Annotated in this window: 59 protein-coding genes, 17 tRNA genes, 1 pseudogene and 2 other annotated features (1 of these 79 cut by a window edge); of the genes and pseudogenes, 9 read left to right on the top strand and 68 right to left on the bottom strand. The window is 41.1% G+C overall.

Features of this window, described 5'->3' with window-relative positions; translation table 11 throughout:
• The 17 genes from rsmB to M1F91_RS05410 all read right to left on the bottom strand — a co-directional run.
• A protein-coding gene (rsmB, locus tag M1F91_RS05490) for a 16S rRNA (cytosine(967)-C(5))-methyltransferase RsmB (RefSeq protein WP_247912929.1) crosses the window boundary here: on the bottom strand, window positions 1–642 show its 5' end (the start). 672 nt of this gene lie to the left of the window's left edge; 642 of the gene's 1,314 nt are visible here — the first part of the coding sequence; the start codon lies at window positions 640–642; the stop codon falls past the left edge of the window.
• On the bottom strand, window positions 635–1,570 hold the full coding sequence (gene fmt / locus M1F91_RS05485; RefSeq protein ID WP_049494302.1) for a methionyl-tRNA formyltransferase: 936 nt from the start codon (window positions 1,568–1,570) through the stop codon (window positions 635–637). The genes rsmB and fmt overlap by 8 nt, the downstream gene beginning before the upstream one ends.
• Before the next feature lie 11 nt (window positions 1,571–1,581).
• The gene (locus tag M1F91_RS05480) at window positions 1,582–3,978 is read right to left on the bottom strand and encodes a primosomal protein N' (protein WP_247912928.1); all 2,397 of its coding nucleotides are present in this window, start codon (window positions 3,976–3,978) and stop codon (window positions 1,582–1,584) included.
• Window positions 3,979–4,062: 84 nt separating this feature from the next.
• Complete coding sequence (rpoZ, locus tag M1F91_RS05475) at window positions 4,063–4,377, bottom strand: DNA-directed RNA polymerase subunit omega (RefSeq protein WP_004251389.1); 315 nt, start codon at window positions 4,375–4,377, stop codon at window positions 4,063–4,065.
• A gap of 24 nt (window positions 4,378–4,401) precedes the next feature.
• Entirely contained in the window at window positions 4,402–5,028 is a 627-nt protein-coding gene (gene gmk / locus M1F91_RS05470; RefSeq protein ID WP_000775049.1) for a guanylate kinase, read from the bottom strand.
• Window positions 5,029–5,164: 136 nt separating this feature from the next.
• Window positions 5,165–6,778 carry a ribonuclease Y gene (locus M1F91_RS05465; protein ID WP_247912927.1) on the bottom strand — a complete coding sequence of 538 codons (1,614 nt, stop codon included), beginning with the start codon at window positions 6,776–6,778 and terminating at the stop codon, window positions 5,165–5,167.
• Between the two features lie 217 nt (window positions 6,779–6,995).
• Window positions 6,996–8,093, bottom strand: a complete 1,098-nt coding sequence (locus tag M1F91_RS05460) for a nucleotidyltransferase (protein ID WP_247912926.1) — start codon at window positions 8,091–8,093, stop codon at window positions 6,996–6,998.
• Between the two features lie 14 nt (window positions 8,094–8,107).
• Window positions 8,108–8,500 carry a hypothetical protein gene (locus tag M1F91_RS05455; RefSeq protein ID WP_223332577.1) on the bottom strand — a complete coding sequence of 131 codons (393 nt, stop codon included), beginning with the start codon at window positions 8,498–8,500 and terminating at the stop codon, window positions 8,108–8,110.
• Between the two features lie 9 nt (window positions 8,501–8,509).
• A complete protein-coding gene (locus M1F91_RS05450) occupies window positions 8,510–9,250 on the bottom strand; it encodes a class I SAM-dependent methyltransferase (protein WP_282185024.1) in 741 nt (246 codons plus the stop codon).
• Between the two features lie 216 nt (window positions 9,251–9,466).
• Window positions 9,467–9,817, bottom strand: coding sequence for a ribosome silencing factor (gene rsfS / locus M1F91_RS05445; RefSeq protein WP_247912925.1), 351 nt, complete (start codon window positions 9,815–9,817; stop codon window positions 9,467–9,469).
• A complete protein-coding gene (yqeK, locus tag M1F91_RS05440; RefSeq protein ID WP_247912924.1) occupies window positions 9,818–10,411 on the bottom strand; it encodes a bis(5'-nucleosyl)-tetraphosphatase (symmetrical) YqeK in 594 nt (197 codons plus the stop codon).
• A complete protein-coding gene (locus M1F91_RS05435; RefSeq protein ID WP_225750076.1) occupies window positions 10,411–11,040 on the bottom strand; it encodes a nicotinate-nucleotide adenylyltransferase in 630 nt (209 codons plus the stop codon). The genes yqeK and M1F91_RS05435 overlap by 1 nt, the downstream gene beginning before the upstream one ends.
• A gap of 50 nt (window positions 11,041–11,090) precedes the next feature.
• Window positions 11,091–11,402, bottom strand: coding sequence for a ribosome assembly RNA-binding protein YhbY (yhbY, locus tag M1F91_RS05430; RefSeq protein ID WP_000060171.1), 312 nt, complete (start codon window positions 11,400–11,402; stop codon window positions 11,091–11,093).
• Window positions 11,403–11,615: 213 nt separating this feature from the next.
• Complete coding sequence (gene yqeH / locus M1F91_RS05425; RefSeq protein WP_247912923.1) at window positions 11,616–12,722, bottom strand: ribosome biogenesis GTPase YqeH; 1,107 nt, start codon at window positions 12,720–12,722, stop codon at window positions 11,616–11,618.
• Between the two features lie 2 nt (window positions 12,723–12,724).
• On the bottom strand, window positions 12,725–13,252 hold the full coding sequence (locus tag M1F91_RS05420; RefSeq protein ID WP_247912922.1) for a YqeG family HAD IIIA-type phosphatase: 528 nt from the start codon (window positions 13,250–13,252) through the stop codon (window positions 12,725–12,727).
• A 16-nt stretch (window positions 13,253–13,268) separates the two neighbouring features.
• Window positions 13,269–14,174 carry a magnesium transporter CorA family protein gene (locus M1F91_RS05415; RefSeq protein ID WP_247912921.1) on the bottom strand — a complete coding sequence of 302 codons (906 nt, stop codon included), beginning with the start codon at window positions 14,172–14,174 and terminating at the stop codon, window positions 13,269–13,271.
• 51 nt (window positions 14,175–14,225) lie between these two features.
• A complete protein-coding gene (locus M1F91_RS05410) occupies window positions 14,226–14,792 on the bottom strand; it encodes a mechanosensitive ion channel family protein (protein ID WP_006152683.1) in 567 nt (188 codons plus the stop codon).
• Between the two features lie 230 nt (window positions 14,793–15,022).
• Here M1F91_RS05410 and M1F91_RS05405 point away from each other — a divergent pair, with 230 nt between their 5' ends.
• Window positions 15,023–15,991, top strand: a complete 969-nt coding sequence (locus M1F91_RS05405) for an aromatic acid exporter family protein (RefSeq protein WP_006152696.1) — start codon at window positions 15,023–15,025, stop codon at window positions 15,989–15,991.
• 53 nt (window positions 15,992–16,044) lie between these two features.
• On the opposite strand, the gene M1F91_RS05400 is transcribed toward M1F91_RS05405, so the two are convergent.
• A complete protein-coding gene (locus M1F91_RS05400) occupies window positions 16,045–16,299 on the bottom strand; it encodes a DUF3165 family protein (protein WP_004251425.1) in 255 nt (84 codons plus the stop codon).
• Window positions 16,300–16,318: 19 nt separating this feature from the next.
• Window positions 16,319–18,160, bottom strand: a complete 1,842-nt coding sequence (gene typA / locus M1F91_RS05395) for a translational GTPase TypA (protein ID WP_004251427.1) — start codon at window positions 18,158–18,160, stop codon at window positions 16,319–16,321.
• Window positions 18,161–18,319: 159 nt separating this feature from the next.
• Here typA and M1F91_RS05390 point away from each other — a divergent pair, with 159 nt between their 5' ends.
• Window positions 18,320–19,045 (top strand): 16S rRNA pseudouridine(516) synthase, encoded by a 726-nt coding sequence (locus M1F91_RS05390; protein WP_247912920.1) that lies wholly within the window; start codon window positions 18,320–18,322, stop codon window positions 19,043–19,045.
• Window positions 19,046–19,074: 29 nt separating this feature from the next.
• Here the strand turns inward: M1F91_RS05390 and M1F91_RS05385 are convergent, their stop codons facing one another.
• From M1F91_RS05385 to M1F91_RS05350, 8 genes are all read right to left on the bottom strand, one after another.
• The gene (locus M1F91_RS05385; RefSeq protein ID WP_247912919.1) at window positions 19,075–19,320 is read right to left on the bottom strand and encodes a DUF4190 domain-containing protein; all 246 of its coding nucleotides are present in this window, start codon (window positions 19,318–19,320) and stop codon (window positions 19,075–19,077) included.
• 191 nt (window positions 19,321–19,511) lie between these two features.
• Window positions 19,512–19,739, bottom strand: a complete 228-nt coding sequence (locus tag M1F91_RS05380; protein ID WP_004251438.1) for a hypothetical protein — start codon at window positions 19,737–19,739, stop codon at window positions 19,512–19,514.
• A gap of 85 nt (window positions 19,740–19,824) precedes the next feature.
• Window positions 19,825–20,205 carry a rhodanese-like domain-containing protein gene (locus M1F91_RS05375; protein ID WP_004251440.1) on the bottom strand — a complete coding sequence of 127 codons (381 nt, stop codon included), beginning with the start codon at window positions 20,203–20,205 and terminating at the stop codon, window positions 19,825–19,827.
• 5 nt (window positions 20,206–20,210) lie between these two features.
• On the bottom strand, window positions 20,211–20,435 hold the full coding sequence (locus tag M1F91_RS05370) for a YqgQ family protein (protein WP_024053574.1): 225 nt from the start codon (window positions 20,433–20,435) through the stop codon (window positions 20,211–20,213).
• A 58-nt stretch (window positions 20,436–20,493) separates the two neighbouring features.
• Window positions 20,494–20,955 (bottom strand): ECF transporter S component, encoded by a 462-nt coding sequence (locus M1F91_RS05365; protein WP_070677715.1) that lies wholly within the window; start codon window positions 20,953–20,955, stop codon window positions 20,494–20,496.
• Complete coding sequence (locus tag M1F91_RS05360; RefSeq protein WP_247912918.1) at window positions 20,933–21,706, bottom strand: bifunctional hydroxymethylpyrimidine kinase/phosphomethylpyrimidine kinase; 774 nt, start codon at window positions 21,704–21,706, stop codon at window positions 20,933–20,935. Before M1F91_RS05360 ends, M1F91_RS05365 begins: the two co-directional genes overlap by 23 nt.
• Window positions 21,696–22,445 carry a tRNA pseudouridine(38-40) synthase TruA gene (gene truA, locus M1F91_RS05355; RefSeq protein WP_247912917.1) on the bottom strand — a complete coding sequence of 250 codons (750 nt, stop codon included), beginning with the start codon at window positions 22,443–22,445 and terminating at the stop codon, window positions 21,696–21,698. Before truA ends, M1F91_RS05360 begins: the two co-directional genes overlap by 11 nt.
• Before the next feature lie 85 nt (window positions 22,446–22,530).
• Window positions 22,531–22,986 (bottom strand): GNAT family N-acetyltransferase, encoded by a 456-nt coding sequence (locus M1F91_RS05350; protein WP_247913021.1) that lies wholly within the window; start codon window positions 22,984–22,986, stop codon window positions 22,531–22,533.
• A 70-nt stretch (window positions 22,987–23,056) separates the two neighbouring features.
• On the opposite strand from M1F91_RS05350, the gene M1F91_RS05345 reads away from it, so the two are divergent.
• The 3 genes and pseudogenes from M1F91_RS05345 to M1F91_RS05335 all read left to right on the top strand — a co-directional run.
• Window positions 23,057–23,713 (top strand): A24 family peptidase, encoded by a 657-nt coding sequence (locus M1F91_RS05345; RefSeq protein ID WP_247912916.1) that lies wholly within the window; start codon window positions 23,057–23,059, stop codon window positions 23,711–23,713.
• Between the two features lie 50 nt (window positions 23,714–23,763).
• Window positions 23,764–24,480 (top strand): EcsC family protein, encoded by a 717-nt coding sequence (locus tag M1F91_RS05340; protein ID WP_214261551.1) that lies wholly within the window; start codon window positions 23,764–23,766, stop codon window positions 24,478–24,480.
• A 134-nt stretch (window positions 24,481–24,614) separates the two neighbouring features.
• Window positions 24,615–24,737 (top strand): annotated as a pseudogene (locus M1F91_RS05335) (prepilin peptidase); the annotation flags it as partial.
• Here M1F91_RS05335 and trpA read toward each other — a convergent pair.
• The 12 genes from trpA to M1F91_RS05275 all read right to left on the bottom strand — a co-directional run bounded on the left by trpA (window position 24,709) and on the right by M1F91_RS05275 (window position 38,578).
• The gene (gene trpA, locus M1F91_RS05330) at window positions 24,709–25,491 is read right to left on the bottom strand and encodes a tryptophan synthase subunit alpha (RefSeq protein ID WP_247912915.1); all 783 of its coding nucleotides are present in this window, start codon (window positions 25,489–25,491) and stop codon (window positions 24,709–24,711) included. The pseudogene M1F91_RS05335 and the gene trpA overlap by 29 nt on opposite strands.
• A complete protein-coding gene (gene trpB / locus M1F91_RS05325) occupies window positions 25,484–26,707 on the bottom strand; it encodes a tryptophan synthase subunit beta (protein WP_247912914.1) in 1,224 nt (407 codons plus the stop codon). Before trpB (M1F91_RS05325) ends, trpA begins: the two co-directional genes overlap by 8 nt.
• A complete protein-coding gene (locus M1F91_RS05320; RefSeq protein WP_247912913.1) occupies window positions 26,685–27,284 on the bottom strand; it encodes a phosphoribosylanthranilate isomerase in 600 nt (199 codons plus the stop codon). Before M1F91_RS05320 ends, trpB (M1F91_RS05325) begins: the two co-directional genes overlap by 23 nt.
• A complete protein-coding gene (trpC, locus tag M1F91_RS05315) occupies window positions 27,271–28,038 on the bottom strand; it encodes an indole-3-glycerol phosphate synthase TrpC (protein ID WP_247912912.1) in 768 nt (255 codons plus the stop codon). Before trpC ends, M1F91_RS05320 begins: the two co-directional genes overlap by 14 nt.
• Window positions 28,035–29,039 carry an anthranilate phosphoribosyltransferase gene (gene trpD / locus M1F91_RS05310; protein WP_247912911.1) on the bottom strand — a complete coding sequence of 335 codons (1,005 nt, stop codon included), beginning with the start codon at window positions 29,037–29,039 and terminating at the stop codon, window positions 28,035–28,037. Before trpD ends, trpC begins: the two co-directional genes overlap by 4 nt.
• A gap of 10 nt (window positions 29,040–29,049) precedes the next feature.
• Complete coding sequence (locus M1F91_RS05305; RefSeq protein WP_247912910.1) at window positions 29,050–29,616, bottom strand: aminodeoxychorismate/anthranilate synthase component II; 567 nt, start codon at window positions 29,614–29,616, stop codon at window positions 29,050–29,052.
• On the bottom strand, window positions 29,613–30,974 hold the full coding sequence (trpE, locus tag M1F91_RS05300; protein ID WP_247912909.1) for an anthranilate synthase component I: 1,362 nt from the start codon (window positions 30,972–30,974) through the stop codon (window positions 29,613–29,615). Before trpE ends, M1F91_RS05305 begins: the two co-directional genes overlap by 4 nt.
• A gap of 305 nt (window positions 30,975–31,279) precedes the next feature.
• Window positions 31,280–31,511: a binding site (T-box leader), on the bottom strand.
• A complete protein-coding gene (trpB, locus tag M1F91_RS05295) occupies window positions 31,502–32,680 on the bottom strand; it encodes a tryptophan synthase subunit beta (RefSeq protein WP_247912908.1) in 1,179 nt (392 codons plus the stop codon). It overlaps the preceding feature by 10 nt.
• Window positions 32,681–32,743: 63 nt before the next feature.
• Window positions 32,744–32,975: a binding site (T-box leader), on the bottom strand.
• Window positions 32,976–33,035: 60 nt separating this feature from the next.
• The gene (locus M1F91_RS05290) at window positions 33,036–34,262 is read right to left on the bottom strand and encodes a DegT/DnrJ/EryC1/StrS family aminotransferase (RefSeq protein WP_247912907.1); all 1,227 of its coding nucleotides are present in this window, start codon (window positions 34,260–34,262) and stop codon (window positions 33,036–33,038) included.
• Window positions 34,263–34,301: 39 nt separating this feature from the next.
• Window positions 34,302–34,994, bottom strand: a complete 693-nt coding sequence (locus M1F91_RS05285) for a sugar transferase (protein WP_004251491.1) — start codon at window positions 34,992–34,994, stop codon at window positions 34,302–34,304.
• A 106-nt stretch (window positions 34,995–35,100) separates the two neighbouring features.
• Entirely contained in the window at window positions 35,101–36,843 is a 1,743-nt protein-coding gene (locus M1F91_RS05280; RefSeq protein WP_247912906.1) for an ABC transporter ATP-binding protein, read from the bottom strand.
• Window positions 36,833–38,578 carry an ABC transporter transmembrane domain-containing protein gene (locus M1F91_RS05275; protein ID WP_247912905.1) on the bottom strand — a complete coding sequence of 582 codons (1,746 nt, stop codon included), beginning with the start codon at window positions 38,576–38,578 and terminating at the stop codon, window positions 36,833–36,835. Before M1F91_RS05275 ends, M1F91_RS05280 begins: the two co-directional genes overlap by 11 nt.
• A gap of 262 nt (window positions 38,579–38,840) precedes the next feature.
• On the opposite strand from M1F91_RS05275, the gene M1F91_RS05270 reads away from it, so the two are divergent.
• Together M1F91_RS05270 and M1F91_RS05265 are read left to right on the top strand one after the other, a co-directional pair.
• Window positions 38,841–39,668, top strand: a complete 828-nt coding sequence (locus M1F91_RS05270) for an exodeoxyribonuclease III (protein ID WP_247912904.1) — start codon at window positions 38,841–38,843, stop codon at window positions 39,666–39,668.
• An 11-nt stretch (window positions 39,669–39,679) separates the two neighbouring features.
• Window positions 39,680–40,066: a VOC family protein gene (locus M1F91_RS05265; RefSeq protein WP_247912903.1), complete on the top strand. Its 387-nt coding sequence runs from the start codon at window positions 39,680–39,682 to the stop codon at window positions 40,064–40,066.
• A 101-nt stretch (window positions 40,067–40,167) separates the two neighbouring features.
• Here M1F91_RS05265 and M1F91_RS05260 read toward each other — a convergent pair whose 3' ends face one another.
• The 7 genes from M1F91_RS05260 to M1F91_RS05230 form a co-directional block, all read right to left on the bottom strand.
• On the bottom strand, window positions 40,168–41,076 hold the full coding sequence (locus M1F91_RS05260; protein WP_247912902.1) for a type II restriction endonuclease: 909 nt from the start codon (window positions 41,074–41,076) through the stop codon (window positions 40,168–40,170).
• A gap of 2 nt (window positions 41,077–41,078) precedes the next feature.
• Window positions 41,079–41,702, bottom strand: a complete 624-nt coding sequence (locus M1F91_RS05255; RefSeq protein ID WP_247912901.1) for a hypothetical protein — start codon at window positions 41,700–41,702, stop codon at window positions 41,079–41,081.
• Window positions 41,699–42,496, bottom strand: coding sequence for a site-specific DNA-methyltransferase (locus M1F91_RS05250; protein WP_247912900.1), 798 nt, complete (start codon window positions 42,494–42,496; stop codon window positions 41,699–41,701). Before M1F91_RS05250 ends, M1F91_RS05255 begins: the two co-directional genes overlap by 4 nt.
• On the bottom strand, window positions 42,486–43,340 hold the full coding sequence (locus M1F91_RS05245; protein WP_247912899.1) for a DNA adenine methylase: 855 nt from the start codon (window positions 43,338–43,340) through the stop codon (window positions 42,486–42,488). Before M1F91_RS05245 ends, M1F91_RS05250 begins: the two co-directional genes overlap by 11 nt.
• 122 nt (window positions 43,341–43,462) lie before the next feature.
• Window positions 43,463–43,867 (bottom strand): PaaI family thioesterase, encoded by a 405-nt coding sequence (locus M1F91_RS05240; RefSeq protein ID WP_006152721.1) that lies wholly within the window; start codon window positions 43,865–43,867, stop codon window positions 43,463–43,465.
• A 69-nt stretch (window positions 43,868–43,936) separates the two neighbouring features.
• On the bottom strand, window positions 43,937–45,418 hold the full coding sequence (locus M1F91_RS05235) for a UDP-glucose--hexose-1-phosphate uridylyltransferase (protein ID WP_247912898.1): 1,482 nt from the start codon (window positions 45,416–45,418) through the stop codon (window positions 43,937–43,939).
• A gap of 18 nt (window positions 45,419–45,436) precedes the next feature.
• A complete protein-coding gene (locus tag M1F91_RS05230; RefSeq protein WP_247912897.1) occupies window positions 45,437–46,615 on the bottom strand; it encodes a galactokinase in 1,179 nt (392 codons plus the stop codon).
• A gap of 168 nt (window positions 46,616–46,783) precedes the next feature.
• On the opposite strand from M1F91_RS05230, the gene M1F91_RS05225 reads away from it, so the two are divergent.
• A complete protein-coding gene (locus tag M1F91_RS05225; RefSeq protein WP_247912896.1) occupies window positions 46,784–47,785 on the top strand; it encodes a LacI family DNA-binding transcriptional regulator in 1,002 nt (333 codons plus the stop codon).
• Between the two features lie 221 nt (window positions 47,786–48,006).
• Here M1F91_RS05225 and M1F91_RS05220 read toward each other — a convergent pair whose 3' ends face one another.
• Both M1F91_RS05220 and M1F91_RS05215 read right to left on the bottom strand, forming a co-directional pair.
• A complete protein-coding gene (locus M1F91_RS05220) occupies window positions 48,007–49,044 on the bottom strand; it encodes an alcohol dehydrogenase catalytic domain-containing protein (protein WP_247913020.1) in 1,038 nt (345 codons plus the stop codon).
• Between the two features lie 79 nt (window positions 49,045–49,123).
• Window positions 49,124–50,017 (bottom strand): cation diffusion facilitator family transporter, encoded by an 894-nt coding sequence (locus M1F91_RS05215; protein ID WP_225750049.1) that lies wholly within the window; start codon window positions 50,015–50,017, stop codon window positions 49,124–49,126.
• A gap of 136 nt (window positions 50,018–50,153) precedes the next feature.
• Between M1F91_RS05215 and M1F91_RS05210 the strand changes: the two genes are divergently transcribed.
• Window positions 50,154–50,705, top strand: a complete 552-nt coding sequence (locus M1F91_RS05210) for a TetR/AcrR family transcriptional regulator (protein ID WP_004251513.1) — start codon at window positions 50,154–50,156, stop codon at window positions 50,703–50,705.
• Between the two features lie 145 nt (window positions 50,706–50,850).
• On the opposite strand, the gene M1F91_RS05205 is transcribed toward M1F91_RS05210, so the two are convergent.
• From M1F91_RS05205 to M1F91_RS05110, 20 genes are all read right to left on the bottom strand, one after another.
• Window positions 50,851–52,371 carry an ABC transporter permease/substrate-binding protein gene (locus tag M1F91_RS05205; protein WP_004251515.1) on the bottom strand — a complete coding sequence of 507 codons (1,521 nt, stop codon included), beginning with the start codon at window positions 52,369–52,371 and terminating at the stop codon, window positions 50,851–50,853.
• Window positions 52,364–53,092, bottom strand: coding sequence for an ABC transporter ATP-binding protein (locus M1F91_RS05200; protein ID WP_004251518.1), 729 nt, complete (start codon window positions 53,090–53,092; stop codon window positions 52,364–52,366). The genes M1F91_RS05205 and M1F91_RS05200 overlap by 8 nt, the downstream gene beginning before the upstream one ends.
• 171 nt (window positions 53,093–53,263) lie before the next feature.
• Complete coding sequence (locus M1F91_RS05195; RefSeq protein ID WP_247912895.1) at window positions 53,264–54,415, bottom strand: DUF4767 domain-containing protein; 1,152 nt, start codon at window positions 54,413–54,415, stop codon at window positions 53,264–53,266.
• Window positions 54,416–54,544: 129 nt separating this feature from the next.
• Window positions 54,545–54,632 (bottom strand) — tRNA-Ser (locus M1F91_RS05190).
• Window positions 54,633–54,638: 6 nt separating this feature from the next.
• Window positions 54,639–54,712: transfer RNA gene (locus tag M1F91_RS05185), tRNA-Ile, on the bottom strand.
• Between the two features lie 33 nt (window positions 54,713–54,745).
• Window positions 54,746–54,816: transfer RNA gene (locus M1F91_RS05180), tRNA-Gly, on the bottom strand.
• Window positions 54,817–54,836: 20 nt separating this feature from the next.
• Window positions 54,837–54,909, bottom strand: a tRNA-Phe gene (locus M1F91_RS05175).
• Window positions 54,910–54,913: 4 nt separating this feature from the next.
• Window positions 54,914–54,987: transfer RNA gene (locus tag M1F91_RS05170), tRNA-Met, on the bottom strand.
• Between the two features lie 14 nt (window positions 54,988–55,001).
• Window positions 55,002–55,091 (bottom strand) — tRNA-Ser (locus M1F91_RS05165).
• 10 nt (window positions 55,092–55,101) lie between these two features.
• Window positions 55,102–55,175, bottom strand: a tRNA-Ile gene (locus M1F91_RS05160).
• Window positions 55,176–55,188: 13 nt separating this feature from the next.
• Window positions 55,189–55,262, bottom strand: a tRNA-Met gene (locus M1F91_RS05155).
• A 5-nt stretch (window positions 55,263–55,267) separates the two neighbouring features.
• Window positions 55,268–55,341: transfer RNA gene (locus tag M1F91_RS05150), tRNA-Pro, on the bottom strand.
• A 14-nt stretch (window positions 55,342–55,355) separates the two neighbouring features.
• Window positions 55,356–55,429 (bottom strand) — tRNA-Arg (locus M1F91_RS05145).
• An 11-nt stretch (window positions 55,430–55,440) separates the two neighbouring features.
• Window positions 55,441–55,526: transfer RNA gene (locus M1F91_RS05140), tRNA-Leu, on the bottom strand.
• A 7-nt stretch (window positions 55,527–55,533) separates the two neighbouring features.
• Window positions 55,534–55,605 (bottom strand) — tRNA-Gly (locus tag M1F91_RS05135).
• Between the two features lie 27 nt (window positions 55,606–55,632).
• Window positions 55,633–55,705: transfer RNA gene (locus M1F91_RS05130), tRNA-Thr, on the bottom strand.
• 12 nt (window positions 55,706–55,717) lie between these two features.
• A tRNA-Leu gene (locus M1F91_RS05125) sits at window positions 55,718–55,799 on the bottom strand.
• A 5-nt stretch (window positions 55,800–55,804) separates the two neighbouring features.
• A tRNA-Lys gene (locus M1F91_RS05120) sits at window positions 55,805–55,877 on the bottom strand.
• 18 nt (window positions 55,878–55,895) lie between these two features.
• Window positions 55,896–55,968 (bottom strand) — tRNA-Asp (locus M1F91_RS05115).
• Between the two features lie 2 nt (window positions 55,969–55,970).
• Window positions 55,971–56,043 (bottom strand) — tRNA-Val (locus tag M1F91_RS05110).
• Between the last annotated feature and the right edge of the window lie 58 nt (window positions 56,044–56,101).

The raw sequence follows: 56,101 nt of genomic DNA, 5'->3' as shown, positions 1-56,101 counted from the left end.
CCCCTGCTCTTTAACCAGACCAGAAGCTGATAAAGCAGAATCACTTGCATCAAGCAGAGCTTTAATTTCCTCTTTTCGGCTCAAATCTGTCACCCGGATACTGGCTTTATTGCGTTGCAAAAGACTCTCAAAAATCGCTTGCGCACGTTCTTCTCCATACTCTTCCTTGAGCTTAGAAACTAACCACACTGGCAAAGAGTAGGCGATAGAATCACGCTTATTTTTACGTTTGATACTAGCGATATCTGGCAAACTCTCACGCAAGATACGGCGAAGGACTGCATTGACCAGTTTTTCGCTACCCTTTTTACGAAGTTTTGCAATTTCTACCGCTTCATTGACCACTGCATGATCGGGAAGCTTATCCAAGTATTGGAGTTGATAGACGCTCATGAGAAGCAAAACATAGAGCCAGTTATCTAGCTTGTCTCTATCCTCAATAAAGTGAGACAAATACCATTCTAAAGTTAGTTTACGAGCAACAGTCCCGTAAACAAGCTCTGTCACCAAACCTTTGTCAGTTGCTGACAGTTGACTTCCCTTGAGGTGTTTATTTAAGGCGATATTGGAGTATGCTTGATTGATAAAAACATCCTCTAACACTACTAGAGCTAGATTTCTAGCCGTTTCTACTTTAGTCACCAAATCGTTCTCCTACAGCCAAACTTCGTCCAACACCGTTGAGGAAGGAAGCAATGTCCATTTTAGGTTTTCCTGCTGGTTGAACCTGTTTGAGAGACAGAGCTCCTTCTGCTGTTGCGACAATCAATTCTTTCTTACCGATGGAGAGTATCTCACCCGGATTCCCCTGACCTTCTACAGGTAGGGCTTCATAGATTTTGAAGCGTTCTCCCTTGAGGAAGGTATGAGCAACTGGCCATGGATTCATCCCACGGATTTGGTTGAAAAGTTGACGGTTTGTCTTGTTCCAGTCCAGTTTTTCCTCCTCAGGTTTGATATTTGGTGAGAAAGTTACTTGGCTTGGGTCTTGTGGTTGAGGCTGAATTTCACCAGCTATATAAGCAGGTAGGGTATCCAAAAGCAAATCACGCCCAACAATGGCCAATTTTTCAAACAAAGTTCCAACATTGTCCTCATCAGTAATGGGAATACTGCGACGAGAAATCATGTCCCCTGCATCCATTTCCTTGACCATTTCCATAATGGTTACTCCTGCTTCTTCATCACCTTGAATCAAGGCATAATGGATAGGAGCTCCACCACGGTGTTTGGGAAGGAGGGAGGCGTGAACATTGACTGCAAAATCCATGCTATCAAGGAGTTTACTTGGGAGAAATTGTCCAAAAGCTGCAGTCACAATCCCGTCAGCTCCCAAATTCATGATAGCTTCCATTTCTGGACTACCTGATAATTTTTCTGGTTGGTAGATAGGTAGGCCTGCCTCTTTGGCAGCTTGTTTCACTGGGGTTTCCTGAATAACTTTTTTACGTCCAACCGCACGATCTGGCTGCGTTACAACAGCTACAATCTCGTAGCGGTCATCTGACAAAAGCCCCTTTAAAACAGTTGCTGAAAAATTGGGAGTTCCCATAAAGATTAGTTTTGTCATCTTTTCTCCTTCTATAAAAATTGTTGCGGTTCGTGGTCAATACTGAGACGAAGTTCGCTATTTTCACGTTCTTGAGTTAGGGCTAAGACCTGATTAAGGGTAGAAGCCAACTCATCTTCTAAACGGTATTTAATCAAAATTTGGTAGTGGTAGAGGTTATGAGTACGAGCGATAGGTTTTGGCGTCGGACCTAGAATTACACTAGCATCCGATAAACCTGACCGCAAAATCTCCATAACTTGATAAGCACGTCTATGAACCTCTTCTTCTTTTTTATGAGATAAGGTGATTCCAATAGTAAAATAATAAGGTGGATAACCCAACTGACGTCTGATACCCATTTCATAGGCATAGAAACCTTCGTAATCCTGATCCTTGGCGAATCGAATGGCATAATGCTGAGGATTATAAGACTGAATCAAAACCTGACCTGCCTTTTCAGCTCGACCGGCACGGCCTGCTACCTGGGTCAAGAGTTGGAAGGTTCTCTCAGAAGAACGAAAATCAGGCAGGTTCAAGGCTGTATCCGCATTGAGAACACCAACCAAGGTCACATTTGGAAAATCCAAGCCCTTGGCAATCATCTGGGTTCCCAACAGGATATCTGCCTCCCCTTTGCCAAACTGCTCAAGTAAAGCTTGGTGACTGCCTTTTTTACGAGTGGTATCCACATCCATGCGTAGAATGCGTGCCTCTGGAAAGAGTTCAGCCAGCTCATCGTAGGCCTTTTGAGTTCCCGTTCCATAGTATCGAATACTACGACTCTGACAGTTTGGACAGACATGGGGGATTTCCTTAGAAAAACCACAATAATGACAGTTCATAGTCTTAGTATCCATGTGTAGCGTCAGAGAAATATCGCAGTTTGGACAGGTATCCACAGTCCCACATTCTCGGCACATGACAAAGCTAGAATAGCCACGGCGATTGAGCATGAGAACAACCTGCTCTTTTTTATCCAGTCGATCTTGAATGGCCTCAATCAGTGGTGGTGTAAAGTTTGATGTTTCATTCTGCCCGATGTAATCACGGAAGTCAATCAGTTGAACCTCAGGAATACTTGCTAAAGGATTGGCCCGTTGAGTCAGACGTAGATGTTGATAGACACCCTTACCAGCACGCGCACGACTCTCAAGACTCGGTGTTGCAGAACCAAGAACTAGGGCAGCTTGATTGTATTGAGCTCGTAAAATAGCCACATCCCTAGCATGATAACGCGGATTACTGTCTTGCTTGTAGCTAGCCTCATGCTCTTCATCGATAATGATAACCCCTAGATTTTTCAAAGGTGCAAAAATAGCAGACCTGGCCCCAACAACTACCTGAGCATCTCCACGCTCCACCTTGCGCCACTCATCATACTTTTCACCATTTGACAAGCCAGAGTGGAGAATGGCAACTTTATCACCAAAACGAGCAATGAAACGCTCTGTCATTTGAGGTGTCAGAGAGATTTCTGGGACTAAAACGATAGCTGTTTTTCCCATATCCAAGGCTCCTTGGATAATCTGCAAGTAAACCTCTGTTTTCCCACTTCCTGTGATTCCTTGTAGAAGAAATGGAGGATGTTCTTTCCCAATTGCTCCAACAACCGCCTCACAGGCTTCTTTTTGTTCTGGATTTAACTCTAAAGATTGGCTGGATTCAATTCCTTCAAAGTAGGCAGCTGAACGTTGCACTTCCTTTTGCACGATGGTGATAGCACCATGTTCCACAAAGAAGTTAACTTGTTCCCGTGAGTAATGTTCTAACAAAGCAGCCAAAGGGGTACTTTCTGGATGTGCTAATAAATAATCTCGCAGTTCCAATTTCTTCTTGGCACGGTTTGAGATTTCTAGCTTTTCTAATTTGTCAAGATTCACTTGAATCCAAGACTGTGTTTTGACCTTCTTCTGATCAACAGCCTGATACTCTAACTTCAAAAGTCCTTTGCGAGTCAATCGCATCATCTCGGCCTGCTTTTCTAAGTCTAGAGATGAAAATGCTAAGGACTCTTGCGATCCAAACAAACGGTCTCTGTCTTTCTGACTCAAGCCTTCCAGAGGATAGAGGATTTTATCATAGCTAGAATTCAAAAATCCTGGAAGCATAGCTTTTAGAATAGAAATCTTGTATGAAAAAACTGACTTACGTAGTTCTTCGGCCAGCCAGAGTTGTTCCTCCGTTAAGACAGGAGAAAAGTCCAGCACTTCAGCAATTTCTTTCAAGTCCTCGTCTGCCACATCTACATCAGATTCTTGTTCCATTCCAAGAACAATTCCCTGAATCAAGCGATTGGCCTTCCCAAAAGGCACATGAACCCGCATACCAACTTCCAGCATGTCTACAAATTCCTCAGGGACCTTGTAACTGTATGGTTGGTCCGTCTGCATCAAGGGAACATCCACAATGATTTTCGCAATAGCCATATCCTCACCTCCTTCTCTTCTTAAATCGTTTCAATTGATTGAGTATTCTTGCAATAGAAAAAATAAGATTGAGTCCCCCCAACCTTAAATTTTTTCACCTTCTTCTTTTTCTTTCGCGATTTGCTCTTTGATTTTCTTTTCTTCTTCTTCTCTCAATCGTCTTTCTTCTTCGATTCGACGACGAACAGCTTCGCGTTTCCCTTCTGGATCTGGGTGGATGGTTACATTCCCTGATTCAATTTCTTCCAAGGCACGAAGTGTAGATTTTTCAGATTTGAATTCTTGTGTTGGAGTTGCTCCAGCTTCTAATTCGTGAGCACGTTTTGCTTCCAAGATGACGAGTGAATATTTTGATGGTACCTTGTCAAGCAAGGTATCAATAGAGGGTTTAAGCATCATTTGTTTGTACCTGTTTTCTATAGTTTATCGAATAGTTGGAGACTTTGGTAGCATATCCTGGTAGTGACCGATGACACGATCGACGCGGAAATGTTCTGCTTCAATCACACGTTTGACACGTTCTGCGGCAAGAGGAACATGATCATTGACAATAGCATAGTCATACTCACGCATCAAAGCAATTTCTTCTTTAGCTTTTTCGATACGTTGGGCAATCACTTCTGCACTATCGGTACCACGGCCTACGAGACGGTCTTGCAATTCTTCCAAATCTGGCGGTGTCAAAAAGATAAAGACTGCATCTGGAACTTTTTTCTTGACCTGAAGAGCTCCCTGCACTTCAATTTCAAGGAAAACATCAATCCCTTTATCAAGGGTTTCATTGACATAGGTCAGAGGAGTTCCGTAGTAGTTGCCTACATACTCTGCATACTCTAACATCTGTCCTTGACGGATCAATTCTTCAAATTCTTCACGCGTACGGAAGAAATAGTCAACTCCGTCTACTTCACCTGGACGTTGAGCCCGTGTTGTCATAGATACAGAATATTGGAATTGATTTTCAGAACTCTCAAAAATTTCTCGTCTAACCGTTCCTTTTCCAACTCCTGAAGGACCTGAAAAAACGATTAGTAAGCCACGGTCTGCCATGATGTCTCCTTTGGATAGTTTGTGAAATGCCTTGAAAATTCATTCAGAATTCTCTTTGTGAAGGCATTTCTGCTTACTACAATCTTTCTATCTAGTGTAACAAAAAAGCAGTAATTTTTCAACTGCTCTTTCTTATTTATTTTGCATAATCAACTGCACGAAGTTCACGAATCACGGTTACCTTGATATTTCCTGGGTAATCGAGGTTACTTTCGATTTTCTCACGAACTTTGTGAGCTAAGATTGTGACCTTGTCGTCCTTAATCTGACCTGGATTTACCATGATTCGGATTTCACGACCTGCTTGAAGGGCAAAGCTATTTTGAACTCCTTCAAAGCTATTAGCGATTTCTTCTAAATCATGGAGACGTTTGATGTAGCTTTCAAGTGATTCGCTACGAGCTCCTGGACGAGCGGCACTCAGGGCATCCGCTGCAGCAACGAGAACTGCAATCACACTTTCAGGCTCTACATCTCCGTGGTGACTAGCAATCGTGTTAATCACAACTGGATGCTCTTTGTACTTGCGAGCTAATTCAGTACCAATCTCAACGTGGCTGCCTTCTACCTCTCGGTCAATGGCTTTACCAATATCGTGAAGGAATCCTGCACGGCGAGCAAGGGCTGCATTTTCACCAAGTTCGCTAGCCATGATACCAGCCAACTTAGCCACTTCGATTGAGTGTCGCAAGACATTTTGTCCGTATGAAGTACGGAACTGTAAGCGACCCATGATTTTCATCAAGTCTGGGTGAAGGTTAGGTGCACCGATTTCATAGGCTGCTACTTCACCATATTCACGAATACGGTTATCAATTTCTTGACGGTTTTTCTCAACCAACTCTTCGATACGAGCTGGGTGAATACGTCCATCCTTGAGCAAGGTTTCCATCGTCATACGGGCAATCTCACGGCGGATAGGATCAAAACCTGACAAGGTTACCACTTCTGGCGTATCATCAATAATGACATCAACCCCTGTCAAACTTTCAAAGGTACGGATGTTACGACCTTCACGACCAATGATACGACCTTTCATGGTATCATCAGGCAGATGAACAGTTGAGTTGGTAGACTCAGCTACATACTCACCAGCAATTCTCTGCATGGCTTGGGACAGAATATCCTTAGCAAGCTTATCTGAACGTTCCTTGACTTCTTGCTCCGCCTCACGAATGCGGCTAGCAATTTCCTTGGTCAAGTTTTCTTCTGTCTGTGCTAAGATAATATCTTTTGCCTCTGACTGTGTCAGACTTCCGACACGCTCTAGTTCTGCTTGCTTTTGCTTTTCAATTTCCTCTAGTTGCTCTTCACGTGCATCAAGGTTTTTTGCTCTATCAGAAATACTTTGTTCTTTTTGTTCAAGTGTTTTTTCTTTGTTCGTCAAATTATCGTCTTTACGGTCAAGGCTCGTAGCTCTCTCCGTCAAACGACTTTCGATTTGCTTGAGTTCTTGACGCTCCGACTTAAATTCAGCGTCCACTTCTTCGCGGTATTTTCTGGCTTCTTCTTTAGCCTCCAATAGTGCTTCTTTTTTAAGGGATTTGCTTTCGCTCTTGGCTTCATTTAGTAATAAATCTGCTTCGCGCTCAGCTTGTCCTCGTAAATTAGTTGCTTCTTGTTCAGCATTTAAAAGCATCAACTCTGCAGCCTCTTGTGATGATTTCATCTTGACTGATATGCTGACATATCCAATGACTAAACCAATGATGACGGCAAAAACAACCATAACAATTGTCATAATTTCCATGTTTTTACCTCAATTTATTTGTTTATCTGAATGACATGCATTCTTATACATTTTACCACAAAAAAATATTTTTAACAAACCTTAAATGGAAGTTGTTATAGTTATTTTTAGGAGCAATATCTTCATTTTCCTTAGTAAAATAAGCTTCTTAAACCTAACTATTTTTTAAAAGAATTTTTTTGCAAAAGACTAAAAAAAAGTCCACCTCAAAGTAGACTTAGTTCGATTCGATTCTGATTGGCACTCGACCAAAATTTTGTTCTGCTATACTAGGGTGTCCCAGTTGATAAATTTGGTCTGCCTTTTGGGTTATTGCATCCCAGGGTTCTTTACCGATTCGGCTAACAAGCTGGACTTGGTCTTTCAGAGATTTGAGGTGTTGCCTGCCTTTTTCGGTAAATCCAAGGACATGAATGGCTTCTGGCAGGTCACTTTCTCTAGCCTGCACCAAGATATAGGTCAAGAGGCGTCTGACACGTGCCTTGGTGTAGCGCTTGGTAGCCACTAACTCAACCAATTCCTCGACAGACTGGGCTGTTTTGATGGCTTCCTTGATGCGCACTGCCATTTCTTGATTGACCTGATAAATGGTGGTTAGGTGTGGATTTGACAAGATTTGATAGCGTAAAAGTGGAAAATAATCTTCCCAGTTCACCTTACTCGTCTGCTCAAAAAGAGTAACAGAAGGCATAAAGCGTTCTAAGAAACCTTGATCACTTTGGTGCTGACGGATGGCTGTCGCAGATGCAAAGTCCACATCCTTGTCCACAGAATGATAGCCTGCTCCCTGACGTTGAATTGGATGAAGTTTGATATTTCTTCCAGCAACTGCCTTGGCGTAGGCAAGAGCTAAGACATGATTGGGCGTATCTCCCGAAAAATCAAGACCTGCAAATTCCTTCCACATGGCTTGGGTTTTCTGAGGGTAGGAGAGTGAATCAGGTAGATTGTCCACAAAATTCTCCATCTCTTGACCACGCTCTGCATATAAGTTAGCAATTTTTTGGTAATCCAGAACTTCCTCTGTCCCAAAAGCTAGGCTGTCAATTCCCAAACGAGCCAAGAGTTCAACAGCACCTTGACCGAAAAAATCTGCCGCCTGAACACTGACTAAAAAGGGCAATTCTACAACTAAGTCCGCTCCATTTTCTAGTGCCATTTGAGCCCGTGTCCACTTGTCAACGATAGCCGGCTCGCCTCTCTGCATGAAATTCCCAGACATGGCAACGATTTTCAGCCCATCCGCCTGTTCTAGCAGGTATTTGTGGCCATTATGAAAAGGATTGAACTCCGCTATAATACCTGTAATGGTCATGATGTTCTCCCTTTCTAATGACGAAATCTACGATACCACTCAGGCAATCTCCCTCTCCAGTTAAGCCATTGTTTTTCTCCTACTGGAAGGATTTCTGCTAGTTGTTCATTACTATAATTCTTTTGCAGTTCAGGATAAGCTATCAACATCGTTGGTCTATGGCATCCGGCAACCGTCATTGGCCATGTTCCATACATTAGCATATGTCGGATATCATCCTCCGATTTTATTTCATTTACTAACATATCAAAAAGTTTCTTAGACATATCGTAAACAACTAACTCTGAAAATACGGTTCCTTCTTCCTGAACATAAAAATATTGCCCATCTTTTTCCCAAAGCGTTCCATTTTGACGGATACGATTAAACTGCGAAACTTCTTCCCAAGAATATTTTGATCGAACCATATCAACCTCCTACTTCTGCGCGACAAAAAACCAACGGGTACTGGTCTTTGTAGGCTCCTTATCCTCAAAGTCAGCATAAATCTTGAAGGACTTAAAACCAGCTTGTTCTAGCAAAATATCATAGGTCAAGACTTCGTATGTACGCTCCTCATGCACTTCATCGTGACGACTAAAGGAACCATCCGCTTCCTTGATAAAAAAGGTCAACTCATGCACGATAGAATGTGGTGCTGCATCCTCGTAGGTATCCCAGATCATGGCAAAGTCTTCTGCATTTTCATGATAGGAATAGCCAGGAAAGACCTCGTCTGTCTGGTAAGTCGAATGCACATCAAAGATAAAGACCCCGTCCTCATTGAGAGCATTATAGACTTCTTTAAAGACATCCCCTACTTCCACCTCATCCTGCATGTAGCAGATGGAATCGGAATAGCAGGTCACAAAGTCGTATTTACCAGCCTTGGATAAATCCAACATGTTGCCTTCCATAAAACCAATATTTTGCTTGGCTGAAGTAGCTCTCTTCTCAGCAATCTTCAACATGTCCGCGCTCAAGTCCAGTCCAGTCACTTCAAAACCAGCCTGAGAAAAGCGCACTGACTGGATGCCTGTCCCACAAGCCAATTCCAAGAGTTTCTTTCTCTCCTTAGTCTTGGGCAAATGCCGGAGGGAAAAATCCGTCCATTTATCGTATAAACTATCATCCATAACCGCATCATAGACCGCCGCAAAGGTTTCGTAAGTTGCCATAATCATGATACCAAGAGCCTCCATGGCAAACACCACTCGCCCTATACCTTTCTATCTTTTTTTCTAAAATAAGCAAAGAAACCCAGTTGACTACAACTGAGTTCAATTGTAACACTATAGTCTTTTCGTTTGCTTTTAGTACTAGGCAACGAATTGCAGGCATAACTAGAGTTAGGCAAAATGAGTTAACGCCGTAATAAAAGATAAAGGAAAAGACTATAAGGTTTCAGATAAATCTACTGATGCTGCCTCATGCCATAGTTTTTCTAGGTTATAGTGAGCACGCATTTCTTCTGAGAAGATATGCACTACTACACCACCGAGGTCGAGTAAGACCCAGCCTCCAGTTGCATCACCTTCAACATGACTACCTTTAAAGCCTGCTTGAGCTACTTTTTCACGGATATTTTCAGCGATAGCATCTAACTGACGGCTATTCATAGAGCTAGTGATAACAAAGTAGTCTGTCACACTAGTTAATTCTTGTACATCAAGTGCGAGGATATCCTCCGCACGTTTCTCATCAGCCGCTTTCACGACTAGTTCTAGTAATTCTTTTTCGTTCATTTAGTCCTCTTTCAAATAGTGCACATAGGCGTTATAGGTTTCAAGGGTTTGGGGATAAATAGGCAATCCTTGGCGAGCCAAATGCTCCACAGTGCGAGCTGTTTCATAAGCTACTGCCTTATTGAGTGACAAACTTGCAATCTCACGCGCCTGGTCCACCCCTGGAAAGGCACGATTATGCTCGATGTAGTCTGCGACGTAGATAACCTTATCAAGGTCCGTCATCTGACCAGCTCCAACTGTATGGATTTCAATAGCTCGCAAAATTTCAGGATTTTTCAAATCCAAATCTTCCTGAATCTTGTAGATACCGACCATGCCATGCCAGACATTATTGCCCCAGTTTTTAAGATTAGAGTCTAGTTGATAACGATCTATCAAGTCTAAAAATTCTTGATCTGATAGCTTTTTAGCATAGTCATGAAGGAGACCTGCCAAACCAGCTTTCTCAACATCCACACCAAAGCGCTGAGCCAATTCTATGGCTGCACGCTCTACACCTAGACAATGGGTTAGACGTTTTTCAGGTAGGAGCTCTGCCATTTTTTCCAACAATTCTTCACGCGAACAGTTGATATAGTCTTGGTATGCCATCAGTAAAGCCCTTCTTTCTCAATATAGTCTAGCACTGGTTTTGGCAAGAGAAAGTTAGGTGTTCGACCTTGGGCGATGAAATCACGTACCATACTGGATGAAATATCCATAAGAGGCACATCCACCCAGATGACGGGATAAGAAGTCCCAGCCTTGTATCGTGGTCGCTGAACTCCTACAAACTGAACGAGGTCGACCAATTCATCAATTCTGTACCACTTAGGCAGATAGTCCACCATGTCGGCTCCGATAATGAAATAATAATCTGTATCTGGATTCTTCTCTGTCAAAATCTTCATGGTGTCGTAGGTGTAGGAAACACCCTTGCGCTCTAGCTCAATGGTTTCAATAGCTAAACCTTCGATTCCGTCAATTGCCAATTCAAGCATCTTGAGGCGGTGGTGTTCAGAAATGGTTTCCTTTTTGTCTACGTGAGGCGGTTGATACTCAGGCATGAGCAGAACTTGATCCAATCCCAACTGCTGGCGCACTTGGTCTGCCACAATAAGATGGGCATTGTGAACAGGGTTAAAATTTCCCCCTAAGATTCCAACTTGCTTACGTTTTTTATCCTTGATTTCTGGCTCTAACTCCACTTTTGTAAAGGGAGTTAATAATTCGATTGCCATAGGCTAATCTCCTTTAGTCTTCTGTAAAAACAGTTTTTTGGAGTATATTTTTAGATTTCTTTGACTTTTTTAGAAATCTTACGATTTTCTTTCTTGCTTGATTGTTTATACAAAATCAAGATACGGCCGATTTTTTGGACTGTATCCACACCGATTTCTTCTTCCAAGATTTCAGCTACTTCGTGGATGTTTTCATCTGTGTTTTGCAAGAGAGTAACCTTGATCAATTCGCGGGCATCAAGTGCCTGACGAACGCTGGTTTTGATTTGGTCGTTGAGTCCATTTTTCCCGATTTGGATAATGGGTTTAAGGGTGTGTGCCTGGCTGTTGAGGAAGGCACGTTGTTTCGATGTTAATGACATAATTCATTTAAAAGAGTTTCTTTTTATACTTTTCTGAAGTGGTGACGGACGTCAGCAAAGTCCTCTGGACTTTCATGACTAAAATTTGAGCCTAAGGTCTCAAATTTTCCGCAGTTGGTACAATCACTTGTACCAACTAACACCACGGCGAAAAGTATCTTCTATGGGCTCGCAGTGCTCGCCTTTATAAAGACAACCCTTTCCTTTCTGTGTTTAAATAATTGCTTTTCGTGTGACGACTGCGACGCCTTCTGGGGCCCAGACGGCTACTTTGGCAGTTCCTGTTACACGAATCCAGCCTAGTCCTGAGATAACGAGGTCTGTCTTATCCTTGATAGTAAAGACATGTTGGACCAGTTTTGGAAAATCTTCTTTTTCCTTGCTATTTGGTGGTGTAAGGAGGGTTCCAAGGTGCTTATCGTAAAAGTCACTCGCTCCTTCAAGCTTGGTACGATGAAGTTTGAGTTCATTATCAAAGAAAGCTGTGAAACCTTGTTTTTCTCCTGCAATGAAATCAAAACGTCCCAAACCACCTAAAAAGAGAGTTTGCTCAGGATTGAGCTGGTAGGTTTTAGGTTTGATTTCCTTTTTAGGACTGACATACTTGAGGTTTTTGGCTGTCAAGTAGTGGGCCATCTGATGACGATGGATAATTCCCGGTGTATCATAGATATAAGAACCATCATCAAGTGGGATCTCAATCTTATCTAAGGTTGTCCCTGGGAAACGTGATGTTGTGATGACATTCTGGTCACCCGTAATTTCCTGGATAATGGCATTGATAAGAGTTGATTTTCCAACATTGGTAACCCCAACTACATAGACGTCACGACCCTTACGATAGTGCTCAATTTTATCAATGACTTCCTTGATAGCATACTTGTTTTGGGCTGAAGTCAGAACGACGTCAACAGGACGTAGACCTTCTTCATGGGCACGTTCCATGAGCCATTGACTAATCTTACCAGCCTTAACAGACTTAGGAAGGATGTCTTTTTTATTTCCAACCAAGAGAACATCGTTGCCTGATACAAAGCGAGGCAATCCTGGGATAACAGAACCATTAAAGTCAAAGATATCAATCACATTGACCACCAAGGCATCACTGTCTCCTACCTCGTGCAAGAGTTTTAGGAAATCATCATCCGTCAACTGGACATCTGTGATTTCATTGTAATGACGAAGACGGAAACAACGTTGGCAATAAACTTCACCAGTTTCCAAACCTTTTTTGAGTGCTGACTGAGGTGTAAAACCAAGACCAGTCTTATCTGTCGTCTGAATGGTTGCTCCACAGCCAATACAGAGAATTTCTTCCATAGTTAGATTCCTTTTTTATATGTGATAGGACCGTACTTTTCAGTGATTTTTTTCATGACACGGCGCTCACGAGCGCGGTTAATCTTCGTTTTGATAGAGTCGTGCTGCACCAAGGGCTTGACCAAAATCGAACGAATCCCTGCTCGGTGAGCAGCTCGAATATCCGTCATGAGTTGATCCCCAACCATGACCACTTCGTTTTTCTCATAGTGGAATTCCTTCATGGCGCGGTCAATCCCGAAAGTAAAGGGCTTCAAAGCCCAATAAACATAGTCAATCCCAAATTTTTCAACTGCACGTTGAACCCTTTTTTTAGAGTTATTGGACACCACGATGATACGAATACCTGCATCACGAAGGTCATGTAACCACTGTTTCATTTCTGGAGTCCCATCAGGATTATTCCAAGCAATCAGAGTGTTGTCCAAATCCACCAAAACAGCTTTGATCCCTTGGTTTTTCAGGCTTTGGACTGTCAAATCATAAACTGCTTCCACAGCAAAATCTGGCATGTAATTTTCAATCGCCATTCTGGCTCCTTCTCTTTTATTTTCTAGTAATTTTCTTCAGCCATTGAGATAAGGCCGCCCATAAAATCAGGCTAGCCATTAGGATATAAATCCAAGCATTTGGCTCTTCTGTAAATGGTAGAGGAACATTCATTCCGAAGAAACCTGTAATAACCGCAAGTACTGCTAGTAAGACGGAGATAATAGTCAAAACTGTCAAACTATCATTCAGGTTATTGTTTAGGATGTTGTTGTAAGAAGATGAGAGTTGTTGCAAGACTTGAGAAATCAAGTCTGTCATAGACACCAACTGATGGGCTTCAATCATTGCATCATCAAACTGCTCTCGTTCGACTTCATTAAATCTCCGATAAAGAGCATGGCCCTGGATATGTTCTAAGAGGAGTCGATTTTGTTTTGCCGCTGCTGTTAAGTAAACCATACCAGTCTCCAAGTCAGAGAGGGCGAAGAGATTTTTCTTTGTTGTTCTCTGACGAAGTAAGCTGTTGACTTCATCTTTACTCTTATCCATCTTTTCAATGATTGGATAATAGGCGTTACTGATAATCTCTAAACCAGCAAAGAGAAACTTGTAAATCGAAATAATTTCATGAGTTTTCAGATAAGTTAGCATACGTTCAATCACATAGGCATTCTTATGATTGCTGATTGTGATGATTCGTTGTTTTTCAACGATAAAGGTCATGGGAATCGCTTCATAGTATTCCTTGTCTTTTTCTAGGTCAAGAACATTATAAATAAAGGTCACAGTCCCATTCTCACGGTTATAATCCATGTGGGCTCTTTCATTTCTATCCAGAGCATATTCGATGGTTTCCTTATCCAAACCATAGATTTCAGATAAATCTTCAAGATTTTTAATTTTTTCGATATCAAGATTTATCCAGGTACAACCATTTCCTAATTGTTTATCTAAAACCATCATTTCTCCTCTGTCAAACTCCCTCTATTGTACCATAAATCAAGTAAAATTTCAGTTCAACTCATCTCTTGAAAAATTGCTAACCACGGTAATATTACGGTTGGGAACAAAGTGGAGAGCCTGGTCTTCACCTCTTAGTTGAGTGGTTCGAATGCCGACACTAACTACTTTTCCCGATACAGTAATGGGACCATTTGTCAAAACAACTTCATCTCCTACATCCAACTGGCGTTCAAAGAGAATAAAGAAGCCATTGATAACATCTGATAAGAAGCCCTGCGCCCCCATACCAATTGCAACTCCGGCAATCCCAGCACCAGCTAGTAAACTGGATACAGGAAGTCCTAGGATAGACAAAATGCAGTAAACTAAAAAGAAATAAAGGGTGTAATTAAAAATATTTTCTAATAAACGCGAGATTGTCTTTTGTCGTCCTGCATCACGATTTGAATACTTAAGTGAAGGCTTGACAATTTTCTTGACAGCTGCGTGGAGAAGCTGTTTAGCTATGTAAAATAGCACAAATAAAATTAAAAGAGAAATCACTTTCGTTAAAAGATTCTCAAATACCGTTGTTAAATCTAGCTTATTAAAATAACTTTTAAAAAATTCTTGCATGTAAAACTCCTTTCTAATTATTATACCACAAAACGAAGTTGTGTCTGGCTTCATAAATATTCATTCTGCCTATACTATTATTAGATTCACTTGATTTCAAAACATATTTATACTATAATCAAACCACTACATGGAGAACAAATTATTTTCTCAATAACTCTCTTGGAATAGACCTTTCTACCTCACCTACTACTATAACTTTAAAGCATTTATCTCAAGGAAAGTATTCTATGTCTATCACACAACGCACTCTTAAACTAGTCCTAGCAACTTGTTTTGCTTGTTTACTAGCCTACTTTTTTGATTTGTCATCAGCTGTTTCAGCTGGTATCATTGCTATCTTGAGTCTTTCTGATACTCGAAGAAGCACGATCAAGCTAGCCCGCAATCGTCTTTTTTCAACTCTTCTAGCTCTCTTAGTTGGTGTTATTGCCTTTCAACTAACTGGTTATCATATCTGGAGCTTTGGACTTTACTTAGCAATCTATGTTCCTCTAGCCTATAAACTGGGTTGGGAAATTGGAATCACTCCTAGTAGCGTTCTGGTCAGCCATCTCTTAATCCAACAATCAACAACACCAGCACTTTTACTGAATGAGCTCTTACTCTTCCTAATCGGTACTGGATTTGCACTTCTGGTCAATCTCTACATGCCTTCACGTGAAAAAGAAATTCAACATTATCATACGCTTGTTGAAGAAAAACTCAGAGATGTTCTTCTACGGCTTTCTTACTATCTGAAAAGAGGAGATGGCCGTAATCAGGCTCAACTTGTAAATGAACTTGATCAACTGCTTGAGGATGCTCTTAAGCTAGTTTACCTCGATCACTCTGACCATCTCTTTCACCAGACAGATTATCATATCCACTACTTTGAGATGCGGCAAAGACAAACGCGTATCTTAAGAAATATGGCTCAACAGATTAACACCTGCCAACTAGCCGCTAGTGAGAGTTTGATTGTCGCTCAGCTCTTTTCAAAAACAGCTAGCCAACTGAGTCAAACCAATCCAGCCTACGACTTATTGAATGATATCGAGAGCTACCTAGAGGTGTTTCGCAATCGATCTCTCCCTAAAACTAGAGAAGAGTTTGAGACACGGGCTACGCTTCTACAACTCTTTCGTGAATTAGAACATTTTATCCAGATAAAAGTAGATTTCTACAACCGTTATTCTGACAAAAACAGTAACAAATAAAAACTTCTATCGGCAACTGAGTTGCTGATAGAAGTTTTTTGTTATGAATAGATTTAATTTTCGCGCTTCTTTCGAATCGACATGAGACTGATGTCTCTCAAACTAAAGTAAGTAAGAGCCAGCATTCCCAATGTAATAAAGATTTCTGCTGGAAGTTGGAAAATCTGTAGGGCAGACAAGAGCAACAAGATTACGAGGGCAACAAGTCCAAAGACTAATATTACAACATTGACCGTCCCCTTGATACTTTGAGGTGTCGCAAATACATAGAGTAGTAATAAGAGTATCCCTATGATTAAATAGACCATCTTTATCTCTTTCTAGCTCTTACTCAGCTGATTTTTTCTTTTTGTTTGCTTTCTCACGCTCTGCCTTGTTAAGGATTTGTTTACGCAAACGAATCGATTCAGGAGTTACTTCCATGTACTCATCGTCGTTCAAGAACTCAAGTGATTCTTCAAGTGTCAAGATACGAGGAGTTTTGATAACCGCTGTTTGGTCCTTAGTAGCGGAACGAACGTTAGTCATTTGTTTTGCTTTGGTGATATTAACAGTCAAGTCATTTTCACGAGAGTTTTCACCGATGATCATGCCTTCGTAAACCTCGGTACCTGGATTGACAAAGATAGTACCACGTTCTTCGATAGACATGATAGAGTAGGTTGTAGCCTTACCAGCATCGATTGAAACGAGGGCACCACGGTGACGTCCACCAATTTCCCCTGGAATCAATGGCAAGTATTGATCGAAGGTATGGTTCATGATCCCGTAACCACGAGTCATTGACAAGAACTCAGTTGAGTATCCAATCAAACCACGCGCAGGAACTAGGAAGACCAAACGAGTTTGACCATTACCAGTTGAAATCATATCCAACATTTCACCCTTACGTTCAGAAAGGCTTTGGATAACAGATCCTTGGTATTCTTCTGGTGTGTCGATTTGCACGCGCTCAAATGGCTCACACTTCACACCATCGATTTCTTTGACGATAACTTCTGGACGAGATACTTGAAGCTCATAACCTTCACGACGCATAGTCTCGATGAGGATTGACAAGTGCAATTCCCCACGTCCTGAAACTGTCCATTTATCTGGTGAGTCTGTTGGATCTACACGAAGAGATACGTCTGTTTGCAATTCTGCTTGAAGACGCTCTTCAACCTTACGAGAAGTGACCCATTTACCTTCACGACCAGCAAATGGTGAGTTATTGACCAAGAAGGTCATTTGAAGAGTAGGTTCGTCGATGTGAAGAACTGGAAGAGCTTCAACTGCATCTGTTGGAGTGATTGTTTCCCCAACGAAGATGTCTTCCATACCTGATACGGCAATCAAGTCACCAGCCTTAGCTTCTTGGATTTCACGACGTTCCAAACCAAAGAAACCAAAGAGTTTTGTAACACGGAAGTTCTTGGTTGTACCATCAAGTTTAGAAAGAGTAACTTGGTCTCCGACCTTAACAGTACCACGGAAGACACGTCCGATACCGATACGACCAACGAAATCATTGTAGTCCAAAAGTGACACTTGGAATTGAAGTGGCTCATCTGAGTTATCGATTGGAGCTGGAATGTGGTCAATAATGGTATCAAAGATTGGCGCCATAGTCTTCTCTTGGTCTGCTGGATCATCTGACAATGAAGATGTTCCGTTGATTGCTGAAGCATAGACTACTGGGAAGTCAAGCTGATCATCATCTGCACCAAGCTCGATGAAGAGTTCCAAAACTTCATCCACTACTTCTGCTGGACGGGCTGATGGTTTGTCAATTTTATTGATAACAACGATTGGGACAAGGTCTTGTTCCAAAGCTTTTTTCAATACGAAACGAGTTTGAGGCATAGTACCTTCGTAAGAATCCACTACCAAGACTACACCGTCAACCATTTTCATGATACGTTCAACTTCTCCACCGAAGTCCGCGTGTCCTGGTGTGTCCATGATATTGATACGAGTTCCGTTATAGGCAACTGCTGTATTCTTCGCAAGGATGGTAATTCCACGCTCTTTTTCAATATCGTTTGAGTCCATTGCACGTTCAGCTAATTCTGTACGCGCATCAAGAGTTTCAGATTGTTTTAATAATTCGTCAACGAGGGTTGTTTTACCGTGGTCGACGTGGGCGATAATCGCGATATTACGGATATCTTCTCTTAATTTTGTCATGATTTCCTCTATTTATTTCAAATTTATTTTCTAACTGAACGATTATACCACAATTTTAAGCAAATGACTTAACTCAAGTAAGTGTAAATGTTTTCAAAAGAAAATTCATGATTTATCTTTTCTTTTCAAAAATGCCGACTTGTGATAAGATAGGCTGGTATGCGTTTAGATAATTTATTAGCCCAGGAAAAAATCAGTCGAAAAGCTATGAAACAGGCTCTCCTAAAAAAAGAAATCTTAGTAGATAGAGTCCCTGCTACTTCCCTTGCACAGAATGTTGATACGGGATTACAAGAGTTGTTTTTTCAGGGTAGAAAAATCCAAGGATATGAGCACACCTATCTCATGCTTCACAAACCAAATGGTGTCGTGACAGCAAGCAAGGACAAGAAGCTCCCAACGGTTATGGACCTACTACCTCAACACCTCCAATCAGACCAACTCTATGCTATCGGTCGGCTAGATCGAGATACGACAGGGCTCCTCCTCTTAACAAACAATGGCCCTCTAGGTTTTCAACTTCTCCACCCTCAATATCATGTCGAGAAAACTTATCAAGTTGAGGTGAACGGCTTGCTCACACCAGATCACATCCAGCAGTTCAAAAACGGGATTGTCTTTCTTGATGGAACTATTTGTAAACCTGCTCAGCTTGAGATTCTATCTTCAAGCCCTAGCCTCAGCCGAGCCACCATCACCATCTCTGAAGGGAAATTTCATCAGGTCAAGAAAATGTTCCTCTCAGTTGGTGTCAAGGTCACTGCCCTCAAACGAGTTCAGTTCGGAGATTTTCTATTAGATTCTGATCTAGCAGAAGGTCGATACCGACACTTGAATCAAGAGGAATTGAAAAACATTAAAAACTACTTAGAGAAAAGTGGATAAAACAAAAAAGCTTTAAATATAAAGCTTTTTTAGATTCTTGCTAAGCTATAAAATAAAGCGATGTCCACAATCCAGCTAAGGACAGAAACTACGATCCCCACGATACTTAGGATTCTTTCTCTTTTAAAGTCTAGACCAGATTCTTTTTGACTTGAATTAGCCATGACTAGTCCAACGATACCTAGAATCAGTCCTACTATTGGAGATGGCAATCCAAGGACGATAGATAGAATACCCAAAGCAAGTGAGGCTTTTTTCTTTTGCTGCGCATTCATTATATAAAAACTCCTTAAATTTTTTACCCATTCATTATACCATAAAAACCGGCTTTATCTATTAGGTAACAAGTTTTAGAACTATGCAAACCTGTCCCTGAGCCAGAAAGAATTGAAAATCATTAAAATCCACTTAACGAAAAGTGAATCAAACAAAAAAAGCTTTAAACATAAAGCTTTTTTGTTTTTGATTAGCCAAAAATCATTACGAGGGCTGCAATCCAGTTAAGTACAGAAATGACAATCCCTACGATATTGAGAATTTTTTCTGTTTTATACACTAGTCCAGATTGTTTTTCGTGCGAATTAGCCAAAACAAGTCCAATGATACCCAAAATAAGACCTACGATTGGAGATAACAAACCAAGGACGATAGATAGGATACCTAAAACAAGTGATGCTTTTTTCTTTTCTTGCATAATAAAAACTCCTTAAATTTAATACAAATTAATTATATCATAAAAAGCTAGATTTATCTACAATTCAATAACTTTTTACAGAATATTAGCTAGTCTTAACCTTGCCTGTCCAAGAATCCAATCCGTAAGAAAGGATATAAATTTCTGAGAAACCTTGTTTTTTCAAGAAAAGTGCTGCATTGGTTACACGTTGCGCACGTTGGTTTTCATATAGAAGGACAGGCTTATCCTTGCGAAGAGCCGCAAGACTTGTCTTCAATTGATTTGAAGGAATATTACGAGCTCCGAGGATATGTTTTCTGTGGAAGTCAGCTGGCTCACGCAAGTCAATTAGCTGACCTGTACGAATCAAAGATTCAAACTCTGCATTGTCTACAATTTTTGCTGCACGGCGAATACGAAGATAGTTGTATCCCATCCATGCCAACATCGCCACTACAAGTCCCCATAATACCCAAGTTACCATAATATCTAATCTCCATTTTTTTCTAAATAGTCTAATTCTAGTTTGTGCTCTCTGCGAAGAACAGCCTCCGCTTCTAGATAATCCAGCTTATCCATCAAACCAGCATCATAGATTCGAGATAGTTCAATCTTCATTAATTCAATGTCATAAAGACGTTTCCCCATATAGACAAGAATACCGAACTGTTTGAGAAATTGTTGCACATCGTAGAGTGTTTTCATAGCTTTCATTTTAGCAAAAAATCAGAATTTTTTCAATAGTTCCCTTGGAGGATTGCTCTTTTTACTATTATCTAGCTTTCTTCACACTATGACAAAGAAGAAAGCCTACTGTCATACCAACGATATTTTGCACAAGATTTGGGACGATTTCTGGTATGGCTGCTCCCCAACCATTCATCCAAGCCGATGCAAAAGCGTAACCTGCCACCATGATGATGGTTGCCAAGACTAATCCTAGCCACTGCCATTTCCCTTTAACACCTGCCAAATATCCCTGCGAACCATGGAAAATCAAGCTGAAGAACATCCACTGGGGGTAACCTGAAATCAGGTCAATTAGAAATCCCGCTAATCCTCCGACAACAGCTCCTTCGCGACTCCCAAAGTAAAAGGCCGTAAAGAATATTCCTGCATCCAAAAGTGTTAGAAATCCTGTTGGCGTTGGGATTTTTACGAAATAGCCCAAAACTACGGATAGAGCTGCTAAGATGGATACTAGGGCGATTTTACTTGTTTTGGTTTGCTTCATATTGTCTTACTCCATACTGATCTGCTTGTGCAATGGCACGGTAAACAAAGGCTTTGGAACTTTCAAGTGCTGGTAATAGCTCCTCTCCCTTGACTAACTGACTAGCAATGCTTGAGGCAAAGGTACAACCAGCACCAGCATTTTGTCCTTCAATAACAGGATTTTTCAAAACTGTAAAGTTCTTTCCATCATAAAATACATCTAATGCCTTATCTTGACTGAGGCGATTCCCACCTTTAATAATGACTGCTGGTGCACCCAAGTCGTGTAATTTTTGAGCTGCATCCTTCATATCGTCCAAGGTTTCAATCTTTTGGCCTGCTAGCAATTCTGCCTCAGGTAGATTGGGTGTAATTACAGTCACATAAGGGAAAAAGCGAATCAACTCTTGACAAAGCTCGCTGACAGCAACATCATGCGTTTCCTTACAAACGAGAACTGGATCCAATACCACCGGAACTCCTGTGCGTTCCTTGATAAAGTTAAGAGCTTTCTCAGCAACACCAACAGTCGGTAAGAGACCAATCTTAAGCCCTCCAAAGTCTACACTCTTGAGACTATCCAACTGTTGTTGGAAAATAGTCTCATCTGTCGGAAAGACCTCAAATCCATTTTCTGTCAAAGCAGTTAAACAAGTCATAGCTACAAAACCATGCAAACCATTTAAAGTATAGGTCGCAAGGTCAGCAGCTAGTCCACCACCACTAAAAATATCATTTCCTGAAAGTGCTAAAATACGATTATTCTTCATAACGAATCTCCTTCAAATACAAACCATTAGGTGCTGCAGTTGGACCTGCCAACTGTCTGTTTTTTTTCTCCAAAATTAGGTCAATCTGCTCAATGGGCATCCGATTGTTGCCAATTTTTAGCAAGGTCCCGACCATATTTCGAATCTGCTTATAGAGGAAGCCGTTGCCAGAGAAAGTAAAGGTCAAAAATTGACCGGTCTCGTCAACCCTGAGACTGGCTTCCGTGATCGTTCTTACCTTGTCCTCCACACTAGTTCCGGCAGCAGTAAAACCGGTGAAATCATGGGTTCCTTCTAATTTCTTCACAGCCTTTTGCATGCGTTCCACATCTAGTGGATAGGGATAGTGGGTGGCATAATGACGTCTCATAGGATTTTTAGGACGCCCTCTATCCACGATAAACTCATAGGTCTTGCTATGCTTGGCATAACGGCAATGAAAATCATCAGCCACGATCTCAATCGAAATGACATCTATATCTTCAGGACTTTGAGTATCGAGAGCAAAGCGAAGCTTTTCCTCATCCATCTGATAGGGAAGATCAAAGTGGATAACCTGCCCTAGCGCATGAACACCACTATCCGTTCGCCCTGCACCATGGATGGTAATGGCCTGCCCTTTATTTAATTTGGTTAAAGTTTTTTCAATTTCCTCTTGGACACTACGCGCGTGTGGTTGCCGTTGAAAGCCAGCAAAGGCGTAGCCATCATAGGAAATGATTGCTTTATATCTAGTCATGTATCTATTTTATCAAGAAAATTTCTCTGCAACAAGTTTGAAAACCAAAAATTGTACGGGTGCAGTTTTAGATATCAACTAGTCCTTACCTCGATTTTCTCATTATATATTTTCGTACAGGTACTTCAACCATTTGAACGATTTCAAAACCTTCTTTTTGGTAAAGATTGTAAGCTGTTTGATTTGCCTCGTAGACATTTAGAGAAATAGTATCTATGTCTTCATTTTCAAAGGCCAAACTAACAAATTTCCTTAAAGCCTGGCTACCTAAGCCCTGTCCCTGCCTATGAGGAGCTATAAGAAATCTTCCAATATGAAGATTCCTGTCTTCTAGCCTGATTTTCTGGATGACGCCTACAAACTCTTCTTCAGCAAAAATGGAAAAAATTCCTCCCAGCTTTTGTAAGGATCGGACAATCAAGGGATAAGAAATTTTGGGTCCCATCCATTGCTTCTGAAAACTTTCTCCCAAAGCATTAGACCAGTGACAAATGAGTTGGGCATTTTCTATCTGAAGTCCTTTTTCAAAGTGAATTTTCATATTTGCTCCTAAAATTTCTCCTTTATCCAACTATTATACCCTTTCTCTTATTTTTTCCGAATTAATAAGTATGATTCACCTTTACTTTTTTCTTGTTGGAGCTATTTTTGCTTCCTTTCTAGGTCTTGTCATTGACCGCTTTCCTGAGCAGTCTATTATCTTTCCTGCTAGTCACTGCGATTCTTGTCAGACTCGTTTGAGACCACTGGATTTGATTCCATTTCTCTCACAGGTATTCAATCGCTTTCGCTGTCGCTATTGCAAGTCAAGCTATCCTGTCTGGTATGCCTTCTTTGAGTTGTCTTTGGGACTGCTCTTTCTAGCTGAGTCTGTGGGATTTTTAACTTTTGGGCAAGTCATCTTGATAACTGCCGGCTTGACTTTGGGCATTTATGACCTTCGTCATCAAGAATATCCTTTGATAGTCTGGCTAATTTTTCACTTAATCCTCATGGTTTGTTGTGGTTGGAATCTAGTTATGATTTTCTTTCTTATCTTGGGAATTTTGGCTCACTTTATAGATATCCGCATAGGTGCAGGGGATTTTCTCTTTCTAGCCTCTTGTGCACTTATTTTTAGCCTAACTGAGATGCTGATTTTGATTCAATTTGCTTCCACAACTGGCATTCTAGCCTTTCTCCTACTAAAGAAAAAGGAAAGACTACCTTTTGTGCCTTTCCTCTTGCTAGCTGCTTGTATGATTATTTTCTACAAATTATTATTGTAAATATATTTGTAATATTGTATACTAAATATAGCAAAAATAGGAGAATTATTATGAAATTTGAGTTGCCAAATATAAACTTTGAACTCCCAAAACTAGAAGTTCCAAAAATTGATGAAAATTCAATGATGCAAGTTCTTGATTGGGCTTACGATACAACTATTAATGGAATTCCTGGACAAAAAACAATTCAAGAATTAGCGGATGATTACCTAAAGAACGACAATGTTGATACTGCTATTTCAAAAATGATTGCTTTTCAAACTAGTAAAGCCGCTCTATCTGGCTTTGTCACTGGATTCGGAGGAATTTTAACTTTACCAGTAACTATCCCTGCAAATGTGACATCCGTAATTTTAGTTCAAATGAGAATGATTGCTACCATTGCTTATATGCGTGGATACGACTTAAAAAGTGATCAGGTCCAGACTTTTGTATATGCAGCACTTACAGGAACTACTGTAGCTGATATTGCAAAGAAAGCTGGGATTGTAGTGGCTGAGAAATTAGCCCAAGGAATGATTAAAAAAATTCCTGGAGAGGTGCTAAAGAAAATCAATCAAGCAGTTGGATTTCGATTGGTTACGAAATTCGGACAAAAAGGAGTAGTCAACTTAGGGAAAATGATTCCTGTAGCAGGTGCACTTATTGGAGCAGGAGTTGATACTATTTCTACACAAGTTATTGCAAATCATGCACTAAGTGTCTTCACTTCTAATGGAATTAATCTTGGAGATGACTTAATTATTGATATGGATGAAATACAATAAAAAAGTCTTATATTCTTTTATTATCTTCATACTTATCGAATAAAATTAACATAAATTTCTGCCCTCAAAGAGGGCTTTTTATTTTTTATATGCATCAAATTATCTGATGGCTATCATTTAATCAGATTACTTCATTTGCCTCCAAAACCGGCATTCTAACCTTTCTCCTACTAAAGAAAAAGGAAAGACTTCCTTTTGTGCCTTTCCTCTTGCTTGCTGCTTGTATGATTATTTTTGGTAAGCTACTGCTTGTCTGATAAAGTCAGCGATTTCTGCTACTTGTCCTTCATGTAGAGCCTTAACAATCTTGGAACCGACGATGACGCCGTCTGATACTGCATTAAATCGTTCTACATCATCCTGTGTGGATACACCAAAACCTGTCAAGACTGGAATATCTGCCACTTGATGAAGTTGATTCAAGTGCTTGTCCAAGTCATCTCGGTAATTACCTACTTTCCCTGTCACCCCGTTAATAGCAACAGCATAGACAAAACCTTCAGCCCCTTCAATGAGTTCCTTTTGACGCTCCATTCCTGTCGTCAAGCTGACAAGTGGAATCAAAGCAATGTCTGTATTCACCAAAAAGGGCTCTACAAAGTTAGCGTGCTCATGAGGCAGGTCTGGAATAATCAATCCCTTAACCGCTGTATCAGCAAGATCTCTGACAAATTTCTCCACACCGTACTGAAAGAGGGGGTTAAAGTAGGTCATGATAACAAGTGGAACTTCTGTTTCAATAGTCTTCAAAGTTTCAACTAGAGCCTGTGTAGAAGTACCACTAGCTAGACTGCGCAAGCCTGCTTCTTCGATAACTGGACCATCTGCAACTGGGTCTGAGAAAGGAACTCCCACTTCAATAGCAGACACACCCAAGTCTTCTAAAAAGTGGATTGTTTCAGCAAGTCCATCCAAACCTTTTTCATGGTCTCCAGCCATGATATAGGGAACGAAAATTCCTTTTCCAGTTGCTTTGATAGCGTTCAATTTTTCGGTTAGAGTCTTAGGCATTAGCTTCTCCCTTCTTTGCTGCGTCTGCTTCCAAGCGGTCTTTAACTTGAACTACATCCTTGTCCCCACGACCTGATAGGCAGACAATCATAGACTTGTCTGGGCCAAGTTCTTTGGCCAATTTCACCGCAAAGGCGATGGCATGGCTAGATTCCAAAGCTGGGATAATTCCTTCTACACGAGACAAGAGTTGGAATCCTTCCAAGGCTTCCTCGTCTGTCACTGGCACATAGGTCGCGCGTTTGATATCGTGGTAATGAGAATGTTCTGGACCGATACCAGGATAGTCCAAACCTGCTGAGATTGAGAAAGCTTCTAAGATTTGACCATGAGCATCTTGTAGCACATCCATAAGCGAACCGTGAAGAACACCTGGACGACCCTTGGTCAAGGTAGCTGCGTGGTGCTCTGTATCCACACCGAGTCCTGCTGCTTCAGCACCATACATAGCTACTGTCTCATCTTCCACAAATGGATGGAAGAGCCCGATGGCATTTGAACCACCACCAACACAGGCTACTAGGGCATCTGGCAGATTTTCACCTGTCAAATCACGGTACTGTTGCTTGGCTTCTCGTCCGATAACACTTTGGAAGTCACGAACAATTTCTGGGAAAGGATGGGGACCCAAGGCAGAACCTAGGATATAGTGGGTATCATCGATATTTGCAACCCAAGAACGAAGGGCTGCATTGACTGCATCCTTGAGCACGCGAGATCCATCTGTCACAGCCTCTACCTTAGCTCCTAAAAGCTCCATGCGGAAAACGTTAAGGGCTTGGCGTTTGACATCTTCCTCGCCCATGTAGATGGTACAATCCATGTTAAAGAGTGCCGCAGCTGTTGCGGTTGCCACACCATGTTGACCAGCACCTGTTTCAGCAATAATTTTCTTTTTGCCCATACGTTTAGCGAGGAGAACTTGTCCTAAAGCATTGTTAATCTTGTGGGCGCCTGTATGGTTGAGGTCTTCACGTTTAAGGTAAATCTTGGCTCCGCCGATATGCTGGGTCAAGTTTTTTGCGTAGTAAAGAGGAGTTTCACGACCTACATACTGGCGCAAAAGTTGGTTTAACACCTCTTGGAAACTTGGATCTGCCTGACTTTCACGATAAGCCTCTTCCAATTCCAATACTGCTGTCATCAATGTTTCTGGGACAAAGCGTCCACCGAATTTCCCGTAAAATCCATCTTTATTTGGTTCTTGATATACCATGCTTAACCCTCTCTATAAATCTTCTAATCTTTTCATGATCTTTTTGTCCGTCTGTTTCTACTCCGCTTGATACATCTACTGCAAAGGGAGAGAAATGCTGAATTGCTCTTGCTACATTGTCTTCATTTAGCCCACCTGCGATGAAGAAAGGCTGGGCTAGTTCTGTCGTATCCAGTTGCCCCCAGTCAAAGGTTTGTCCACTCCCTGCAATAGGAGCATCAAAGAGTAGATAGTCTGCCTGAGAATTGGGTACATGCCCATTCCCATCTACTTGTACAGCTTGAATACTGCCACAAGGTAAATTTTCAAATAGTTTATCTACTACCTGACCGTGAACTTGTACAAAGTCCAAACCAACTTTATCTACCGCTTCTAACAGTTCTGCCCGACTGGGTGAAACAAATACTCCAACTTTTTTAACGTTGACAGGAATGAGCTTTGCCAGCTCAGCAGCCTGTTCCAAGGTCACCTGTCTTTTGCTAGGAGCAAAGACAAAACCAATGTAGTCTGCTCCAGCCGACACAGCTGTTTCTACGGCTTCTTTGGTCGATAGTCCACAAATCTTAACCTTTGTCAATTTGCAACTCCTTGATTCTTTGGGCTACATCTTCTGCTTGCATGAGGGCTGTTCCTACTAAAATTCCGTTAAAGTATGGTGCTACTCGTTTTGCATCCTCCTCTGTAAAAATGGCAGATTCAGAAATATACAAGCAATCGTCATTGAAGTGTTTGGCCAAGTCTACACTGGTCTGTAAGTCTACTTCAAAGGTTGTTAAATTGCGATTGTTGACACCGATAATTTGAGCTCCAAGTCTATGAGCCACTTCCAGTTCAACAAGATTATGAGTTTCCACCAAAACTTCTAGACTCAGTTCTGTCGCGTAGTCATACAGTTCCTTGAGGCGTTCTTCTGATAAGGCCGCTACGATGAGTAAGATAACTGTCGCACCTGCATTGCGAGCACGGATGATTTGCTTTTCATCGATGATAAAGTCCTTGTTGAGCGTCGGAATCTCTACCTGACTAGAAATTTCCCGCAAATAATCCAAATGACCTTTAAAGAAAACCTCATCTGTCAGAACAGAAATCATAACCGCGCCGTTATCCTCGTAAGTCTGGGCCTGTTGTACGATATCCACATCAAGATTGATATCACCTAGACTTGGGCTTGCCTTTTTGACCTCAGCAATGATTTGCAAACGGTCTTGGTGATTTTTTAAATATTCACTCAATCGATAAGTTTGACGTAGGGGCTGAAGCTCCTCTCGTTCCATCGTTTCAACTTCACGCGCCTTTTGCTCTAGGATACGTGATAAAAATTTCTGACTCATCTTTGATACTCCTGTAATAGTCTGAGTTTTTCAAGGGCCTTACCACTGGCAATTACTTGACGTGCCAGTTCAACTCCGTCCTTGATACTTTCTGCTTTACCATTGGCGTAGAATCCGAGACCTGCATTTAAGACTGTTGTTTCCAAGAATGGACTTGGTTCGTTATTAAGAACACTGACAAGAATTGCTGCATTTTCATGAGCATTTCCTCCACGAATGTCTTCAATAGCAATGCGTTCCATTCCCAAATCTTCTGGAGTAAAGGTTGATAAAGTAATTTCACCATTTTCAAGAAGGGCAATGCTGGTAGTTCCATTCAAACCAGCTTCATCCAATCCTTCTGGACCAGCTACTACAATGGCACGTTTGCGACCCATGTTTTTCAAAACCTGAGCAGTACTTTCCAGAAGTTCAGGACGACTGATTCCTAGAAGCTGTGTTTCCAAAACCATTGGATGGATGAGTGGTCCTGTCAAATTCATGATGGTTGGAATTCCCAATTCCAAGCGAGCTGGCATAATGTATTTCATAGCTGGGTGCATGTTTTTGGCAAAGAGAAAGACGATTCCTGTTTGGTCAAATACCTTACCCAATTGTGATGGTTTAAGGTCAATATTGATTCCCAAAGCTTGCAAGACATCTGCCGAACCAGATTTTGAGGAAATTGAACGATTACCATGTTTGGCCATGTGGATTCCTCCACCTGCCAAGACAAAAGCTGCAGTTGTAGAAATGTTGAAGCTAAATGACTTATCTCCACCTGTACCACAGTTATCCATAGCATCTTGAATATTTGTTGGAATGTGTTGAGCATGTCCTCTCATGACTTGAGCGAGGGCTGTTCTTTCTTCAGGTGTTTCTCCCTTCATTTTAAGAGCTAAAAGTAGGGAGGCGATTTGCGCTTCTGTCACTCGCCCTGTTACGATGCGTTCAATCACATCTGTCATCTCAACACTTGATAAATCTTCAAAGTTGGCTAATTTTTCAATAATTTCTTTCATTTTGTGTTCCTCACTTTACAACTTTCTCGATAAAATTCTGAATGGAAGATAGGCCATCTGGCGTTCCAATACTTTCTGGATGATACTGTAAGCCATAAATCGGAAGAGTTTTGTGTTGAATCCCCATAATAGCTTGGTCATCTGTCGAACGAGCTGTCACTTCAAACTCTTCTGGCATCTCTTCGATTAAAATACTGTGGTAACGCATGACTGGACGATTGTCCTCAATTCCTTGATAGAGAACTGACGGAGTCTCAAATCGAATCTGGCTTTGTTTACCGTGCATAACTTTAGGAGCCAAGCCTAGCTTACCACCAAAGACTTCTGCAATGGCTTGGTGCCCCAAACAAATCCCTAGAATAGGTTTCTTACCTGCAAAATCACGAATCATTTCTTCCATTTTCCCAGCATCAGCTGGCCAACCTGGACCAGGAGAAAATACCAGTCCATCTGCCTTTTTAGCATGTTCATAAAGATCTGGGTCATCATTTCTCAAAACCTGAACTTCTGCGAAATTCCCAATGTATTGGGCTAGGTTATAGGTAAATGAATCATAATTATCAATCAATAAAATCATGGTCTTAGTTCTCCCATTCTAGTCATAGATTTAGCTTTGTTAATGGTTTCTTGGTATTCGTTCTGAGCGATGGAATCATAAACAATTCCTGCACCAGCCTGTACGTAGGCTTTTTTATTTTTAAGAATCATGGTTCGAATTGCAATAGCAAAATCCATGTCTCCAGTTGCTGATAAGTAACCGATAGCTCCTGCATAGACACCTCGCTTCTCTGTTTCTAGTTCATAGATGCGTTTCATGGCCCGAATCTTTGGTGCTCCCGATACTGTTCCTGCCGGAAGTGTCGCCTTCAAGGCATCCATGGCAGTCAGTTCTGGTAATAAATGTCCCTTAACCACGCTGGTCAAATGCATGACATAGCGGAAAAGTTCCACTTCCATATACTTGGTTACTTGGACACTTGCTGTTTCAGCAATTCTACCGATATCATTTCGTCCCAAGTCCACCAACATTCGATGTTCTGCCGTTTCCTTTTCATCAGAAAGTAGATCACTTGCAAGTGCTGCATCTTCCTCGTCATTGGCACCTCTAGGTCGCGTACCTGCAATTGGATTGGTTGTCACGATGCCATTTTTGACGGAAACCAAACTCTCTGGACTGGCACCGATAATTTGATAATTTCCAAAGTCATAAAAGTAGAGGTAATTTGATGGATTGGTCACTCGGAGATTTCTGTAGAAGTCAAAAGGATTTCCAGTTACTTTTGCGGAGAAGCGCTGACTGAGCACACATTGGAACATATCTCCATTGCGAATCAATTCGCGAGCTGTTTCTACCATTTCTTCAAATTTCTGAGGTGCAATATGTGGTCTAAACTGAAGTGGAGAAACGTCCAAATCTTCAAATTCATTTGGAGCAGGGATTTTCAACTCTTCTAAAACCTGATCTAAAGCCACTTCTAGTTCTTCATTACTACGTTCACTGTAGAGAGCATCCTCTATGATATGAATTTTTTCTTTCTTATGGTCAAAAACTATATAACTCTCATAAACGAAGAAATGCATATCTGGCGTCCCAATCGTATCCTCAGGGAGCTGGCCAATTTCTTCATAGAGAGAAATCATATCGTAGCCAACAAAGCCAATAGCTCCACCACCAAAGGGTAGTTCTGAATGGTGATGGTTCTTGTAAGTCACCTCGTAGAGGAAATCCAAGGAATCACGATCAATCACTTGCCCATTTTGATAAAGAACTCCATTCTCGAACTTAATCTCAAAAACTGGGTTATAGGCTAAGATAGAAAATCGAGCATTTTCTTTTTCTCTTGGGATACTTTCAAGTATGACCTTGTGTTGTCCGTTCAAACGCATATAAGCCAAGATTGGTGATAAAACATCTCCATGAATGATTCGTTCCATTGTAATTTCCCTTTCAGTTCCTTATTTTTAATTTTTTATCTTTTTTCTATTTCCCTTAAATAGGGCGGACGGGAGCAACTTTCTCCGAAATTTCATCCCTAATTTTTGAGCCATGTGTCTCAAAAATTCCGTCCTAGAGAAGCATCTTTGCTTCTCTAGGATACCACCATGGCGGGAAATAGCGGTTCGATGCTCACTTCGTTCGCAAATATTTTATAGAAATCTACATATTGATGAAGCATAATTTAAAACTGAATAGCCACACCTATAATACATATATAAAAATCCCCACGCAAAATAACTTGCGTGAGGACGAAATTCGCGGTGCCACCTCAATTATAGGATTTCTCCTATCTCTCATTCCTGTCTCAGATAGCTCCTGTAACAGGTTGTGCGATAAAGGGCACTCCCTTGAGAATTATGTTTTCTTCTCTCATTTCAGATGGACCCAACCTTACAGTTTTCTCTGCTTGTTTTCAGCAACCACAAGCTCTCTGAGAGAGAAATCTCTGTATCTTTTCCATCTTTTATTTTTTAGCTTCAAGGTAGTCAGCAATAGCAGCTACGTCCTTGTCTCCACGACCTGAAACATTGATGATGATAATCTCATCTTTACTAAGTTTTGGTGCTCGTTTGACTGCTTCTGCGATGGCATGCGAGCTTTCGATCGCTGGGATAATTCCTTCTGTCTTGCTTAGTAAAAGCAAGGCTTGAACAGCCTCTTCATCAGTTGCTGCAACATACTCTACACGACCAGAGTCTTTAAAGAAGGCATGTTCTGGACCAACCCCTGGATAGTCCAAACCTGCTGAGATAGAGTAAACTGGCGCGAGCTCTCCATCTTCCTTAAAAACTGCATAAGTCTTCATTCCATCGACAATTCCGACACTACCCTTGGTCATTGTTGCCGCGTGTTTGTCGGTATCTAAACCGTGACCAGCAGCTTCTACCCCAACCAATTTTACTTCTTCATCAGCTACATACTGTGAAAAGGCACCGATGGCATTCGAACCACCACCTACACAGGCAATGACGTAGTCTGGCAGACGTCCTTCTTTTTCCAAGATTTGACGACGAGATTCTTCACTAATCACTTTTTGGAACTCATGAACAATAGTTGGGTAAGGGTGAGGACCTACAGCCGAACCTAAAACGTAGAAGGCTTCAAGGTCATTCATCCATGCTCCAAAGGCTGCGTCAACCGCATCTTTAAGGGTACGAGTACCAGTTTCAACTGCGTGAACAGTTGCTCCCATCATCTCCATACGGAAGACATTGAGACGTTGACGCTCCACATCTTCTGCCCCCATGTAGACATCACATGCCATACCAAATTTGGCTGCAGCTGCAGCTGTCGCGACACCGTGCTGGCCAGCTCCTGTTTCAGCAATGACACGCTTTTTACCCATGCGTTTTGCTAGAAGGATTTGACCCAAAACATTATTAAGTTTGTGAGATCCAAGGTGGTTAAGGTCTTCACGCTTGAGATAAATCTTAGCTCCACCTAGGTGCTCTGTCAAACTTTCTGCAAAATAGAGCGGTGTTTCGCGACCTGAATAATCCTTCAAGTAATGGCGAAACTCAGCTAAAAACTCTGGATCATCCTTGTATTTTTCAAAAGTCACTTCCAACTCATCCAATAAAGCCTGAATTGGTTCTGGTACAAAACTACCACCAAATTGTCCAAAATATCCTTTTGTTGTCATAAATTTTTCCTCTTTTCCATTGTTCCAAAATATGAAAAAGCCCACACACAGAATCTACTTCCATGTGAGGGCGTTCGTAACGCGGTACCACCTCAATTGTAAAGAGAATATCCCCTTTACATCTCTGCCTTGTCTAACAACAAGTTGCACTGTAAGGTGTGCCTACCGAATTTTCATTGTTTCAAATTCATTTTTTCAAATCAGCCCAATTTCACTACTTCCAACCACCTGTTCACAGTAACCACAGGCTCCCTGAAGATCAAAAATAACTACTTTTCTGATTTGTTGAGTTAATTATATGTTATTGTTTTTTCTTTGTCAATCGTTTTCATTCATTTTTTACTAATTTTTTTAATTATTTTTGTGAAGCACCTAGAATTTCTTCAGAAACTCTGACAAAAGTCTCAATGATATAATCTACTTCTTCGTCCGTTAATTTCGTGTGAAGCGGTAATGTAATTTCATTTTCAAAGAAGGCATAAGCTCGCGGATAATCTGCCATATCAAACCCAAGATTCTTATAGGCTGTCAAAAGCGGAAGCGGTTTGTAGTGAACGTTACTTGCGATTCCTGCCTTGGCCAATTCTTGGATGATTTGGTTGCGCTCTTCGAGACTTGCTCCTTCTACATGGGTGATGTAAAGGTGACGACAAGATTCAACGGTATCTGTCTCATGAGCCAATGGGTGAATACGAGTTCCCGCAAATCCATGGTCATAGCGAGTTACGATTTCTTTACGACGTTGTAGTAAGCCAGGATAACGATCTAGCTGAACTAGACCAAGTGAAGCCATGATATCTGTCATGTTGCACTTGTAGGCTGGTGTTACGATATCGTATTCCCAAGAACCTAGTTGCATCTTGGCAAGAGCATCTTTTGTTTGACCATGAAGGGAAAGGATTTGGAATTCCTTGTACATTTCTTCATCGTCAATCGCTGGATTTGCTTTCCAAGTGGCACTTCCTCCCTCAGCAGTTGTGAAGTTCTTAACTGCGTGGAAAGAGAATGATGTAAAGTCTGCAATGGAACCAGCTGGTTGTCCCTTGTAGGTTGAACCTAAAGCATGGGCACTATCAGAGACAATCACAATACGGTTAAAGGCCTTTTGCCACTTGCTAGCCGCTGTAAAGAGGTCGCGTTTCTTTTCTACAACTTGGAACAAACGGTCATAGTCACAGATAATCCCTGCTAGTTCTACCGGGATGATGACTTTAGTCTTCTCAGTAATAGCTTGCTCAAGCTTGTCATAGTCCATTTCAAAAGTATCATCTTGGATATCAACCATCACTGGTGTCGCACCTACGTGAGTAATGACGCTACATGAAGCTGTATAGGTCATAGCTGGAACGATGACCTCATCGCCAGTCCCTACTTCAAGCACGCGCAAGATCAATTCAAGAGCTGCTGTTGCAGAGTTGAGGCAGACTGTCTTAGGTGTCTGAGTATAGACAGATAGACGACGTTCTAGTTCTTTTGTCTTTGGACCTGTTGTGATCCAACCAGAACGAAGGGTATCGGCTACTTCAGCAATTTCAGCTTCGGTAATATCGGGTGGTGAAAATGGAATATTATACTTTGTCATTGATTTACTCCTTTTACTGTATTCACTCTTGTGACTACTTTATTTTAAAACTTCAACTACAGTCTGGAACATGATCTTGATATCTCCGAAGAAATTAAAATCACGTAGGTAGGCTAGGTTAAAGTGCATTTTCTCTGGAAGGACTCTTTCTACATAAGCCTGGTCAACCGTCATACCTTTTGCAGTCATTTGACTGATGATGGCATCCTCATCCTTATAGTTAATGCTGGCAAGGGAAGTAATCCCTGCAGGTAAGAGCAAGGTAGCCATCATTTCAGGACTATACTGCTCTGTGTAGCGTGGTACTTCTGGGCGTGTTCCTACAAAAGACATCTCCCCTTTGAGGACATTGACCAATTGCGGTAATTCATCCAAACGAACACGTCGAATGAAATTTCCAACTTTTGTGATGCGACTGTCATTTGCAGAAGTTACTAGACTTCCTTTCTTGTCCGCATCCGTCACCATAGTCCGGAATTTCCAAATCTTAAAATGACGGTTGTACTGGGTTACCCGCACTTGCTTGTAAATAACTGGACCCTTGCTATCTAGCTTGATCCAAATGCTTAGAATCAGAAATAAGGGGGAGGTCAAGATTAACAAGACTACGGCTAGAAACAAATCTAGACAACGCTTGAAAATCAGTGAGCCTTTTCTTCTAGACACAAGCTGGTAGTATGGTTTTACCTCGCTCAATTGCATTTCTTGAGGTAGTTCATCCCATTTCAGCATGCACATTCTCCTCTGTTTTTTATATATAATCTTTATTAACATTCTACATTATACCACAAAATGAAAGAGGCAGTGCAAGAAATCTATGTTTTAAAGGAATTCTTCCCTAGGAAAGAGCACCTGCTTGCAAACTATACATCTTGTGATAGGTTCCACCTAATGCTAGGAGTTCCTCGTGGGTTCCACTCTCAATGATTCGTCCCTTGTCAAGGACATAGATACAATTAGCATCTTGAATGGTAGAAAGGCGATGGGCAATGGCAATGGTTGTCCGACCTTGTCTCATCTTAGCTAGGGAATTTTGGACCAGAGCTTCTGTTTCAGAGTCGATATTGGCTGTCGCTTCATCCAAAATCAGGATTTTAGGTTGACTGGCAACAGTTCTAGCAAAGGCAAGAAGCTGACGTTGACCGGTTGAAAAACTCGAACCACGCTCTGATACAGGAGCATCATAACCTAAAGGAAGATCTTGAATGAAGGAATCTGCATCGACAAATTCTGCTGCAGCCTTGACTTGGTCATCGCTGATATCTTGGTACATGGCGATATTGGACTTAATGGTCCCATGATAGAGGAAGGGGTCCTGTAGAACCAAACCGATGTTTTTTCTCAACTCCTCTTGACTATACTCTCGAATATCCACACCATCTAGGAGAACCCGACCTGACTGAAATTCGTAAAAACGCATGAGGACATTGATGATAGAAGATTTTCCCGATCCTGTATGTCCGACAAAGGCAATGGTTTCACCTTTATTGACGGTAAAGGAAATATCATCGAGAATTTGGTGTTTTCCATCATAGGAGAAGGACACATGTTCAAAGCGGATATTCCCTTCTTGAATCTCAGCCTGGCCATTTTCTTGGACCGGTTCATAGTTGGTCTCATCGATGAGTGCAAAGACACGACCTGCTGACACCATGGATGTCTGAAGAGTAGAAAAGTTTTGCGTTACCTCGATCAGCGGATCAAAGAGACGGTTGATGTACTGGATAAAGGCATACATGGTTCCTGCTGTTATGCCTAGATAAAGACCACGATAGCCAAAGTAAGCCATCAAAACCGCATATCCCAACAGCTTCAACAAACTCATAGCTGGACGCAAAAAGAGGGAGTCCAAGGCTACTGAACGGTTAGCGTAGACTAGGTGTTCCTGATTTATCTCATCAAACTCTTCTTGCAGGCGCTTTTCTTGGTTAAAGGCTTGAATAATACGAATTCCTTCGATATTTTCTGCCAGCTTACTGTTAATATCTGACAGTAGACTTCTGGTTTTTTCAATGACCTTGACCGATTTTTTACGGTAGAGATTGACCAAAAGGAAAATCAAAGGTAGGAAGAGCAAGACTAAAGCAGTCAGACGATAGTCCAGAACTAACATGGTATAAAGGGTCGTCACGAATATAAAGACTGCCGAGATAAAGCTAGATAAGATCCCCGAAAACATATCACTGATAGTCTCGGTGTCATTTGTCAAACGAGAGACAATAGAGCCTGCAGGCGTTTTATCAAAATAAGACATGCCTAGCTGCTCCATATTGGCAAAGGCATCACGTCGGATATCTCTAACGATACTGTAGGACACACGCGCAAAAAGGAGATTCCCCACATATTGGACAATAGTTTGAAGAATGTAGAGACCATAGTAAACCAGCAAAACTGTAACAGCAAGCTGATTAAGGTTGTTTAGATACTGGTCGATAAAGTGAGAAGCTACTAGGGGGATAATACTCTTAACAACAGTCGTCGCGAGGAGAAAAGCAAGGGCTAAAAAGGTTAGGAGACTATAGGGCTTAAGATAAGACAACAAACGCTTCAATACAGCCCATTGTTCTTGTTTATTCCGCATCTTCTTCTCCTTTCATTTCTAACTGTTGAGACTGGTAGGTTTGGGCATACCAACCATCCAAGGCTAGTAAGTCTTCATGCCTACCTCGTTCAATGATGCGACCATCCTGCATGACCAAAATCAAATCTGCGTGAACAACTGCACTGAGACGATGGGCAGTGATGATAGTCGTTTTATCTTTGCGAGTTTCCTTGAGATTATCGATGATTGCGAACTCTGTCTTAGCATCCACAGCTGACAAGGAATCATCTAAAATCAAGATATCAGGATTTAGAATCATAGCCCGACTCATAGCCAGACGTTGCTTTTGTCCACCAGATAGACTAACACCTTTTTCCCCGATAACTGTATCAAATCCCTCAGGCATGGCTTGAATGTCTTGATAGACTTGAGCCAACTGAGTCGCTTCTTCTACTGCAGAGAAAGGTAGGTCGGGATTTCCAAAACAAATATTCTCTAAGATAGAACTAGCAAAGAGAAATTGGTCCTGTGGGACGTATCCCATCAAACTTCGTAAATCAGCTAGTCGATAGTCACGAATGTCATGACCATTTAGATAAATAGCTCCTTGGTCAACGTCATACTCTCGTAGGAGCAATTTCATCAAAGCTGTTTTCCCTGAACCAGTCTGTCCAACCAAGCCCAAGGTTTGCCCTTTTTCGAGACTAAAATGTATATCTCTCAGCGTCTCTTCGTCTTCAAAGGCAAAACGATCAATGGCATAGTCCAAGCGCCCATTTTCAATCCCTTCAAGTGGAGATTCTGGATCTTTGACAGGTGATTCTTGGGACAAAAGACTCTCAATTCGTTGATAAGAAACCTTCCCTCTTTGAGTAATATTAAAGAGGAATCCAATAGCCATCAAGGGCCAGACCAACATATCCAAGTAAGAGATAAAGGTGACCAGATTACCAACGGTTACTTGTCCCGCTTGCACCATAAAGGCACCGACTAAGAGAGTTAAGGCATAGGAAGAACCAACAAAGAGTAGAACCATAGGGTCAAAGAGGCTATCATATTTCATGGTTTGCAGATTCTTTTGGAAGGTCAAATCATTGACTTCCTGGAAAGATGCCAACTCATCGGATTGATAACCAAAGGACTTGGTTACCTTGATACCTGATACAGATTCTTGAACCTTATTATTGAGTTCAGAAAAGGCTGCTTGGGATTCGCCAAAAGCCTTATGGGTCTTTCTCCCCAGACGACTAGTCGCATAGGCCATAAATGGCAAGGGCAGAATGGCAACCAAGGTCATCTGCCAAGAAATGCTAAAGAGCATAGTCAGCAGAGTCACCAAGGCTGTGATAGAGGCATCTACCGCAGACATGACACCACCACCTGCTAGACGAGTCAGGGCATTGATATCATTGGTTGCGTGAGCCATCAAATCCCCAGTTCGATAATTCTGATAAAAAGCAGGCGACATTCTTGTAAAGTGCTCAAATAGTCTTGAACGCATGATTTGTCCAAGTCGGTAGGAGGTCCCTAGGATATACATACGCCAAACGTAACGCAGGTAGTACATCCCGAAAGCAGCGAGCAGGAGATAAAAGAGATGAAGTAGGAGCTCGTCCTGTGTTAATCGTCCTGAAGTAATGGCATCGATTACGCGTCCCATAACCATCGGTGGGATGAGGTTTAGTACAGAAACCAAAACCAAAGCTACAATTCCAACTAGGTAACGGCGTTTTTCTAATTTAAAAAACCACCAGAGTTTTTGGATGATGGACATAAAATTCCTTTCTAATGACAAATGGAAACCTGAGGCATGGACCCCAGGTTTTTCCTATTCATAGGTGATGACACTAACTTAAACTTTGTCATATTTAGCGATAAAGATACTCAAAGGAGTAACATTTCATTTATTTTCAAACTTTTACATAAATCATTCTTTATTATATAGGAATGACCTGGATTTTTCAAACTATACGCTGGGGAAATACTTCTTTTTCTGGTATAATATTTTCTATAATCTGAATGAAAAGGTAAACATTATGAAATTGATCTCATGGAATATTGATTCCCTAAACGCTGCACTCACGAGTGATTCTGCGCGTGCGAAATTATCACAAGACGTCCTCCAAACATTGGTTGCTGAAAATGCTGATATCATTGCCATCCAAGAAACCAAGCTTTCAGCTACAGGGCCTACTAAAAAACACCTCGAGGTGTTAGAAGAACTCTTCCCTGGATATGAAAATACTTGGCGTTCCTCTCAAGAGCCTGCTCGTAAAGGCTATGCTGGAACCATGTTCCTCTATAAGAAAGAACTCACTCCAACTATCAGCTTCCCAGAAATCGGTGCTCCTTCTACCATGGACTCTGAAGGCCGTATCATCACTTTAGAATTTGATACATTTTTCGTGACTCAAGTTTACACACCAAACGCTGGTGATGGACTCAAACGCTTGGAAGAACGTCAAGTCTGGGATGTCAAATATGCAGAGTACTTGGCTCAACTAGACAAACAAAAACCTGTCCTAGCAACCGGAGACTACAATGTTGCCCACAAGGAAATTGACCTTGCAAACCCAGCCAGCAACCGCCGTTCACCAGGATTTACAGACGAAGAGCGTGAAGGATTTACAAACCTTTTAGCCAAAGGATTTACAGATACCTTCCGTCATATCCATGGCGATGTGCCAGAACGCTATACTTGGTGGGCACAACGTAGCAAGACTTCAAAAATCAACAACACAGGCTGGAGAATCGACTACTGGCTCACAAGTAACCGTGTAGCAGACAAGGCTACCAAATCAGACATGATTGACTCAGGCGCACGCCAAGACCATACACCGATTGTCTTGGAGATTGAATTGTAAGGAGTTTCTTTATGGACTACAATGCAGTTATTCCCGAGTTTATAGTCTCGAATCTAGAACAGTCTCGTTCCTTCTACTGCGACTTATTGGGATTCTCTGTCGAATACGAGCGTCCAGAGGAAAAATTTCTCTTCCTTTCGCTTGAAGACTGCCAACTTATGCTAGAAGAAGGTAACGCAGAAGAATTATCCCAACTGACTTATCCTTTCGGGCGTGGTGTCAATATCTCCTTTGGTATCAAGGATGTCCCCAGACTCTATCAGAAAGTAATCGAGTCTAACTATCCTATTCATCGTCCTTTGACTAAAAGAGAATTTCGTGTTGGTGAACAATATATCTACCCTCATGAATTTGCAGTTTTAGACCCAGATGGCTATTTTTTAAGATTTAGTGAATAGAATAATACAGCATTAGAGTGGAAAAAGAAATATAAAAAAGAGGCATGTGCCTCTTTTTCTTATTTCTTTTGTCACTTACCTAATTATAAAGTTCAACAAGTCTATTGTCGAAACAATTCAGATAAAAATCCTTCTCTCAACATTTCTAAATTAAACACATTAGTAATATGACTAAATGCTTCTGCTAATGGTAAGTGTGCAGTTTTCCATCCTTGACCATCCGTAACCCAAACAAACTCTACGTCATCATCTGATGTAACAACAAATTGACTAAGTTCAGTAAATTCTCCAGCCACCGCTTTTAATTTACTTCCACCTCCACCATAATAATTTGTTTCAATCAGCCAAATCTTATGTTTTTCTCGGGAATAAACTGCAACATCAAATCTTCTCTCAGATTTATCAACAGGTACTTTAATTCCCCACTTATCCTTAATAAATTGGGCTGTAGCTTGAGATTTCCATTCCAATTTTTGTTCCTGACAAATTTTTGCTACATGTCTCTCTAAAATCCCCTCCATGGTTGTTCCACTTCGGTTTTTTCGTGCATTGCTATCTAATCCAGTCTCTACTCCATAAACATAATCAACTAATGAACGATTAGCATGTTGTTGTAAAAAATTTAATAAACCAGATTGCTCGATAAATTTCAAGTAATCATCTATTCTACTAGTGTCTATCGTTTTGAAATCCAATTGCTCAAAAGACATATTATCATCATTGTCTATTGTAAGAATATCTAAAACTCTATCACGACTTGCGATTAAGCTAGGAATAGCTTTTAACAAATTAGGTTGTTTAGTGAATAAACGTAAAGCTTCTGAATAAATATCATCTTTACCAATTAAGTAGTTCAAAGTATTCAATTCTAATTCATACTTCTTTGTCTCACGGTCAACTTTATTCCAATTCACATAATACTCTGGAGTTCTATTGGTAATTGATAATGATTCTAAGAAAATCGTTAACCTTTCTTGTGGGGATTTTATTAAATAATTTTTAAAATTCATAATTAATTTTCCTCTTGTTTAGGTAATGGTAAGCCAATCGCATCTAATGGAATATAATTAAAATAATATTTACATCCAACACTAATAATATAATCTAAAGTATCTTTATAACGAGGATTTTTAAACCAATCTTTATCCAATAAATAAGAATAGCAAACTTCTTTATTTAACGGAGAAAAGAGTTTTTTATATTGTTTTAATTTAAAATCACATGTTTGCAACTTTTCATCTACACTTCCTCCACCACTCTGTGTTTTTTTCTCTATGATATATACAGTATTCTTACTAATAACAAAGATTGCTTCATCAGGCAATAATTTGGCGGATATGATTTTAGTATAATCAAAATCATCAATCTCATCAAAATAGCGATATAGGCCGTCTTTTTGGAAAATCTGTCCAACTTCTTCTCCTAAAAAATCGATTCTCCATCTCATTGGTTTTGAACGTTTTTTCGTTCCTTTGATAATTTTTGCCTTTTCACCCTTCCCCTGTCTCTTTGTATCAAGGTCAATATTTTTAATACTATAACCTGGTTGTTTGGATAAAAATGTAGGGAAATCCGTTTGTATTTCAAAAGCTAAACCTGTTTTAGTGTTTGCTCCTCCAATGCCACCCTTTTTCATTGTGTATATTCCAACCTCTTCTTTGCTATCTTTAAATATTCTTTTTCAGCATCAATGCCTATAAATCTTCTACCTAAGCGTTTAGCAACTACTCCAGTTGTTCCACTTCCTACAAACGGGTCTAAAATATAGTCACCTTCTTTAGTAGAAGCCAAAATTATACGTTCCAATAAATATTCTGGTTTTTGTGTTGGATGCTTGCCAGCCCATTTCTCAGCTTTTTTCGTCAAGGCTCCTGTCCAAACATCTTTCATTTGCTTACCATCATTTAGCTCTTTCATCAAATCGTAATTGTAATAATGACGAGCTTTTTTGTCATTTTTTCTTGCCCATAAAATAGTTTCGGTAGAATGAGTAAAATAACGACAGGATAAATTGGGTGCAGGGTTTGTTTTCTGCCAAGTAATATTATTTAGAATTTTAAAACCTTCTTGCTCTAATGCCATTCCAACTGAGTAAATATTATGCAAACTCCCTGAAATCCACATAGTCCCATTAGGCTTCAAAACTTCTTTTGCTAAACGAATCCATTTGCGGTTGAATTCATGCTTTTCCTCAAATGAAGAAATCTTGTCCCAATCTCCTTTATCAACGGAAACAACTTGTCCCCCCGAATTAGATATCCCACCATTACTTAAAAAATATGGCGGGTCAGCAAAGATCATATCCATACTCTCTGGTTTCATTTTTGACAATAATTTAAACGTATCTGCATGAACAAGAATCATTTTGTCTTTATTATAGTATGGTTTTGTCATTAAAACACCCCCATACTTATATTCGTTAATTTTCATAATTTGTGACTATAATTTCAGAAATTTTTCCTCGACTGGAAGACTTAGCACCATTTGTTCGTGTAGCCTCTACATGATGGATATTAAAATCTTGATATAATTCCTCTACTAAATGACTCGATGAATTTGACAACATTACATAAGCGCCTGCATCACTTAGTCTCCTAAATGTATCTCTTAATCTAACTTGGTCCTCATAAGAAAAACCTTCATGAGTATACGATGTAAAAGCGCTTGTCTCAGATAATGGAATATAAGGAGGATCGAAATAGATAAAATCACCCCCTTGAATATCTAAGAGTGCATCCTCAAAATCGCCTGCTCTAATCTCTATTTGATTGCTATTTAGATAATTTGAAATAGCAAATATTAACTCTTCATCAACAATTTTAGGATTTTTATAGCTACCGTATGGTACATTGAATTGATTTTTAGAATTCACTCGATATAAACCATTGAAATCAACTCTTAACATATATAGAATTCTAGCAGCTCTTTGGACATCAGACATGTTGTTTATTCTATCATCACGATCAGCTGAGCGTAATTGTAAGTAATAATCTTTTGAATTATTTTCCTGATGATACTTCAATATGTCAATTAACTCCCGAGGATTATTCCTAATTTGTTGATAACAATTGATTAACTCAGCATTGTAATCATTAATAACAGCCCTTTCAGGAGCTAAATCAAAAAATAATGCCCCCCCTCCGATAAAAGGTTCATAATAATCATTATACCTTTCAGGCATAAGTTCTTTTATGATAGGTAATAATTGCCTTTTACCACCTGTCCATTTAGTGAATGGTTGTAGAATAACTTTTTTCGTTTGTTCAATATTCATACTTATTATTATACCACATATAAGTAACCATTAGCTTAGTATTTCACTGCTCTTATATATTTCTCTGGAACTTCTTTAACAAAATAAAATGAGTAGGATACTTTTTCCTACTCATTTTTCTTTTATATCCTCACCTGTCTATCTTCTGACCGTTGTCCTGTGACAAACATGGTGAAGGTTGCTTTGCAGACATTTCGGCCATCTTGGTTGATGATGTCAACATCGACGACACAAGTGGTACGTCCTTGGTGGACACATTCTCCTTTGATAGTGAGAACATCTCCTAGATTTCCAGCTTTCAGATAATTGATGGAAGACTGGAGTGTCACCCCGTCTAATCCAAGCGAAATCACTACAAGTCCACTGATTTGATCACAAAGTGTAAATAGATAACCTCCATGGGCATTCCCATAGTAGTTGAGTGAGGAGTCCACTACTTTTGTTGTCACCACCACGTGACCGTCTCTCATTTTTTCAATTTCGTAATTTTCAAAGGCAGATATAGCGTCAAAGTGAAAATCTTTCATACGTTCCTCCTGATATTTCAAACGACACTATGATACTACTTTTCAAGACTCTACGCAAGAGAGAAGCACTTATTCAGGTAAAATACCAACCTGCTCCACAAAGCGCATAAAGGCAGCTTGTCCTTCTTCTGTTTGCTTGTAAACTCCTGCATCTTCCAAAACTCGAGCAAAGATTTTTCCAACAGATTCTTGGACGATTTCAAGAGCTTGTACTTTGTCAGTCAATCCAGGATGGGATTCTTTCAACTCATCCGCCCATTCTTGGTGATAATCTGCTACTGAAACATCCTCTCCGACTAGATAAGCTGCCACCTGCTCCACTTCTTCCTTCAAGCGTGGTGGCAAGATAGCCAATCCCATAACCTCTATCAAGCCGATATTTTCCTTCTTGATATGTTGGACATCCTTGTGGGGATGATAGATACCATCTGGATGCTCTGGAGATGTTTGATTATCCCGCAAGACCAAATCCAACTCAAACTGCCCATCTCTTTTACGCGCAATCGGTGTGATAGTGTGATGCGGTATTCCATCGCTTTCTGCCAAAACCTGAACACTCGGATCTGAGTATTGGCGCCAAGCCAGTAAGATTTTATCCGCTAGTTCTGTCAAATCCTCTTTAGAATCTGAAGTTAGTCGAATCACAGACATAGGCCACTGAACAATCCCTGCTTTGACAGTTTTAAAACCTGTAAAGGTAAAGCTTTTCTGAATAGGAGCCACTTCCATTGGGAAAACATGACGACCACCTTGGTAATGGTCATGGGTCAGGATGGAGCCACCCACGATTGGCAAATCAGCATTTGAACCAGCAAAGTAGCCTGGAAACTGCTCCACAATTGCTAACAAACGTTCAAAACTTTGGCGACTAATGGCCATAGGACGATGCTTGCTGTCTAGGAAAATACAGTGCTCATTAAAGTAAGCGTACGGCGAATACTGGAAGCCCCACTCCTGTCCAGAAATATCAAAACGAATAATCCGGTGATTGCTTCTAGCTGGATGATTGACACGACCATAGTAGCCTTCATTTTCCATACAGAGCTGACATTGAGGATAGTTACTCGACTTAACCAACTTAGCCGCCGCAATCTCCTTTGGATCCTTTTCAGGCTTAGAGAGATTGATGGTAATCTCCAGTTCACCATAGTCAGATGGTACACGATAAGCAATATTCTTTGCGATAGCCTTCAGTTTGATGTAGTCATTCTTCTGACTGAGTTGGTAGAAATCCGCAATTGCCTGCTCTGGTGACTGGGCATAGGTATCCCAAAAATCACGATTAACCTGACTTGGACAAGGCGTTACCAAGTCCATGAGGTCAGCACCGAGAATCTCACGCGCAGTCTGACTATCTTCAATTGTTCCCAATCGAACGGCTTCCTCGACAAGCTGATCTTTTAGTTCAATCAAATCATCCTGGTCAGTCTCAACTTCAAGAACTCCATCTCCTACCAGTGCTAAAACACGATTGGTCAGATAGATCCGATCCAACTCTTCAAAGGTGCTTTCTGCAATGACTTTGGTCACAAAATTTTCTACTAAGGTCACTAGATAACCTCCTTCTGACTATTCAAGAATGCGAGTTCCACCTGCAACTTCAGCGATGTAGAAGCTTGGAGCATAGCCAACAATTTCTTCATAGTGTTTGCCAACAGCTTCTTTAAAGGCCTCAACCGCATCTTTTTGAACCAAGGCAATCGCACAACCACCAAAGCCAGCTCCTGTCATACGAGCACCGAGAACACCTTCTTGAGCCCAAGCCGTATGAACAAGGGTATCTAATTCCAAACCAGTCACTTCGTAATCGTGCTCAAGTGAAACATGAGAAGCATTCATCAAACGACCAAACTTGTCCAAATCTCCTGCTTGAAGAGCCGCTTGCGCTTTAAGGGTACGTTGATTCTCAAGAACGGCATGACGCGCACGTTTCAAGCGATTTTCGTCTTTAATCAGATAGCTATATTGGTCAAAAGCCCATTCATCCAATTCACCCAAGGTTTGAATATTTAAGGCCACTTGGAGCTCTTCTACTGCTTTTTCACATTCAGCACGGCGTTCATTGTACTTAGAATCTGCTAGTTCACGGCGTTTGTTAGTGTTCATGATAACAACAACATTGTCCTTCAAATCAAGGGGAACCAAGTCGTATTCTAAACTGTTTGTATCCAGATAAATGGCACGTTGGTCTGCCCCCATACCGATAGCAAATTGGTCCATGATACCAGAGTTAACACCGATAAAGTTATTCTCTGTCAATTTCCCGATTTTAACCAAGTCTAGACGGTCCAATTTTAGGTCAAAAAGATATTCTGCTACGACACCAGTCAAAAGCTCTAAGGATGCAGATGAAGACAAACCAGCACCATTTGGGATATTCCCAAATACATAGAAATCAAAACCTTTATCAATCACATGGCCAGCTTCTTGCAAGAAATGAAGGACACCTTTTGGATAGTTAGTCCAGTTGTGCTCTTTCTCAAACTTAAGGTCAGCTAGAGGCACTTCGATAATGCCTTTGTCCTCAAAGTTTGCTGAGAAGAAACGCAAAACTTGATCATCACGCTTGCGTGCTGCTCCATAAGTTCCTAGTGAAATAGCAGCTGGGAAAACATGGCCACCATTATAGTCAGTATGCTCCCCAATCAAGTTGATACGGCCTGGTGAGAAGAAGGTTTGATCTGCTTCTTGACCAAAAACAGCAAGGAAGTCCTTGCGAAGTGCATCAGCAGTTAGATGTTGTGTCATATGAATTCTCCTTTGACAATTTGTTAGGTAAAAAAGTTTACCTTGTAATCGTTTTCTTCTATTGTACCCAAGGGTTTTGCTTTGGTCAATATTTTTACCGATATTTTACTAAACTATGAGTAAAAAGATAGAAAAATATGATATAATAACCTAAAAAGGAGGGGAATTATGGCTACACTCAAAGATATTGCTCAGTTAGCCTCTGTCTCAATCGCAACTGTATCCCGTGTCCTCAATCGCGATCAGAGTCTATCTGTCACAGAAGAAACCCGACATCGTATTTTAACTGTCGCCGAAGAACTAGGTTATACCAAACATCTTAAAACAGGCGAAAGTCACAAACTGAAACAAAAGATTGCCATTATCCAGTGGGTCAGCGAACAAGGTGAGTTGGAAGACCTCTACTACTACCAGATTCGACTAGGAATCGAAAATAGGGCACAAGAATTAGATTACGAAATCTTACGCTATTTCAACGATCAACCTTTTACGCTTAGCGAAGAAGTCATTGGAATTCTTTGTATTGGAAAATTTAGCCAAGCACAGATTGCATCATTTGAAGAATATCAAAAACCTCTAGTTTTTCTAGATAGTGACACCATAGCCTTGGGACACACCTGTGTCATTACAGATTTTAATAATGCTGTTAGACAGGTAGTCGATTACTTTACAGACCACGGGATTAAGAAGATTGGTATCTTATCCGGTCTTGAAACTACTACTGACCAAGAAGAAGTCATCGCAGACAAACGCTTAGGTTACTTTAAATCCTATACGCAAGAAAAGGGAATCTATAACGAGAAATTCATTTTCCAAGGACTATTTACTGCCCAATCTGGATACGACTTGATGAAAGAGGCTATCAAAAAATTAGGAGATAAACTTCCACAAGCCTTTTTTGCAGCTAGTGATAGTTTGGCAATCGGTGCCCTTCGCGCCCTTCAAGAAGCCAGCATCAGCATACCAGAGCGGGTCAGCATTATTTCCTTTAATGATACTATTCTAACCAAGCAAGTGTTCCCACCCCTTTCCAGTATCTCAGTCTACACCGAGGAAATGGGACGTACAGGAATGGATATTCTTAACAGAGAGGTTCTTCATGGGCGTAAAATTCCAAGCCTCACCATGCTTGGAACCAAATTGACGTTAAGAGAAAGCACCTTGCATTAAGCACAACACTTGAACATAAAAAAACCTAATAGAGATTCTCAAATCCTATTAGGTTTTTCTTTTTATACTCAATGAAAACCAAAGAGCAAACTAGGAAGCTAGCCGCAGGTTGCTCAAAGCACTGCTTTGAGGTTGTGGATAAGACTGACGAAGTCAGCTCAAAACACTGTTTTGAGGTTGCAGATAGAGCTGACGTGGTTTGAAGAGATTTTCGAAGAGTATTAATCCATCACAATCATAGACTTGATAGTCTTGCGTTCATCCATAGCCTTGTAAGCTTGGTCGATATCTTTCAGTTTATAGCTTGAAGTAAAGACACGACCTGGATTGATATCACCATCAAGAACAGCTTTGAGCAAGAATTGCTTATCGTATGTTGTTGCAGAAGCCGCTCCACCTGCAACAGATATATTTTGCATAAATGTTGAACCAAGAGCACGATTCTTATAATGTGGAACTCCTACAAATCCCATGCGACCGCCATTATAAAGGACACCCAGTGCTTGCTCAACAGCCGCCTCAGTACCAACACACTCAAGTGCTGCATCTGCTCCACCGCCAAGAATTTCACGCACCTTGGCTATTCCTTCTTCTCCTCGCTCAGCTACAACAGTTGTCGCTCCTGACTCCAAGGCCATTTGTTGTCGATCTTCGTGACGACTCATAAGGATAATTTGTGAAGCTCCACGCATCTTAGCTGCGATGACAGCACATTGGCCAACAGCCCCATCCCCAATAACGACAACCTTGTCGCCTTTTTGAACATTAGCCACACGCGCTGCATGATAGCCAGTCGGCATGACATCAGCCAGAGTCAAGAGGGATTTAAGCATCCCTTCTGTATAATCGGACGGTTGTCCAGGGATTTTAACAAGTGCCCAATTGGCATAGTGGAAGCGGAGATATTCAGCTTGGAAATTCCCTCCTAGGTTATTTCCGATATGATTGTCACAGGAACCATCAAATCCAGCACGACAGGCATCACACTCCCCACAACCATGAGTAAATGGCACAATCACAAAATCACCGGGCTTGACCGTTGTAATAGCTTCTCCAGTTTCTTCAACGATTCCGATCGCTTCGTGTCCACTATTTTTATGTCCCGCTTTAATATCTGGATTTCGGTAACTCCATAGGTCTGAACCACATACGCAAGCACGAACCACACGGATAATCACATCATCCGCTTCTTGAATGCTTGGACGTTTAACCTCTTCAATACCAACCTGACCTGCTTTTTTATAGACTGCTGATTTCATAAACATTTACCTCTCTGTATCTAACTTATTTCAAGTATACACTTTTTATGAAGCTTTCGCTCACTTATACTACGCCTCATCAATGATGATCGAGATCATGGTTTGCTTCTAGCTCTGCCATATTACGCTTATGGACCTGGTGGCTTGCTAAGTCTGCATCCACTTCAATGGTAATATTTTGAAAACCACAATCTTTGAGTATGTCTCGAATGGATTCTTTACAAACTTCCATATGCTTGACATGCTCGAGACAAACATGGATAATGGCATTTTTCTCCAAACCATCCATAGTCCAGAGATTGAGCTGATTGACACTAGCAACATAGTCCAATTGCTCTAAGCGACTCTTGACTTGCTTGATATCTACTCCTTCTGGCACAGCATCCAAGAAAATCTTGAGAGTAGACCAAAAACGTGGAATGGCTTTTGATAGAATAAAGAAAGAAATGACAAGAGATAAGAGCGGATCCAAAATATACCAGTCTGTAAATCGGAGAATAATTGCCATCAGGATAACAGCCAGCCAGCCCAGAGTATCTTCTAGAAAATGCAGGCTAAGAATAGATTCATTCTTTGTTTTTCCTTTACGAACCACTAAACTTGCTAACACATTTATAGTAACCGCAATGATTCCAAGCCAGAGGATGCCCTTATCATTAACAGGTTGTGGATGAAACATTTTTGTGATATTTTCCAAAATGACAAGTACAGATCCTGTCATAAGAATCACAGCTGTTATCAAAGCTCCTAGGAGGCTAAATCGTTTGTAGCCCAAAGTGTAATGACTATCCTCTTCACGATTGGAGATTGTTTCTAGAAAGGCTGATAGCCCAATTGCGATTGCATCTCCCAAGTCATGAACAGAGTCAGCAAGAACAGCACTCGAACCAAATACTCCACCTGCGATAAATTCAACAATGGCAAAGCTTAGATTTAAGAAAAAAGCCAGCCAAACAGCACGATTTGTTGTCATTTTTTTATTCTCCTTTGGTATAATAGTAGTAGTATAATTATTATCTTTACTAGTATTATATCTCATTCCAAAAAGAAAGGATAGGGGCTAACTGTTCGCTATGTACGTTACTGAACAGTTTGTTCAAATTGTTCATATGAGTACTCAAGATCGTCGCATTACCAAGACTCGAAAAGCCATCTATGCTGCTTTTTTGCAATTACTAAATCAAAAAAACTTTGAAACAATCACCGTTCAGGAGATAATAGACCTAGCAGATGTTGGTCGTTCCACCTTTTATAGCCATTATGAAAGTAAAGAATTACTCCTAGACCAGCTTTGCCTCTATCTCTTTCACCACCTTTTTGAACGCGAGGAAAATATTAGCATCGAAGCATATTTGACACATATTTTTTTGCATTTTAAGAAAAATCAAGACCACGTGACCAGTCTTCTTTTCTCAAAAAATGACTACTTCCTCCGTCAATTACAGAAAGAACTGGAACACCATGTTTATCCTATGGTAGCAGAGGACTTGCAAGTTTCCTATCCTAACATTCCCGCTTCCTACCTCAAGCATTTTGTAGTAATTAACTTTATCGAGACATTGACCTGGTGGCTGAAAAAGGGGAAATCTTATAAAGAAGACCAAGTAGTGAGATTTTACTTAGACGTCATGGAAATGAAGACTGAAAAAAAACTACTCTAGTTCTTACACTTTTAATTCTATTAGATTAGCTAATTGTATTTATTTCTTGACTTAAACTTACACAAAAACCCATCCTGCACAAAAGCAAGATGGGTTTATCATTCTAACTTATTTGAACAAGTTCGTAGCTAAAGCTAACTAGAGTTTACTTCTTCAGCAATCCTTCCTGGACTAGAAAATCACGCGCCACTTCTTCAGCTGATTGGCCTTCCACACCAACCTGATAGTTCATCTGACTCATCTGGCTCTCGGTGATTTTACCAGCTAGTTTATTGAGTACTGCTTCCAACTCAGGATGTTTTTCGAGTAATTCAGCTTTCATGAGTGGAGCGCCTTGGTATGGAGGGAAGAGTTGTTTATCATCCTCCAAAACCACTAAATCATAGCGAGCAATTTCAGCATCTGTTGAGTAAGCATCTGTAATTTGAATGTCCCCTGACTGGATGGCTTGGTAGCGAAGAGCTGGCTCCATGGTTGCCACATTGAGATTCAATCCATAAACAGACTGCAAACCCTTGTTTCCATCCTCACGGTCATTAAACTCCAGAGTGAATCCCGCCTTGAGCTGTCCTTCTACTTTTTTCAAGTCTGAAATCGTCTTAAGCCCATATTCTTGCGCAATTTTTTTAGGAACTGCTATAGCATAAGTATTTTGATAAGCCATGGGTTTAAGAAAGGCTAGTTGATCCTGTTTGGCAATACCATCACGAGCCACCTCGTAAACCTTTTCCGGGTCATGCCCAATTTGTGGAGATGATTGGAGGAGACTCTCTGTCACTGTCCCAGAAAATTCTGGATAGATATCAATGTCCCCTTTTTTCAGCGCTTGGTAAAGAAAGTCTGTCTTCCCAAAATTGGGTTTAACCGTCACCGTCATATCCGTATTTTCCTCGATGAGAAGTTTATACATATTCATGAGAATCTCAGGTTCAGGTCCTAACTTCCCAGCAATGACGAGATTGTCTTTCTCATTATGTGGAATGATGCTTGGAACATAACTAACTCCCAAACCAAGGACCATGACAGCAAAGGTCGAAACAATCGTACGCAATTTTGCCTTTTCCAAGTATTTGAGAATGACATTAAAGAGAATGGCCAAGATGGCTGATGAGATTGCTCCGATTAAAATGAGACTAGCATTCCGACGATCAATTCCCAAAAGGATAAAGGAGCCCAATCCACCAGCTCCCACAAGAGCTGCTAGAGTCGCTGTCCCAATGATCATAACGGTCGCTGTTCGAACCCCCGATACAATGACAGGCATGGCAAGTGGAATTTCAAACTTCTTGAGTCGCTCCCACTTGGTCATCCCAAAAGCAATCCCTGCCTCCTCAAGACTAGGATCAATGCCATTCAGGGCTGTGATTGTATTTTCTAAAATCGGGAAAATAGCGTAAATGACAAGGGCTGTGAGTGCTGGTAAGGTTCCAATCCCCATGAAAGGAATAAAGAGCCCCAACAAAGCCATTGAAGGAATGGTCTGGAAGATACCTGCAACTTGTAGCACCCAGGTCGCTACTTTTTTGTGACCATTTAGATAAACCGCAAGTGGGATGGTCAGAAAAATAGCGACCAATAAGGTCAAAAGAGATAATTGTAGGTGTTGACCCAGAGCTGTTACCCATTCACTAAATCGCTCCTGAAAGATTGAAATGAAATTAGACATGAAGGACACCTCCAAACAAGTTTGCTACAAAGTCTGTCGCAGGTGCTTGTAAAATTGTTTCAGGGTCAGCGACCTGGCAAATCTCCCCATCCTGTAAAACAGCAATTCGATCGCCTAATTTTAAGGCCTCGTCCGTATCATGAGTCACGAAGATAGTGGTCATACCAAACTCTTTGTGCAATTTTTTTGTCAGAGCCTGCAACTGCTTGCGAGAAATGGCATCGAGAGCAGAGAAAGGCTCATCCATCAGTAAGATTTTTGGCTCCGCAATGATGGCCCGCACAATCCCAATCCGTTGTTGCTCCCCACCTGATAACTCACTAGGCATGCGCTCTGCATACTCTGCAGCAGGCAGACCCACCTTGTCCAAGAGTTCTTCTGTTTTAGTGGCTATTTGTTCCTTACTCCAGCCCTTCATCTCAGGAATCAGTGCAATATTTTCAGCAACCGTTAAATTTGGAAAAAGAGCAATGGCTTGAAGGACATAGCCGGTAGAAAGACGTAATTCCCGTTCATCATAGTCCTTGATCCGTTTTCCGTCCATATAGATATTGCCATCAGTCGGCTCCAAGAGACGGTTCACCATCTTGATCATGGTGGTCTTTCCAGATCCTGAAGGACCCACTAGCACCATGAATTCTCCATTTTCAATGCGGAGATTGACATCTTTTAAAATGTCCTTATCCGTGTAGCGCAAGGCTACATGTTTGTATTCAATCATATTCTTCCTCACCATCTCCTTAAAAGCTAAGATCCTTATCTCACTTTTTATAAGAGTGTAATCATTAATATAATATTGTAATGCTAGAAATTACATCTGTCAACAATTTTGACTTGAAATCATATATAAGAAAAAGAGTTTGGCTAAGGCCAAACTCTCCATTATGATTGATTATTCTTCTTCTACCAAACGTTTAAACTCTGCTTGGATCTCTGTATTTTCTGTCGGTTTTAAGTACATGATTCCACCATTTGTCGTTGGTGAATGAAAAACAATCGTTTCTCCTGTGTTAGTTATCGCAAAAAAGTAACTATGCACATCCGGGTACTTATCCCAATTGCTATAACGCTCTACAATTCGGTACTGAGCATTTCCTAGACCTGTATCCGTATACTCAGCATTCATTTTTTCACTTGGTCCATCATCCCTAAGTGTATAGAGGTGGTCAGCCCCCACATCTCCTCCTGAGATTCCCTTTTGGTAATTGGGTTGTCCTAGTCTTTCTCCCCACCCTTTTATGAAGGCTTCTAATTTAGCAGACTTGCTAGCATTCCAAGGAGCTTTTTGTTCTTCACTCGAAATAGTCTTGCTGCTAGTAGAGCTTTCAAATTTCTTCCAATCTAGTTGCTTGAAGTTCATTAATTCGGCTTCTGTCTTACCAAAGTCAGAGTGCAAACTTTTATTCCCAGGAACTCGAATATCCTGTTCTTGTAGTTTACTTGCAGCTTGCTGGTTTAAATTCAGATGATAGAGTACTCCTCTACCTTCTCCTGTTCCAGAGGACCAACTTAATTCCAGGATATCGCCACCCTTATAGATATTCATAGAATTTCTGGCACCACCATGGCCGGCTACAAAGCCTTCTGCTAAAAGAACCGGTTTCTCATTTACAAGATAATAAAGACCCGAAATAAAATAATCACCATTAGATTGCTCAACGCCTACTAATAATTCCTCTACACCATCTTGATTAAGATCCGCATAGGTATAACGCATCTTATCTGATTGAAAAACTGCATTTTCAACAGACCAACTATTGATAGGGCGTTCAGTGCCTTTTAAATACTTATAGAGACCAGGAATTGCATTTACATCCTTCGGTGTAGAAAGTATTTTTTGGTAATTTTCAAAAACTGGCTTGTAAAATTCTTTAAAATTTTTCTTAGAATCTACGGAAGTTTGTTCATTAGTATTTGATTGAATGACAGTTGTGGATAAACTAAGATCCTGACTGATATTTTCAGAACTATGATTACTACAGCCAAACATAAAAAGACTTATGAATAAAACTAGCAAACCTCCTAAAATACCCTTTTCTTCCATAACAAACTCCTTAATAGTTATCTAATTATTGTAGTGAGTTCACTTACATTATATCAAATATTTATGAGTTATAAAAAGAATAATATAAGACTAAGACAATAAAAAAAGAGCTATAAAGCTCTTTAATTACGGAGAATAAGGGATTCGAACCCTTGCGCCAGTTACCCGACCTAACGATTTAGCAAACCGTCCTCTTCAGCCTCTTGAGTAATTCTCCTATTAATGGGCACGAGTGGACTCGAACCACCGACCTCACGCTTATCAGGCGTGCGCTCTAACCACCTGAGCTACGCGCCCAAGTTAAAAACTTGGTAATTGAACAAAGTTCAAAGCGGGTGACGAGAATCGAACTCGCGACAACAGCTTGGAAGGCTGTAGTTTTACCACTAAACTACACCCGCATAGTATCATATTAAAAAAATGGCGCGAGACGGAATCGAACCGCCGACACATGGAGCTTCAATCCATTGCTCTACCAACTGAGCTACCGAGCCAAAATTGCGGGAGCAGGATTTGAACCTACGACCTTCGGGTTATGAGCCCGACGAGCTACCGAGCTGCTCCATCCCGCGTTAATAATAAATAAAGGAGGATGTGGGATTCGAACCCACGCACGCTTTTACACGCCTGACGGTTTTCAAGACCGTTCCCTTCAGCCGGACTTGGGTAATCCTCCATCATTCCAATGGACCTTGTAGGACTTGAACCTACGACCACTCGGTTATGAGCCGAGAGCTCTAACCAGCTGAGCTAAAGGTCCAACAAGATCATTATAGCGGCGAAGGGGATCGAACCCCCGACCTCCCGGGTATGAACCGGACGCTCTAGCCAGCTGAGCTACACCGCCATCAATCGGGAAGACAGGATTCGAACCTGCGACACCTTGGTCCCAAACCAAGTACTCTACCAAGCTGAGCTACTTCCCGAGTTAAATGTTTAATGCACCCTAGAGGAGTCGAACCTCTAACCGCCTGATTCGTAGTCAGGTACTCTATCCAGTTGAGCTAAGGGTGCTCTTCAATATATGCCGAGGACCGGAATCGAACCGGTACGATCGTTACCAATCGCAGGATTTTAAGTCCTGTGCGTCTGCCAGTTCCGCCACCCCGGCCTCTATAAGCGAACGACGGGATTCGAACCCGCGACCCCCACCTTGGCAAGGTGGTGTTCTACCACTGAACTACGTTCGCATCGACTCTGGTTTATATTAAAAAAAATGCCGGCTACATGACTTGAACACGCGACCCTCTGATTACAAATCAGATGCTCTACCAACTGAGCTAAGCCGGCTGATTTCTATTATGCGGGTTAAGGGACTTGAACCCCCACGCCGTTAAGCGCCAGATCCTAAATCTGGTGCGTCTGCCAATTCCGCCAAACCCGCAAATATGACCCGTACTGGGCTCGAACCAGTGACCCATTGATTAAAAGTCAATTGCTCTACCAACTGAGCTAACGAGTCAAATAACTTTCGTTATTACGGTCCCGACGGGAATCGAACCCGCGATCTTCGCCGTGACAGGGCGACGTGATAACCGCTACACTACGGGACCTATGGGAGTTAACGGGATCGAACCGCTGACCCTCTGCTTGTAAGGCAGATGCTCTCCCAGCTGAGCTAAACTCCCTCGAGCTAAGCGACTTCCATATCTCACAGGGGGCAACCCCCAACTACTTCCGGCGTTC

The sequence above is a fragment of the Streptococcus sp. oral taxon 431 genome (assembly GCF_023110115.1).
Lineage (GTDB): Bacteria > Bacillota > Bacilli > Lactobacillales > Streptococcaceae > Streptococcus.
Note: the sequence above shows the minus strand (reverse complement) of the source record. Positions and strands in the feature narration are given on the sequence as shown.

Coding starts and splice junctions, on each gene's coding strand:
- yqeH (WP_247912923.1), bottom strand. CDS start 12,722: ATGGAAGAAATTCTCTGTATTGGCTGTGGAGCAACCATTCAGACGACA.
- M1F91_RS05360 (WP_247912918.1), bottom strand. CDS start 21,706: ATGAAGAATAATCGTATTTTAGCACTTTCAGGAAATGATATTTTTAGT.
- M1F91_RS05340 (WP_214261551.1), top strand. CDS start 23,764: ATGAAATTTGAGTTGCCAAATATAAACTTTGAACTCCCAAAACTAGAA.
- M1F91_RS05345 (WP_247912916.1), top strand. CDS start 23,057: ATGATTCACCTTTACTTTTTTCTTGTTGGAGCTATTTTTGCTTCCTTT.
- M1F91_RS05305 (WP_247912910.1), bottom strand. CDS start 29,616: ATGATTTTATTGATTGATAATTATGATTCATTTACCTATAACCTAGCC.
- M1F91_RS05400 (WP_004251425.1), bottom strand. CDS start 16,299: ATGGTCTATTTAATCATAGGGATACTCTTATTACTACTCTATGTATTT.
- M1F91_RS05250 (WP_247912900.1), bottom strand. CDS start 42,496: ATGAAAATTAACGAATATAAGTATGGGGGTGTTTTAATGACAAAACCA.
- M1F91_RS05435 (WP_225750076.1), bottom strand. CDS start 11,040: ATGGCAATCGAATTATTAACTCCCTTTACAAAAGTGGAGTTAGAGCCA.
- truA (WP_247912917.1), bottom strand. CDS start 22,445: ATGACTAGATATAAAGCAATCATTTCCTATGATGGCTACGCCTTTGCT.
- M1F91_RS05465 (WP_247912927.1), bottom strand. CDS start 6,778: ATGGAAATTATGACAATTGTTATGGTTGTTTTTGCCGTCATCATTGGT.
- trpD (WP_247912911.1), bottom strand. CDS start 29,039: ATGAAAGAAATTATTGAAAAATTAGCCAACTTTGAAGATTTATCAAGT.
- M1F91_RS05230 (WP_247912897.1), bottom strand. CDS start 46,615: ATGACACAACATCTAACTGCTGATGCACTTCGCAAGGACTTCCTTGCT.
- M1F91_RS05220 (WP_247913020.1), bottom strand. CDS start 49,044: ATGAAATCAGCAGTCTATAAAAAAGCAGGTCAGGTTGGTATTGAAGAG.
- rsfS (WP_247912925.1), bottom strand. CDS start 9,817: ATGAACGAAAAAGAATTACTAGAACTAGTCGTGAAAGCGGCTGATGAG.
- trpB (WP_247912914.1), bottom strand. CDS start 26,707: ATGGTATATCAAGAACCAAATAAAGATGGATTTTACGGGAAATTCGGT.
- M1F91_RS05390 (WP_247912920.1), top strand. CDS start 18,320: ATGCGTTTAGATAATTTATTAGCCCAGGAAAAAATCAGTCGAAAAGCT.
- fmt (WP_049494302.1), bottom strand. CDS start 1,570: ATGACAAAACTAATCTTTATGGGAACTCCCAATTTTTCAGCAACTGTT.
- M1F91_RS05415 (WP_247912921.1), bottom strand. CDS start 14,174: ATGGTTTTAGATAAACAATTAGGAAATGGTTGTACCTGGATAAATCTT.
- typA (WP_004251427.1), bottom strand. CDS start 18,160: ATGACAAAATTAAGAGAAGATATCCGTAATATCGCGATTATCGCCCAC.
- M1F91_RS05240 (WP_006152721.1), bottom strand. CDS start 43,867: ATGAAAGATTTTCACTTTGACGCTATATCTGCCTTTGAAAATTACGAA.
- M1F91_RS05290 (WP_247912907.1), bottom strand. CDS start 34,262: ATGACAAAGTATAATATTCCATTTTCACCACCCGATATTACCGAAGCT.
- M1F91_RS05350 (WP_247913021.1), bottom strand. CDS start 22,986: ATGAAAATTCACTTTGAAAAAGGACTTCAGATAGAAAATGCCCAACTC.
- M1F91_RS05275 (WP_247912905.1), bottom strand. CDS start 38,578: ATGTCCATCATCCAAAAACTCTGGTGGTTTTTTAAATTAGAAAAACGC.
- M1F91_RS05225 (WP_247912896.1), top strand. CDS start 46,784: ATGGCTACACTCAAAGATATTGCTCAGTTAGCCTCTGTCTCAATCGCA.
- M1F91_RS05255 (WP_247912901.1), bottom strand. CDS start 41,702: ATGAAAAAGGGTGGCATTGGAGGAGCAAACACTAAAACAGGTTTAGCT.
- M1F91_RS05210 (WP_004251513.1), top strand. CDS start 50,154: ATGAGTACTCAAGATCGTCGCATTACCAAGACTCGAAAAGCCATCTAT.
- trpC (WP_247912912.1), bottom strand. CDS start 28,038: ATGAGTCAGAAATTTTTATCACGTATCCTAGAGCAAAAGGCGCGTGAA.
- M1F91_RS05265 (WP_247912903.1), top strand. CDS start 39,680: ATGGACTACAATGCAGTTATTCCCGAGTTTATAGTCTCGAATCTAGAA.
- M1F91_RS05195 (WP_247912895.1), bottom strand. CDS start 54,415: ATGGAAGAAAAGGGTATTTTAGGAGGTTTGCTAGTTTTATTCATAAGT.
- yhbY (WP_000060171.1), bottom strand. CDS start 11,402: ATGTCATTAACATCGAAACAACGTGCCTTCCTCAACAGCCAGGCACAC.
- trpA (WP_247912915.1), bottom strand. CDS start 25,491: ATGCCTAAGACTCTAACCGAAAAATTGAACGCTATCAAAGCAACTGGA.
- M1F91_RS05280 (WP_247912906.1), bottom strand. CDS start 36,843: ATGCGGAATAAACAAGAACAATGGGCTGTATTGAAGCGTTTGTTGTCT.
- M1F91_RS05260 (WP_247912902.1), bottom strand. CDS start 41,076: ATGAATTTTAAAAATTATTTAATAAAATCCCCACAAGAAAGGTTAACG.
- M1F91_RS05420 (WP_247912922.1), bottom strand. CDS start 13,252: ATGGCGATTGAAAATTACATGCCAGATTTTGCTGTGGAAGCAGTTTAT.
- rpoZ (WP_004251389.1), bottom strand. CDS start 4,377: ATGATGCTTAAACCCTCTATTGATACCTTGCTTGACAAGGTACCATCA.
- M1F91_RS05245 (WP_247912899.1), bottom strand. CDS start 43,340: ATGAATATTGAACAAACGAAAAAAGTTATTCTACAACCATTCACTAAA.
- M1F91_RS05370 (WP_024053574.1), bottom strand. CDS start 20,435: ATGAAAGCTATGAAAACACTCTACGATGTGCAACAATTTCTCAAACAG.
- M1F91_RS05460 (WP_247912926.1), bottom strand. CDS start 8,093: ATGACCATTACAGGTATTATAGCGGAGTTCAATCCTTTTCATAATGGC.
- M1F91_RS05385 (WP_247912919.1), bottom strand. CDS start 19,320: ATGAATGCGCAGCAAAAGAAAAAAGCCTCACTTGCTTTGGGTATTCTA.
- M1F91_RS05200 (WP_004251518.1), bottom strand. CDS start 53,092: ATGATTGAATACAAACATGTAGCCTTGCGCTACACGGATAAGGACATT.
- yqeK (WP_247912924.1), bottom strand. CDS start 10,411: ATGGCATACCAAGACTATATCAACTGTTCGCGTGAAGAATTGTTGGAA.
- trpB (WP_247912908.1), bottom strand. CDS start 32,680: ATGACAACAAAAGGATATTTTGGACAATTTGGTGGTAGTTTTGTACCA.
- M1F91_RS05205 (WP_004251515.1), bottom strand. CDS start 52,371: ATGTCTAATTTCATTTCAATCTTTCAGGAGCGATTTAGTGAATGGGTA.
- M1F91_RS05405 (WP_006152696.1), top strand. CDS start 15,023: ATGTCTATCACACAACGCACTCTTAAACTAGTCCTAGCAACTTGTTTT.
- M1F91_RS05375 (WP_004251440.1), bottom strand. CDS start 20,205: ATGGTAACTTGGGTATTATGGGGACTTGTAGTGGCGATGTTGGCATGG.
- M1F91_RS05410 (WP_006152683.1), bottom strand. CDS start 14,792: ATGCAAGAATTTTTTAAAAGTTATTTTAATAAGCTAGATTTAACAACG.
- M1F91_RS05450 (WP_282185024.1), bottom strand. CDS start 9,250: ATGGCAACTTACGAAACCTTTGCGGCGGTCTATGATGCGGTTATGGAT.
- M1F91_RS05215 (WP_225750049.1), bottom strand. CDS start 50,017: ATGACAACAAATCGTGCTGTTTGGCTGGCTTTTTTCTTAAATCTAAGC.
- M1F91_RS05455 (WP_223332577.1), bottom strand. CDS start 8,500: ATGGTTCGATCAAAATATTCTTGGGAAGAAGTTTCGCAGTTTAATCGT.
- trpE (WP_247912909.1), bottom strand. CDS start 30,974: ATGGAACGAATCATTCATGGAGATGTTTTATCACCAATCTTGGCTTAT.
- M1F91_RS05380 (WP_004251438.1), bottom strand. CDS start 19,739: ATGCAAGAAAAGAAAAAAGCATCACTTGTTTTAGGTATCCTATCTATC.
- gmk (WP_000775049.1), bottom strand. CDS start 5,028: ATGGCAGACCGTGGCTTACTAATCGTTTTTTCAGGTCCTTCAGGAGTT.
- M1F91_RS05285 (WP_004251491.1), bottom strand. CDS start 34,994: ATGCTGAAATGGGATGAACTACCTCAAGAAATGCAATTGAGCGAGGTA.
- M1F91_RS05270 (WP_247912904.1), top strand. CDS start 38,841: ATGAAATTGATCTCATGGAATATTGATTCCCTAAACGCTGCACTCACG.
- M1F91_RS05480 (WP_247912928.1), bottom strand. CDS start 3,978: ATGGCTATTGCGAAAATCATTGTGGATGTTCCCTTGATGCAGACGGAC.
- M1F91_RS05365 (WP_070677715.1), bottom strand. CDS start 20,955: ATGAAGCAAACCAAAACAAGTAAAATCGCCCTAGTATCCATCTTAGCA.